Genomic DNA, 57,671 nt, shown 5'->3' with positions numbered 1-57,671 from the left:
GAATCAAAAATATATGAACTATGTGTTTTAGAATTTTTTAGAGATGCCTGGAAATCGCTATCCACAAAGTCATCCGAGTAATACGAAAGTACTGGATGAGGATACTGTCTTAAACTAATTTGCATAAACAGCTACCTCCAATGCACAACGAAGGGGCTCTTTCAACGTAATAATCAATACAGTCCGATCATTTTTTTCAAATAGCACAGGACCAATTTTCACTTCATTCTCAATGATTACTGTTTGCCCAAACTGTTCAGCAGAACGAACCCTTGCCTTTTCTCCTCCAACCTCTCCTACTATATTGACTCCGATGTATCCGTATCCTTCTTCGTTAGATTTCATTGTTATTTTATATGTTCCCTTGACTGGATCAGTACAGAAAATCCTTGATTGAGTTATACGAAGGTTTTTATTTGCTTTAGGATGCAGGTTCTTCTTTTCCTCTGGCTCCATGGAACCATTTTTCTCGTCAGATTTGTCTTCATCTCTGGAATCTGTTTCACTCTGTCCTTGAGAGAAACCATTTTCGTTATCTTCACCGTTTGGTTCATTATTACGGTTTGAATGCTTCTCCTCTTCCTCATCAACAGTGGCCTCCATACCGACACTTGAGAAATCCTCTTGGCCTGCTGCCACTTCGTCGTTATAGGCTTGTATAACACCTTCGCTAATAATATTATAGGTATTTGGTCTATTCTCTCGGTAATTCATCTGAAGTTCGATCTCCTTCGGCTCCCCTTTCTCTCCTTCTACTTCGACCAAAGCAGGTGCTTTACTTAAATCTTCCCCTTTATCGGGAAGATACTCGCTCAGTCCTTCTACATCCAATTCTTCTACTGTATCCCCATGCGAAATAGATCTAACCTGTTCATTCACCCAAGCATAAAGTTTCTTTATTACTGCTTTTGCATAATCAGGATCGTCATGTCGTTCGGCTTCCCAGGCGGTGTGCGTAGGAGGTTCAATCTTCCGTAGAAAATCATTAATTTCGTCTCCTTCTGCGATCAAGACGCCAGAGAATCTTAATGGATTTCTAAAACTACCTTTATCAAAAATCTTCATTCCTGTACTTCTAACCATGGCGACACGTTTAGGTGCATCCTTACTTGGAAGAATGTACATACGAATCTCTCCAAGACCCTCAAAGTTATTAACTACAAATTTTTTTGTATTCGATAGTGTGTAGGCCTCATAATATTGATAAGATAGGTAGTCTGCTTCGTTCTTGGTATGCTGTTCCAAGATTCCGGGTAATGTCTCGGCATTAATCTCTATTTCCCCAACTTTGACAATCAGCTTTTGATCAATAATTGCGACGAAGAAACTCTCCAATACTGAACGAATAACTTTTTTCTCCCAGTCTTCCTCAGCGTTGAACCCCGCTATAAATATATCGGTCCCTACTTCTTCTCTTCTAAAAAAGGCGTTTATCTCCTGATTAAGAACAGGATCATTTCTTTCTATCCGACCATAATACCCAGTCCCCTGCGTAGGTTCTCCCTGAGAATTATGGTGTGTGACCAACTTAGCTACGCCCTGAAAGGCTTCAATTCCACTTACATCTTTGGTGCTGTAAAATACTGTTCTGAGATTGGAGCAGGCAAAGGGGGCATGCTTACCGATACCAAACGAACCTCCCGCCGTCGAATCTTTGTTCGAAGAGCCCACTGACTTAATCAGATTGTGCCATCCTCCTTGATGTCCTTGATCTGCTCCAGTCAGTCCAGTTGTATTATAATCACTAATTTTCAAAAATGTTATAGTATCTTGCTTCATAACATTCAGTGCCTGTTCAAAAAAACTTGCTGTCTTTGCGTTATCCTTCCAATAATCCAAACTCTGTCTTAGGACGTGAATGAATGTATCTTTTGCAGGAAATTCTGCTGTGGGCATCTCTTTCACTTCAAACTCCACTCTAACCGGTTCAATACTACCCTTTAATCTCGCATCACAGGAATTCTGGTTAATTTCCCGAGCAAGTGAATCCCATGGGTTTCCTTTAAAAGTCTCGATGCCTGCGTCGTTAAGACCAGTAACTTGTCCATAATTATTAGATGGGAAATTCCAGCTTATCATAGTCGTTCTCCCTGCTCATTCAAATTTCTTTTACATTCAGCTGCTAGTTTTTGCACCAAGTCGACTGTTACAGCATTGCCGACCTGCTTATACTGCTTTCCTTTGGGCATATCATATGGAAAAGAAAAAAAGGTATCTCTAAATCCCTGCAATCGTGCACATTCTTTAGGCGTTAACTTTCTTATTCCCCAACTATCTTTAATTACTGGGACATTGTGACCGCCTTCTCCCATATTAGCTGTTAGAGTAAAAGTAGAAGCGCTCTTATTCTCCCTCACATAAGCACGTCGTAGCAGATAAACAGAGGTTTCACTACCTTCCGCCATTTTGTCAGCAAACATTTTGCCGTATTTGCTCTTTTCGTCAAAATAGTACTCTTCGTCTGCCTTTTCTTTTATATCTAAATACGCTCTCACATCATTTAGCTGATCTACTTCCTGAGGAAATTTGAAAGTATTCATTTTGAAATACTGCTGTGAGAAAGCCACCATATAAAGACGTTCTCTATTTTGTGGTATATCGGTATGCTCTTTCGTATTCAAAACCACTGCATTACTGCGCTGTGTTATCAGGTTTCCTTTATGATCTAGAGGGATTCTAAACCAGTACCCAGCTCTTTTTAGTTCTTCCTCGATTGTATTAATAGTCTTTCTGTCATCGTGATAAATCAAATTTTTTACATTTTCCAGCACAAGTATTTTAGGTTTCTGCTCTCCGAACTCTTTAAGCAGCCGAATAATTTCAAAGAACAGCTTACCTCTCGGATCTTTGAACCCAAGTTTATTGCCAGCAAGAGAAAATGACTGACACGGAAAACCCGCAGTTAGAACATCAACTGGTTCTAACTTATCCGCTTGTACTGAAAGGTCCTCTACCGATTTTTCTATCATTCTGGTCTCAGGGTAATTATGACGATAGGTCTGTGCAGCGTAGCTGTCTATTTCATTTGCCCAAACCACATTAAAGCCCTCATTCTTAAATGCTCGGCAGAATCCACCTATTCCTGCAAAGAGACTTCCTACCGTATACTGATTCTGCTTTAATGAATTCAAAGATGTCCACTCCAAAACCTTAATTTAATAAACTCTATGTAACTAAAGCCCTAGAGTTTGTTTTAATAATAGATGAGATTTATAAAAAATGTAATACATCCGAATCTTTATTGAGAATAAAGATTCGACTTTCTTACTAATTCAGTATTATTGTATATAATTTAGTTATTCTTAATTAATACACCGAAAATCACTACAAGCAAGTATTTCAAATTATCATCTCAAGAACTTGTAAATACTATTGTATGGCTACTATATTGAAAGGCGCTTCTCATACACTCACTCAAACTTCCTCTTTAAAGAATGGCTTTTAGTTTCCGTTGAAAATCTGATGAAAAAACATTCTTATTTACTGCATCAGCAAACAACATCAGCAACTCATTTTCATTGATATCAAGCGGCCTGAGGATTAACCGCTCATTATCATTCTTATTTAATTTGTAGTAGGCAAAACGGATTTCATCCTCGCCACTGGCTTTGACATTAATACGCTCAATAGTGCAAATAAACTCACCAAGCACGAGTCGACCTTGCTTTAGAAGATCACAATAATCGGTACTTTTGAGAACTGCAGTCTTTTCTTGTGTTTCTTTGTGTAAGTCGATTACGCCAAATTCAACTAGAAGCTTCGATAGAGCCAGATTGATAAGCGAGTTTTTACTCATTTTTATCTTATCCGCCAAATTTGTTAACGCATCATCAATGTCCTGGGATAGTGACAAGTTTAAACGGGTTTTATCTTCCATCATCAATAAACCTCCATAGACCATAGTAATCAATAGTGTCATTTTAACACCATGAATCATTATGAGTCAATATAGTTGGACTACAATGTGAAACAAATACACATCCAGTAAGATCTCATTCTAACTAACAATCGTCACCGATCAAGCATAGTTTCATTTTTTTGATTTTTCTTAACCAGGGCTTGGAACTCATTGTGGCACTATCTTACAAATTAGCTGTCTTTTCTTCTAAGACTCTGTTTTAAGCTTTTCCTTTATTTCTTGCTCCTAAGCTTCGTATAAGTAGCTTCAATAGTTCAACAATATCTATGATGCTCTCAAGCTACTTCACTCTCTGTATTAGGAGATGTGGTAAAATAATCTTATTATTCAAAGCTTATTAGAGGGGGGTTATTATGTCGAAAAAAAATGTGGACAAGTTGCTTCATGTTCAAAACGGAGTAATTCGCCATCTGTTATATTCAAAGGTCGACGAACAAGATTTAATCAACCGTTATCGTGTAGTTGCCAAGCGTGAAGTCAAAAGAAATTTGAAAATTGCTTTGGAGCGACTTGATAAACATAAATTAGTCGAGATTGCGGCAATTTCGCCCGAGATCACCGAAGCTGCTATTGAAGCCTGTTTTGAAGACAATAGATACAGTCGCCGGCCAAATTTTAGGCTGTTTATGTTGCGTCCATATAACCCTCAAGTGAATTCATCTTCATTTATCTCCGACCATAAAAATAATGCTGGTGTATCCAAAATGAACAAATTGCTCAAATCAATCACATATCCTAATGACAACATATTTGGGCTACTATATAAGTTCAAAGAAAGATTTTCCGATTGATACCTCGTGATTGGAAAATATAGGAGCAGGATTAACGTCATCCTTGTCGAAGTGGTTGCTAACCAATTTGAGAACGGATGATGATGCAGATGGAACAGGAACAAGCCGTGAAGGAACTTGACGAGCGAATGAAGAAAGAAAAAAGTCGTCGTATGTTTGAGCGATACCAAACGATTCATCTATACCTGCAAGGGATGACGACAAAACAAATTGCGGGGATCATCAAACGAAACGAAAAAACCGTTAATGCCTATGTCCGCGCCTATCAGGAACACGGCCTGGAGGGTCTCCAGATGAATCATTCTCCAGGCGCACCCGCTCGATTAACTCAGCAACAACAAGAGCAATTCAAACAAACGATCGTGGAGAAGCTCCCGCATGAAGTCGGGTTTACTGCAAAATTTAGTTGGACGCTTCATTTGATGGGCGAGTATATCCAAAGGGAATTCGATGTGACCTATTCCCTGCAAGGCGTAGCGAATGTAGCACACCGCCTGAATCTGAGCTATACCATGCCCACCTATACGTTAGCTGCAGCCGACGAGACCAAACAGCAAGCTTTTCGAGAAAACACGTTTCCTGAATTAAAAAAAAACTGGAGTCCGGAGAAATCGACCACCTCCTCTTCGAAGACGAATCCATGATTCGGGACTGCCAAGCGCTGCAATACACGTGGTTTCTGAAAGGCAAGCAACGGATCATCCAAACGACAGGAAAACACCGCGGCGTCAAGCTGCTTGCCACGCTGAACTATGAAACCGGAGACATCCTCTGGAAAGAAGACGAGCAGTACACCGCTGAAACATTTTTGGACTTTCTTCAGGGGGTTCTTAACGCCTATCCGACGGGAAAGATCGTCGTGGTACTGGATAACGCACGTATCCATCACGCTAAGCTACTCCAGCCCTTTTTGGATAAAAATAAAGAACGCCTTGAACTTATCTTTTTGCCGCCCTACAGCCCTGAACTCAACCTCGTAGAAGGGTTGTGGAAATGGTTGAAGGCCGATGTCATCAACAATGTGTTTTACCACACCGTTGCCGAAATTCGTGAGAATGTCACCCTATTCATGAATCGAATACGTGAAAATAAGCAAGAAATCATTGACCGCCTCTGTCTGCGTCTGGAAGATGATTCTGTTCTCGCTGAATTTCTTTAGTTGAACTTATATAGCTATCGACCAAACCATTGTAAATCATGAAACGATAGAAATCGCTTTACAGTATCAGGAAAGGTATAATTATATCAATCCTGCAACCGAACAGGCTGATTTTATTTACGAGTTGAAGTTCGGTTTCTTATGGATGAACTTTGACCAACGCTTTGTGAGCATTAATTTACCCACTGAGTCATTGGTTGGAACGATCTCCAAAACTTTAGAAAGAGCTTTTGACTGCTTTGTCTCCCCTGTGAACATCACCAAGAAAATTGTTAACAGTGTATTTAGCAAAGAGTCAATGAAACGAACCACTTTAAGCAATCCTGATCCTAGCTCTGGTAAACCAAACAAAGTCACCTTAGCTGATAGTTATCTAGGTCATAAAGTGGGTCAACTGACTGAGTTTGATGGGTACGATTCTCCTAGTTCAGTTTATCAAGAAGCTATTGATGAAGATGGTGACTTCTTTTCAACCCTTGGAGTTAACAATGACAAAGGTAAAATCTACCTCACCCGCCAACTTAAAGCCTCTGAAATGAGACGTTGGGGGATTTGGCGAATCGGACAGATCATGAATTACATTAACTCCATACAGGATAATGGCGAAATAGATGAAAAGTTCGAATCATTGGGTCTTGATGAAGATCCTGATTTGGATGCCTTCGTAACTTCAAATGCCGAGAAAAAAGTAATTCAGGAAGTCATGAAGGCAATTGTTACCTGCAAGGTCAAAAAGATCGAGAGTTTCAAGCTTCATAACTTAAATGTTGACAAAATTGTGGGTTCTCTAAAAAAACATACCCTTACCCATTTATATCCTTACTGCGAGGGCTGCGACCATTACGCAGACATCACTTGTAACAACTGCGGAAACACTGACTTATTAACTGTATCCGTAATAAGAGGACAGACCCCAAAGGTCGTATGTTCATTCTGCCACACTGAACTTCAACAAGACAACGTGCGATGCCTAATGGATCATAAAGTCAGAATCGATTCATGGTATGATGGAGTAATTATCAACCCTAAAACAGCTTTAGTCGAACTTGTTGAAAAATTAACAAACAAATATTTTCCTGATAGTGGATTTTTACATGAAGAAGAATCTTTCTACCTCCTAAACAATGTAGTTCACTATTCTTCAAAGGTTGCATCAAAAGTCATGTTCAAAGTAAGGGAATTACAGCAGTTCAAGCCAGTTTGGAATCGAATTATTACCCCGGAACGACGCGAAGAACTGGCTGAAGTACTCAGCCTACTTACTGAAAAATGCTCTAAGCATAGTGTGGATGCTTGCCAAGCCTGCCAACACGAGAAAAGTATTCGATGCATTATGAAGCCATTCGTAACCTTTACAGATCATAAATTGCATCCGCATCATGGACAAGAATATGGTGATATTAGCTTTACCATCCAAATGCTTGGTATGGATGATGCCGTTTTTGTAGGCATTGCTAAAAGCTACGAAAAAAAACCGATAAAACCAACTGACAAAAAAGCTTATGAAATGCTTCAACAGTTTGTTTACAAATGCAAGGATACCACGGTCAATGTTTTAGGAATTGTGGTAGCAGGAGAGCTGGAACAAGGGTTTGTAGCCATGCTGCAAGACCTTGCCGGAAGGTACAGAAAAAAAGTCGTAATGTGGACTTACGAGGAATTAATTTTAGTGATCGATTTCGCCATCACAAACTATGATCTATCAATCTCAGAGGTAGTAGAAGAATTAAAGGCTGATATTGTTAGACGGAAACAAAAACCAGCAAGTTAAAGTTTGGGATAACAGTACCCTCTTTAATTTGCCAAGGTTACTTTTATTTCTTCACACCACCTCTTAATAATTACAGTTACTAAATCGTGAATGAACTAAGTTACGCATGCAATTGTGGATGAAGACTAATCTCCTTGATGTTGTCATAGTTCTTTTGTTTTCGGTTTTCCTCAAACATGACGCTAATAACAGGTGCCACACTACTAATTAATTTGCATCATCTCTGAGGGCTTATTCATTGGAGTTTTAAGGAATAATACTAATATCTATGAATTTCGGACTCCTACCAGCGGATAAGACTGCTACCGACAAATTTAGGTCTATTCTAACTCGTAAAGCCTCCACCAATTAATAAGAACTCAATTCATAACTTCTTGTTCATCCTTAATTTATGTCACTGATGTGCACATACTGTCAGTTAAAATAATAAAAATTATATGACTATCGATACGCATAGGATGAAAATGCATCCGGTATCCCTAAGCCACGACTAATATAAGGACGCGATTCTCTCGCGTCCCTATTTCGTCCCCAGCTCTCTTTAAACTCATTCAAAACCATTATATATCAAGCATGCTACCGACTCGACATGCACGGTATGAGGAAACATATCCACCGGCTGCACCTCTACCGTCCTATACCCTCCATCCTCCAACATTCGCAAGTCACGAGCCAGTGTCGAAGGATTGCACGACACATACACCACCCGCTCCGGCTTCATCTCAAGGATCGTCTCCAGCAACCTCGGATCGCAGCCTTTACGTGGCGGATCGACGACGATTACATCCGCCTCAATGCCTTGCTCCTTCCAACGCGGGATGACGTCCTCGGAGGCGCCGACCTCGAACTGGACGTTGCGCATGCCGTTCAGGTCGGCGTTGCTGCGTGCGTCGTCGATGGCTTCCTTTACGATCTCGACGCCGTACACCTGGTCGGCGTGCTGCGCCAGGAAGAGCGAGATCGTGCCGATGCCGCAGTAGGCGTCGATGACGGTCTCCTTGCCGGTCAGACTGGCGTATTCCACCGTCTTGCCGTACAGCACTTCCGTCTGTACCGGATTGACCTGATAGAACGAACGAGCCGAGATGGCGAACTGTACGTTGCCGATATAGTCATAGATGACGTCCCGGCCCCACAGCACACGTGTCTCGTCGCCGAAAATAACGTTCGTTTTCTTCGTGTTGATGTTCTGTACGATGCTCGCCACCGCCGGGATGTGCTCCCGGATGCTGCCGATCCAGGCGTCGCGGTGCGGGATGTCGCGACCGTTCGTCACAAGCACGAGCATAAGCTCGCCGGTGCGGAAAGCAGTCTTCACGACGACATGCCGCAGCAGGCCGCGCCCAGTCTCCTCGTTATAGGCGCTGATGCCCAGCTGGCTGCCGATTTCCTTGACGCGGGTGACTACCTGGTCATTGCGCTCGTCCTGGATGAGGCACGCCTCCATATCGATGATGCGGTGGCTACCGCGCGCGTAGAAGCCGCCGATAAGGCCGCCTTCGGCCGTGCCGATGGGCACCTGTGCCTTGTTGCGGTAGCGCCATGGTTCGCTCATACCGAGCGTCGGGTGCACGACAACGCCCGCATCACTTCCCGGTTCGCCAGCCGCCCCGCTGGTGCCTGCTACCGTCAGCTTCCCGATGCGTTCCAGCACGTCAACGACATGCTGTCGCTTCCAGGCCAGCTGCCCCTCATAGCTCATATGCTGAAGCTGGCAGCCTCCGCATTGGTCATAGATCGGGCAAGGGGCCGCGATCCGGTCGGAACTGGCCTGCACCACGTCCAACAGCTTGGCATAGCCGTACTGCTTTTTCGTCTTCAGCACCTTGACGCGGACCTTCTCGCCGGGCAGGGCACCGCCTACGAAGAGCGTATACCCCTCAATCCGGCCCACACCCTCGCCGTCATGGGTCATACCGATGATGTCGATCACGGCCTCATCGTTCTTCTGCACAGGCACGCCATCCTGAGCCGCAGCAGCACGTCCACTCACAGACGCATCCCTACCACCATGAACCCGCGGATTTGCTCCCGCTTTATCTCCATCAGCAACCTTGGCTGCGCCTTTATTCTTCTCCCTGATTATCGCTTCGCGCTCGCTATGAGCCGACACCTTCGTTCTACCCTTATCTCCTGCACCAATCCCCCGAACCGCCTTATTCCTCTTCCCGTCTACCGTCTTCCTTCCATCAGCCCGCATCTCTGGCTGGCCGTTCCGGCGGCTTTTTCCACGGCCGCTGCGGTGATTGCTCATCTCTCAGGTCACTTCTTTCTCCATATGATGTATACAGTATTACCCTACACTTATCTTCCAACTCGAAAAATGCCGCCCTCCCCAAGGGAGCAACGGCATAGCTTCATGATACCAGCACCTTCATAGTACAACCTTCCTTACATACAGCACAACCTTACAACTTTCATTACAACTGCATACCTACCACCAATGTCAACAAATGTACATCCGCCAACAATGTCAGTAACTACACACCCGCCACTAATCAGCGGAACACATTCAAATGCCGGGGCAGGTTGCGGAAGGTGGCTGGCAGTGTGCCGCCAAGCTCGCCGTCCAGGTTGAGCTGCACATGGCCCGGTGAAGTGACTTCCATATAATCTGTCTTGAAATGTACGATTTTCTTGTCATTCACATGCTCGCCGCGCTGCGCCAGGGATACCAGCCGGATCATCTCGGCCAGATTGCACTTGCGCACCGCGATCACGTCCAGCAAGCCATCATCAATCGTTGCCCCCGGTGCCAGCTTTTCGAAGCCGCCCACTGAATTCGAATTGGCGATGATGAAGAGCATGAACTCGTCATGCAGCTCCTCCTGCCCTGCCGCCCGGATCGTCAGCTCCTGCGGGGCGAGGCTGACCATCTTTTCAAGCCCCTTCCAATAATAGGCTAATTGCCCGATCATGGTCTTCAGCTTGCTCGGCACCTCATAGGTCAGCTCCGTCAGCGTGCCGCCGCCAGCGATGTTAATGAAGTATTTGTCATTGGCCTTGCCGATATCAATCGGCTTCGCCTCCTGCTTGATGACGAGGTTGCAGTAATCCTCCCAATATCTCGGGATGCCGAGCGCACGCGCAAAGTCATTCGTCGTTCCGACAGGAAACACGCCAAGCGGCGGGCGGTTCTCCTTCTCCGCCATGCCGTTGATGACCTCGTACAGCGTGCCATCACCACCGGCGGCAATCACGAGATCATAATCGCCGCGCTCTACCGCATCTGCGGCAGCAGCCGTGGCATCGCCTTCGCCGGTTGTGGCATGGACCGAGGTCTCAATGCCCCCTTCGTCGAGGCGCTGCAGTATATCGGCCAGACGCCGTTTCATTTCCTCACGCCCTGAGGTGGGGTTATATATCAAGCGAGCTCTCTTCATTCCGTTACTCCACCTGTGTATTCGTATTTATCAACGTTTGATCCATCATCCAAGGGAAGTGTGCAAACTTCTAATGCTCACAGCCTGTCAGGCCATGAGCGATTGTCATTTTTTACAGCTTCCTTTGAAATATAATGATAACGAAAAAAATCGCATTTTACAAACCGTGTACCATGATTCCATGCCAGGAAGGGCGCATTATTTACGCTGCATTCCAGAGTGCACAACAGGTACGCTATGACTCAGGCAGTTAATACTGTCCCTTCTTCTCCGCCTCACACAGTAACCCGGATATCGCTGCTACTCCAGCAGCGTACAACAGGCATGCTACGCTTCAATCCGTTAATGCTGCCCTGCCCCCCACGATTCAGGCCCTTGCTACTCCCCACTCTCCTCCGCCTCACGCAAAAGCCCGGATATCTGGTGCTCCATCCAAGTTTTCAGCTGCGGATGCGGCAGCAGCGCCTCTCCCGCATAACGGTAGTCCAGCCCGTCCAATCTTCCGGGAATGACCTTGGCTGTGAAGAAGCCTGAGCTGAGGAACAGGGGGAAGACAATCACGTCATATCCCTTTTCCCTGCTCCAATACTCCACCTTGTCCCATACGCTGTCCGGATTCAGCAGAGCATAATCACATGCCGTGCCGCTGATCGCGCTCACATCGGCCGCCAGGGAGGACATGCCCCGCTCCCAGCGCTGCCGGAAGCCGTCGTGCGCGCTGCCGTGTCCTACGAGCAGGATCACCTCCCGCTCGGGCTGCAGCGACATGCCACGCACCTTCTCCCACACCATCGCCGCCACATCGGGACCATGGTCGATGGGAGTGCCGAAGTATACACGTGCGCGAACCCGAAAAGGCTCCAGATCTGTTGCCTTCTCTGGAACCTCCTTAGTGCCCAATGCATAACTGATCTCGTCCACATGTGTACTGCCTGAGGAAACAAACAAAGGCACCACGAGCAAATCCGTGGCACCCGTTTCCTCCAGCCGGTCGATGCCGTCCTGAATAAGCCTTCCCTCTACATGCTCCAGAAAAGACACTGCTACCGGGCAACCGTCCGGCAGCTGCAGCTGTCCGGCGGCCTCATCCACCAGTTGAACCCAAGCGGGCGCAGGTGAACCGTGGCTGATGATCAGAACGCCCGGCTTCATGTTAGCGGCCCAGCCGTTCCAGCGTCATTTTATAACCGTCATTGCCATAATTCAGGCACCGCTTTACACGGGAAATGGTAGCTGTGCTGGCTCCAGTCTCGGCCTCGATCTGATTGTATGTGCTGCCTTTGCCCAGCATACGCGCAACCTCCAGACGCTGGGACATGGACTGAACTTCATTGATCGTGCACAGATCATCAAAGAACACATAACATTCCTCAAGATCCTTAAGTGTCAAAATGGCCTCAAACAATTGGTCAATACTCTTATCATTAAGCTTCTTCAGCTGCATAGATTATCATCCCCTAGGAATACTTGTAGCTTCATTGTAACTGAGGGGCGGACAGTTTTTCAAGCGTTAACGGTTTCACGCATTACAGAGCAGAATCATGAAGCTGATAAATGCCGCCCAAATCCGCATTTATCCCGCTTTCGTGGACGGGTGCCTAAACGCCCTGCGCACCTGATACATACAATAGACCATCAATCTGTAAAGGAATGTGATCTGAATGTCCCAAAACTATACTAACCGGAGGGCGCACCCGCATCGTTCATTGACCAATTACAACTCATCCGCTTATCCCGGGGCCTCCCCTTCTCTGGACCCGCTGACGGCAGAGGCCACTGCGCTGGTGCCCTATAATCCGTCCTACAATCCGGCAGGTTCTTTTGAAACGCCCCCAACTGCCAGTTCGTCTTCCTCCGGCGGCGGACTGCTGGGCAATCTGCCGAATCTGGGCGAGATCAAAGGATTCATCGACCGGATGGGTGGCATCGACGGCATGCTCAACACGCTCGGCAAGGTGCAAAAGGTAATGTCAGGCATCCAGCAGTTTGCCCCGATGGCCAAACTGCTCATGAGCGCGCTGCCTTTTGGCGCGGCGAAGGCTAAATCAGTAAACAGTCTCGATGAATATGTACCCAGACGAAAAAAAAGAAGAAAAAGCAGCAGCCGCAAACGGAGCACCTCCAAGTCCCGCCGCAGTCCGGCAAAGCGCAGTAAGCGCTAAGTCCTATTTTCGAAAAATCACCTGAACCAGCCTCTTCTGGAGAACCAGTAAATCATGCCGGAACCGAGCAGGAGCATACAAGCAAGCACCGCAAAATAGCCGTATTTCCAGCGCAGCTCGGGCATAAACGGAAAGTTCATCCCGTAAATCCCTGCGATCAGCGTCAGGGGCATGAATATCGTCGTAATGACCGTCAGGGTCTTCATAATGGCGTTCATCCGGTTGGAATTGAGCGAAATGTAGCTGTCTCTCAGGTCAGCCGTCATTTCACGGTCGGCATCAATCATATCGGAAAGCTTCAGCAGATGGTCATAAATGTCCGTAAAATAGGCTTTATGCTCGCCCTGTCCCTGGATATGCTCGGAATTGACGACCCGGTACATTAAATCCCGCATCGGTACAATCGTGCGCCGCAGCTTCAATAACCGGCTCCGCAGCTCGAATACCTGATTCATCAGCTCCTCAACCGACTCGCTGCGGCTCCGGTTTTCCAGCTCGGCAAGTTCGTCTTCGATCCTGAACAGGCAAGGAAAATATTGGTCGACCAGCTTATCCATGACCGTATACGTCGCTCCCAGCGTGCCTCGCGCCCAAATTTTGCTTTCCCGGGCATGCTGCAGGACCCGCTCCCATGCCTGATCAAGCTCCTCAAGCTGTGTTTTATGGTAGGACACCAGAAAGCGGTAGCCCATAAAGAGATCTACTTCCTGTACCGTCAGGTGATCCGGGTCAAGCGCATGCAGAACAAAAAAATACACATCCTCGTAGTAATCCACCTTGGGCCGCTGCAGCACATAAAGGCAGTCCTCGATCGCCAGCGGGTGGAAATGAAAATAGGTATCCAGCAGCGCCGCTTCCTCGTCCGTAGGATCGCAAAAATCGGCCCATATCCATTCATATTCATCCGGCTGTATATCGGTCAGTGGAATGCCAAGCTTTAACTGATGATCCTTCCCGATAGCTATCGTCCTGATCAATCCGTTCATCCCCTCTTCTGAACCGGCAGCATCCATTCCTTTGCCTTCATTCTATACACATAGCTTTTCCCATAAAGAAACAAAAAAAGCCCCACAGGGGCTTCACAAATTGTTTGCATATTTTACATACCCTATTTATGCGGGTTGCCTTTACAGCCTGCTGCACTAGAATAGCAGGGTGAAGATCAAGCCTGCCAGCAGAGCGGAAATCGGAATCGTAATGAACCAAGTTACCACAATCCGTCCTGCGAGGGACCAGCGTACGGCACGGAAGCGTTTGGCCGAGCCAACACCCAGAATCGCCGAGGTGATCGCATGGGTCGTGCTGACCGGAAGATGCAGGAGCGTGCAGGTGAAAATAACGGAGGCTGCCGAAATATCTGCCGCGAATCCGTTAATCGGTTCAATTTTGAAAATTTTCGTGCCCATCGTCTTGATAATTTTCCAGCCGCCGATCGATGTACCGAGCGCCATCGCCGTTGCCGCCGAGATTTTAACCCAGAGCGGCACCTCCAGATGGTCCTGGACGCCAGCGGAGACGAGCGCAAAGGTGATGATGCCCATCGCCTTCTGCGCATCATTCGTGCCGTGCGTGAAGGATTGCAGGGCGGCGGTAATAATTTGCATCGTACGGAACCCCTTGTTCACCGTATGCGGGCTTCTGCGGGCAAATATGTACTTGAGCACCATCATGACGATATAACCGATGACAAAAGCGATCAGCGGGGAGAAAATCAACGCCTCCACAATGTCGATGAAGCCTGTCCAGTTAACCTTGTCGGAACCCGCGCCCACGAATACCGCACCGGCAAGGGAGCCGATCAGCGCATGAGAAGAAGAAGACGGGATACCGAACCACCATGTGACCAGGTTCCAGATAATGGCCGCCAGCAGTGTCGCAATGACGATGTCGATCCCGTTCGACAGCTCCGCCGGATTGGCCACACTGCCCCCGATGGTCTTGGCCACCCCGGTGAACATCATGGCGCCGACAAAGTTCATCACAGCCGCCAAAATAATGGCACGCCGTGGTGTCAGCGCTCTTGTCGAAATCGACGTGGCGATGGCATTGGCTGTATCATGAAAGCCGTTTATAAAGTCAAAGGCCAAAGCGAGAAATATGACAATGCCTAGAATGAGTAGACTTGTATCCATGAAAATAGGACCCCTTACGAGTTGCGCATAATGATGGATTCCAGCTTGTTGGCTACATGTTCGCAAGAATCAGTAGTCGTTTCCAAACGTTCGTAAATTTCTTTGCGCTTGATCAGCTCAATCGGGTCATTAACGGTCGCAAACAAATTTTTAATGCAAATACGGAGCAGCTCGTCCCCCTGGTTCTCCAGGTCGTTAAGACGGATGGTATGCTCGCGGAGCGCAAGCAGCTTCTTATGGGACAAAAGATGCACAGCCTTTTGAATCTCATAGGCAGATTGACGCAGAATATCCGCAAACTGAACGATATATTCGTCAGGCTCGGTAAGCTGGTACATATAAAACCGTGATGCCGTCGCTTCAAGCCCGTCCAATACGTCATCCATGGTGGTTGTCAAATCCATAATGTCGTCCCGTTCCAGCGGCGTAATAAATGTTTTGTTCAGCTCTTTAATAATCGTGTGTGTGAATTCGTCACACTTGGACTCGTATTTCTTCATTTCTCCAGCAAATAGCGTCACGTCCTGCAGGTCTGAAATGTTCTGCGCAAAATAATCAGCAGCCTGCACGATCGTATCCGCCATATTTTCCAACGTCTCGAAAAAGATGTCCTTTTTCTTCAGTTTCATACGATTACCCCTTTACCAAAAATTGATGCTCGATGGGTTCGACTATATTAGACAACCTTTGCTATCTTATCATAGGTTGTATCTGTTTTGTAAAGACCCTGTAAACATTGTAAACGCTATTTTAAATATTCTTCACACTTCCACTTATTACCCTGTCCGCTTACCCTTGATTCTCTGTATTTAATTGGGCCGGTTGGGTAATCGAGACATGTCCGTCCAGCGGCTGGTCATTCGGAACGATATGAATATAAGTCTGTCCGGGAACCAGTGAAATTTCGGCGTTTCCTTCATAAAAGCGGATGATATCCCCATTAGCATGCTTCCATGTTCCCTGAATCATCCGACCCTCGCGGAAAATGAGCGCTTCCCCGCCGCTATCCAGATCCACAGCCAGCCGCCCGACATCATCCAGCACCTGATGGCTCGTGCTCATAACCACCACGTTAGCAGCGCTTAATGGCTCTCCATTATTCAAATCAATGTGCGGCTCCCCATTCACCGATCTCAAGTAGATCTGCTTGTCCTCATCATATGTATAGGATACGCGGTAGCTTTGCAGCAGAAAACGGATATCGAAGGCTGTCACCTGTTCTCCGTCCGTCATTGGCTCCGGCTTGGCAAACGTATACTCCGGAACATCGGAGCTTGTCGGATACCCCCGCTTGTCCGCTCCTTCCAGCAGCTTCGGCAGACTGGTATATAAATTATGCGGTGCCTTGCGGTCCTTGCTGCGCCAGAAGGACGGGCCCGCATTTGTAATTTCATCAAGATGCTGCTTCCCCTGATGCTGGAAAAGGTCGTAGGCGTCATTACTTCCTCCCGCATGGACAGGCAGCGCCCCGTAGCTTTCCGCCAGCTCGATCAGATAAGGGCGGATGCTGCGTACAGGACCGATGTTGACTTCTCCGCCTCCGCTTTGAAAAAACGCCACCAAACGTGTGATCCCACCTTCAGCGAGCACCTCATACACGATATCTGCCCCGCTGAGCCCTGATTGCGGACGGGCGGCAGGGGCGTTGTTGATCATTACCGCCAGCGGCCGTTGATCCGAGGGTGCATCTATGGCGAGACCTGTGAGAGGCGCGGTGTACTTCGGTTCCGTCTCTGCCTGGGGCTCCACCGGTTCCGGAGCAGGGTCCTCCATGACGACGGGCGGAGCCTGCGGCGGCGCTTCCTCCTGGGAAGAACAGGATGTCAAACCTATACAGGCGAACAGTGCCAGGGTACCACAGACTGCGTTTTTGCTTAACCGAATCAAAAGACATTCCTCCTGGGTTCCATTTTCTACATTATAAGCAAAGTATGGCAGGGTTGTCTCTCACAAAGAAAGCCCTTAAATTTTGCCGGAACCGTCGAGAGATAAAAATTTTAAGAAAATTGATGAGATTGTGATTTTTATCACAAATAAAACTTCAGACCTATTCTACAATAAAGACATGAAAGAGATGATCATCTTCCAAAATAAAAACAAGGTAATTCACCTTATGAAGGAGTGGTAAATATGTTTAACACATGGCTTAGAGAAAACCCGGTGGCAATGTGGATTCTGACGGTATTGAGGGTGGTGCTGGGCTGGAGCTGGATGACCCACGGCTGGGAGAAGTTAACAGGAGGCGGATTTGATGCGGGAGGCTTCATGACAGGAGCCATCGCCAAGGCAACAGGTGAACATCCGGCGGTGCAAGGCTGGTGGGCTAACTTCCTGGAAGCCTTCGCCCTGCCGAATGTAGGCCTCTTTAACTTCCTGATTCCGCTGGGTGAATTCCTGGTCGGTGTCGGCCTGATTCTCGGCACATTGACTACGCTGGCCGCTCTGATGGCCATGGTCATGAACTTCGCCTTCCTCTTCTCGGGTACAGTGAGCACCAACGCAGTGATGGTACTGTTCGAGATCTTCATCGTGGTCGCAGGTGCCAACGCCGGCCGCATCGGACTGGACCGTTGGGTACTGCCTTACCTGCGCGGCCTGTTCCGCAGACATGAAGGAGGCGGGAATAAAGCCAAGGTGGCCTGATCACAGTCAGTAATATAGCAAGATATACGGTAAGAGCGTCGATAAAATCGGCGCTTTTTTCTTTGCTCCAGCTATATTGCATGGAAAATCATCAGCAAACGCCGCAAGCAGAGCGGGGACATCGGGATCAACAATTAACGGCAAACAAAACAAACGCACCCTGCAGCACATCTCAATATCTTGACAAAAGATATCACGGAGTGCTGCAGGGTGCTTTTTCATATCAAAATGTTCCGAACATCCAGCAGTTCAGGCTTAAACATCCATGGTCATAGGACTGGAACAGCTTTTCTGCACTTCTGTCGTTGTCCGCCGCCCCCATCGCATAGAACAGGGGGGCAAAATGCTCCTTGGCGTAGGATGGAACGGCCTCATTCGCATATGGCGCCTTTTTCCCGTAATCAAACAGTTGCTTAAGGTTCCAGGTCTCCAGCTGCTCCCCGATCCAATCATCAAAGGCGGCTGCCCAGCTCTCGGCTTCTTCGGTGTCCCGCAGCAAACGCAAATTATGTACGAGCCCCCCGCTGCCGATAATCATGATGTCCTGCTCACGCAAGGAAGAAAGCATGCCACCAATCATGTACTGCTCCTTGGGCGAACGCCTGGAGTCAATGGAGAGGGGAATGACGGGAATATCTGCTTCAGGATACATATGGTTCAGAATGACCCATACGCCGTGATCAAGTCCCCTGTTCTGAACGGGCCGGGTGTGCAAATTGTGCAGCTTGAAAAAACTGAAAATCTCATTATGAATCGCCGGATCTCCGGGTGCAGGATATTCGATTGTGTACACTTCCTCAGGGAAACCGTAGAAATCATGCAAAGTTGTGTGCTGTTCATCAACGTCAACACATTGATCGGGACTATCCCAATGGGCGGAAAAAACGACAATTCCGCGGGGTCTGGGCAGCCGTGAACCCAGTTCCTTCAGAAAACGGGCATACGCATTGTTCTGCACAGCCAATGCAGGTGAACCGTGCGCAACAAATAATGCAGGTACTGTCATCGCTGCCAACCTCCACACGCCAATTTAATCGTTGCCCTTCTATTTTACTCCTGCGCATGGGGATTTTCCAATAGTGTCAAATCATCCAGTGCTGCCATTCTTTTTCAAGCCGTTCACGTTCATCCAGCCATTCCACGGTCCGCTGAATCAGTTGCGCACGCTCCGGGCCCGAAGAATAGGTATGGTCTGCCTGAAAAATAATTTCCTTGTCACACCGGCTTTCCGAGCGCATCCAGAAAACCTTCTGATAGAGGAAGGCGTAGTCCACCGGAATCACATCATCCGAAGTGCCATGAACGACGAGCACGTCCCCGCTGAACTTGACGGCTTCCTGGAAAGGCTGGAATTGCGCCAGGGACTCAAAGAATGCAGGAGTAAGGCTGTAACCGAGGTAATCCGCCTGTCCTTCCTTAACTGCCTGATCATAGACATTGCGCCCGGTAAGCTTCACGATATCACTGAACGGATAACCGACAGCCGACCAGAGCACGAGATTTTTCACCCTCTTATCCCGCACAGCCGTCAGAACGGCAACCGCACCGCCCAGACTGTGGCCGATCAGCGTAACCTTCTTCGGATCCACATCGGCGCAGCTCAAGGCGTAGTCCAGTACAGCACGCGTCTGATGGATCATGGCATGCATGCTCTGTTCCCCATATTCACCGGTGCTCTCGCCACAGCCTGCGTAATCAAAGCGGAGCACCAAATGCCCCGCATCGGCAAGCCTGCGCGCCGTCTTCACAAACAGTCTGTCAACCCCGATGCGGCTGCCGACAAATCCGTGGCATATGATCACCAGCGAATTGCGGCTCTGGCATCCCGTCTTCTCCACCCCGCGCGGATAATGCAGCGTTGCCGTCAGTTCCTCACCCTCAAAGCGTATGCCAATCTGTCTTTCCATCTGCCTCTCCCCCTGTTCCTTGATCCCATCATTTAACCATTAATTCCGATCTACTTAATATGATTTATTGTACACATCGCTCTGACGGGTGTCAACGGACCTTATCACACTGCCGCAACAGAAAAAAGACGCCTGCTTCCCGAAAAGGCCATTTCCTCTTCAGGGCAACAAGCGCCGCCGGAATTCAGCAGCCTGAATTACTCGTAGCTGCGCCGGTACATCGCATGGGTCTCACTGCGGCCTTCCCATCCCGTTAAAACGGAATCGCCGTGCTGAGCGTCCAGCACATGTTCCCGACCTTCATCGAAATCATACCCGAATTCCGTATCCTCGACACGGTAACGCGGAGCATTGCCCTGGACAATATGTCTGACTTTGCCGGAATTCAGTCCGCTGTTCATATGCCGGCCCCTTCCTCTCCTGAAAAAAATTGAGTGCAGCTCCCGCAGCATCCTCCATATTTTTCAACAGGAAGCGTTCTCAATATACATCGCTGGCAAATCATTTCTGCGTAACAGACTTTGCGATAATCCGCCTGCTCACGTATACTGGATTTCATATGGATTGTTTGCAGGAGGCCTGATGAATGTATCAACCCAATTCCGGAGAGCAGGGGCAAGACAAGCCTGAATCCCGGCTCAAATATTTTGCCATGATCGCCTGGATCGCTTTGACCTTCTTTTTTACAGCGGTTGCGCTACTCGGTCTGGTTGTGCTTGCAACTGGAGGCAATGCAGCCCCTTATGAGAAAATCAGCATCTCGACACTGCTTATTGTAGCGGCCGGTGCGATTCTGCTGATTGAAGCGTTAACCCGTTTTATGGGCAGCCCGGATGATGAAGCCGGGCAGGATACGGCTCCGGGGGGAAAGAATGGACAAGCACGCGTGCCTGAGAAGCCGAAGCTTGATTTGAAATCAATGCTGCTGTATGTGGTCCTCGTTGTGGTCATTCTGGTCGGGGGCATTTTGCTTAACAGAAGCCTGCCCGTGTTCACTGTATCCCCATGGATAAGCTTAATTATCGCCGTTATTGGCTGGGTCGGGCTTAAACCGCTGTTTCTGCGCAAGAATAAATAACAGTACATCATGTCAAGAAGGCAACAAGAAAGGGGAGTCCCATTGATCCGGAACTCCCCTTTTGCCTGCTCTAACACCGTTCGAGGGATGAAAATCAGATCAGCATATTGAACAGGTTAACGTCCTTGTTCAGTTCAATATACTGGATTCCCTTGTGCTTCATCCGCTCAATCAGCGGCAAATAATCCTCTTTATGCAGGAGCTCGATTCCGACCAGGGCCGGACCGTTCTCCTTGTCGTTCTTCTTCGTATATTCAAAACGGGTAATATCGTCTTCCGGCCCGAGCACATCCTGCAGAAATTCCCGCAGAGCGCCTGCCCGCTGCGGGAAATTGACCATGAAGTAATGCTTCAGCCCCTCGTACATGAGGGAGCGTTCCCTGATCTCCTGCATCCGGTCGATGTCATTGTTGCCTCCGCTTACGATACAAACGACCGTCTTGCCCTGGATTTGCCCCCGGTACTTGTCCAACGCAGCAACAGGCAGCGAGCCTGCAGGCTCCACTACGATGGCACTTTCATTGTACATCTCCAGAATGGACGTACAGGCTTTCCCTTCTGGCACCTTCACAATCTCGTCGAGGACGTTGGAACAAATGCTGTAAGTCAGCTCCCCGACCCGCTTGACGGCGGCACCGTCGACAAATTTATTGATTTCCTCCAAGGTTACGACACCGTTATTGCGCATCGCTTCACTCATCGAAGCTGCTCCCAGCGGCTCCACTCCGATGATCTTGGTTGCTGGACTCATCGTTTTGATATAAGTGCCTACTCCGGCTGCCAGCCCTCCGCCGCCGATGGTCACAAACACATAATCTGCGGGAGCATCCAGGCTCTCCATAATCTCCATACCAATCGTACCGTTGCCGGCTACTATTTTCGCCTCATCAAAAGGATGAATAAACGTCATGCCTTGCTCTTTGCACGTCTTGACAGCTTCCTCGTAGGCATCATCAAACGTATCTCCCGTCAGAATAATCTCAACACTGCTTCCGCCGAAACGGCGCACCATTTTGACCTTCTGGTTGGGCGTAGTGCTAGGCATATAGATCTTGCCCTGGATACCGAGAGCATTGCAGGAATAGGCGACTCCCTGGGCATGGTTGCCCGCGCTGGCGCAGACAATGCCCTTGCTTACTTCCTCTGCCGACAGGCTGCGGATCATGTTATAGGCGCCGCGTATTTTGAATGAACGCACAACCTGCAAATCCTCACGCTTCAAATAGACATCACAGCCGTATTTGGCCGATAGCATCGCATCCCGCTGCAGCGGTGTCCGCACAATCACATCACGCAGCAGATGATGCGCACGCACGATATCTTCCATTCCCACCGATGGAGCCCGCTGGGAAACTTGCTTTGGTTTCATAATTATCACCCACACTCCGCTTACTTATATATGTCTATCTAATATGAACGGCTTTTAAAGACCGCTTTCGTTATCATATTACGTTTCTCACCGGAAAGTGTAAAGACTCTGTCCCTTTTTCAGGCATCAAAATGAAAAAGGGGCTCCGTTCCTGGAAAACGGGTGCCCCTTATAAGGTTGCCTGCCTAAATGTAGACGGTTCATGTTAAGGCTGAGTCAAACTGTGTACTTTTCTGCAAACCAGCGTGCGGCGGCCTCAACTTCGGTGCGTGTCAACTGATGGCCGTGCCGCTCCCAGTGCATTGTCACTTCTGCTCCGGCGCTTTCCAGCATATCACGCAGCTCCTCCGTACCCGCCAGCGGAATCATCGGGTCATTCTCCCCTGCGCCGATAAACACGGCCAGGTCCTTCATGTCCGGAAGCTGGAGATCACGGAGCGGCACCATCGCATGATGGAGAATCGCGCCGCGCAGCACATACTTCTCATGAAAAATCATGCTGGCCGCGATATTCGCGCCATTCGAGTACCCGATGGCCACCACATTTTGACGGTCAAATTCGTAACGTTCAGCAGCTTCATCCACAAAAGCGGACAGCTCCTTCGTTCGCATGACCAGATCCTCCAGATCAAATACACCTTCAGCCAGACGCCGGAAAAAACGCGGCATTCCGTTTTCCAGCACATTTCCTCTTACCCCCAAGACAGAAGAGCCCGGCGATACCAGCTCTGCCAGCGGCAGCAGATCATGTTCGTTGCCTCCGGTTCCGTGCAGTAGCAGCAATACAGGCGCATCAGGGTTGCTTCCTTTACGGAAAATATGATTCATAACAAACAGCCACCTTTCATTTAATTTTAATATTAAGATTCTTATATTTGAATTTTATTATACACAAGGTCGGCACGTTAAACAACCATTAGTTATATAATCCGTTCCAAATACGAAAAAGCGTTCAGCTTCTGCGGCTTTCATCAGCACAGAAGTGAACGCTTTTCAAATATCTTTTTTCACTTCACCTGGTCGGCGTTAGCAAATTTGCTCACCTGCAGAGGTGCAGCCAGACATTCCGGAACAGCGGCTACGAAGCTTTGAAAATGCTCCGTCTGATTATGAAAATCAACCGCCGCCTCGTCCTTCCACTCCTCCACCACGGTAAAGCTGTTCTCATCCTCCACATCCTGCATCAACGTATAACGCTGGTTGCCTTCTTCCGCCTGAGAAGCTTTAACCAGCCCCTGCATCAGTGTCAAAAACGTCTCCTGTTTCTCAGCGAGAACTTTCAGGTTAGCATGAATAATGATCATGGGGCACCTCACCTTTTTCTTAGAGTAGTATGCATTTTCCGAAAGCGCTCCCTGGCCCAATCGGCTCAAGGAACGCTTTATTATGTTCATACCAATGCTTTGGCTGCAATATCCGTACGATTCTGTTTTCCTGCAAAAGTAATCCGCTCCGCCTGCTCATAAGCCTTGGCACGGGCGGCTGCGATATCACGGCCCAGACCGACGACACCCAGCACACGCCCGCCGTTTGTCACCCATTCGCCAGCCTCGTTTACAGCTGTTCCGGCATGGAAAACAATGGCTTCATCCGCCTGGTCAAGTCCGTGAATCGGCACCCCTTTCGGATAAGAGCCAGGATAACCGCCAGATGCCAGCACGACACACACCGCTGCCTCGTCCTTCCATTCAATTTCCACATCGGCCAGCGTACCGTTAACCGCCGCCAGGAAAATCGACAGCAAATCCGATTTCAGACGCGGCAGCACCACCTGTGTCTCCGGATCGCCAAAACGGGCGTTGAACTCCACTGTCTTCGGCTTTCCGTCAGGAGAAATCATCAGCCCAGCGAACAATATGCCTGTAAAATGTCTGCCTTCCGCAACCATCGCTTTGGCTGTCGGTTTGATGATCGTTTCAATTGCTTCCTCAATGATAGAATCCGCAATATGCGGCAGCGGGGAATAGGTTCCCATGCCGCCTGTATTCGGGCCTTTGTCTCCGTCAAAGACAGGCTTGTGATCCTGCGCAGCCACCATCGGGCGTACCGTCTCGCCATCCACGAAGGACAGAATCGACATTTCCTGTCCCTCCAGAAACTCCTCGATGATGACCTGAGTGCCTGCGTCCCCGAATACCTTGTCTACCATCATGTCGGACAGCGCTTTTTCAGCCTCTTCCATACTGTAGGCTACGGTTACCCCTTTACCTGCCGCCAGACCGTCCGCCTTAATGACCATCGGAATCTTCTGTTCCAGCAAATAAGCACGGGCCTCATCATAGCTGTCAAATTTGCGGTAAGCTGCGGTCGGGATATTGTATTTATGCAGCAGATCCTTCATAAACGTCTTGCTGCCTTCAATTTCCGCTGCATTTTTACGCGGGCCGAACACCGGGATTCCCTTGGCTTCAAAAGCGTCCACAATGCCAACTGCCAGCGGATCGTCCGGTCCGACAACCACAAGCCCCACCTGCTTCTCCTCAGCAAAGGCCGTCAGCCGCTCAAATTCAAATACACCAATCGGCACGCATTCGGCAAGCTGCCCGATGCCCGCATTGCCCGGTGCGCAGTAGATCGTTCCTGCCTGCGGGCTCTTCTTCAACGCCCATACAATGGCATGCTCACGGCCGCCGCCGCCGATGACCAAAATATCCATCTTTTGAACCCCTCCCGACCGGTTTTAGTGTTTGAAATGGCGCACTCCCGTGAACACCATGGCAATTCCGTACTCATTTGCAACCTTGATCGATTCCTCGTCCTTGACCGACCCACCAGGTTGAATTACCGCCGTAATACCTGCTTTAGCCGCCAATTCCAACGTATCCCCCATCGGGAAAAAGGCATCAGATGCGAGCACAGCACCTTTCGCTTTCTCTCCGGCCTGCTCAATCGCAATCTTCGCCGCACCAACACGGTTCATTTGGCCAGCTCCGACACCAACTGTCATATTGTCCGCAGCCAGCACGATCGCATTGGATTTCACATGCTTAACTACTTTCCAGCCGAACAGTAGCTGCTTCAGTTCCTCCTCGGAAGGAGCACGGTCTGTTACAACCTTGAGGTCTGCCGTATCGATGGAATGAACGTCGCTCTGCTGTACAACCATGCCGCCTTCAATGGAAGTGACGACAAATTGGCTGGTACGGTCAAGGGCCGAGTCAATTTCTCCTGTATCCAGCAGGCGAATGTTCTTTTTCTTGGTCAGGATGTCCAGCGCCTCTTGCGTAAAGCCCGGAGCCAGAACGATTTCCAGGAAAATCTCGCTCAGCTTCGCGGCTGTATCGCCATCGATAGCCCGGTTCGCTGCCACGATGCCGCCAAAAATCGAAGTTGGATCTGCCGCATAAGCTTTGCTGTATGCTTCATAAATGCTTGCACCTGTGCCCACACCGCAAGGATTCATATGCTTAATTGCCACAACCGCAGGCTCTGTAAATTCTTTTACAATCTGCAAGGCGGCGTTGGCATCGTTAATGTTGTTATAAGACAGCTCTTTGCCGTGAAGCTGCTTCGCCGAGACGAGTGTGCCGCCGGCCGCAAGCGGCTTGCGGTAGAAGGCTGCCTGCTGATGCGGATTCTCGCCGTAGCGGAGATCCTGAACCTTCTCATACGTTACCGTAAAACGTTCCGGCAGCGGATCACCGGTTACATTGGAGAGATAGTCCGAGATCAGAGCATCGTAAGCGGCCGTGTGACGGAAAACCTTGGCGGCAAGACGCTTGCGGGTCTCCAGCTCCGTATCGCCATCGCTGCGGATCTCTTCAAGCACAGTGCGGTAATCATCGGCATCTACAACAACGGTGACAAAAGCATGGTTCTTCGCAGCAGAGCGCAGCATGGTAGGCCCGCCGATATCGATATTTTCAATAGCATCCTCATAAGTCACGTCAGGCTTGGCGATGGTTTCGGCAAAAGGATACAGGTTCACAACCACGAGGTCGATATAATCAAGCCCCAGATCTTTCATCTGGCGCTGGTGTTCTTCGTTGTCACGAACGGCCAGCAAACCGCTGTGCACCGCCGGATGCAGCGTTTTGACCCGTCCATCCATAATTTCAGGAAATCCGGTCACATCGGAGATGCCGATTACCGGAATTCCTTCCTTCGACAGCAGACTGCTGGTGCCACCTGTCGAAATGATTTCCACACCGAGATTGGACAATTCACGGCAAAAATCCACGATGCCCCGTTTATCCGATACGCTGACTAAAGCTCTTTTGATCACGATTTATCCTCCTAGCTTTCCAACCCATTACCCGCCAGGAAAATGGGTTGGAAAGGCAGCTTCTGCTGCTTTTTATTAATCCAAGCCCATTCCACCAGATAAGGGCGAAAGGCAGCTTCTGCTGCTTTTTTTTAAATCCAAACCTATACCCCACCAAACATGGGCGAAAGGCAGCTTCTGCTGCGTGATATTTTCACTATTTCCCGAGAAATATCGGAATATGGCTCGCCTGACCTGCTTGCATTTTGACAAAAAAAGAGCCGACTGACAGCAGACGCCAGCCATGCACTGCGGATTAACGCTGAATGACTGTAACCTTCCTGCCCTCCAGCTTCACCCGTCTCTCTGCGAACCATGAGACCACTTCAGGGTATAACGCTTTTTCTTCTGCTTGAATGGCTGCCGTCAGCGATTCTTGGGCCGCTTCCTCCGTGACCGGAACAGCCCGCTGGGCAATAATCGGCCCTGTATCCATACCGCCATCCACAAAATGAACCGTTACCCCGCTTAGCTTCACGCCGTAATGCAAAGCCTGTCCAATCGCATCCTTCCCCGGAAAAGCCGGCAGTAAGGATGGATGGATATTGATGATTCTGCCTGTAAAAGCCTCTACCATCACGCTGGTGAGCAAACGCATGTATCCGGCCAGCACGACCAGATCGATCTCTTTCTCGCGCAGCATGCTGACCAGCTCCTGTTCATAATCCTCACGTGTGGCGTAGTTCTTGGGCTGGAACGTATAACATTCAATGCCAGCGGCTTGCGCCCGGCCGACAACAGCCGCCGCAGGCTTGTCGCTTACCAGAAGCTTAACCTCCGCTCCGCCGAGCCTGCCGTCTGCGGCGGCATCTACAAGAGCCTGAAAGTTACTCCCCTGCCCTGAGGCAAACACCGCCACCCGGTATGCTCCCATTACACTTCCGCTCCTGTGAAGGTCACCTTCGAGCTGCCCTCGGTAACACGGCCAATAACATAAGCTTCCTCACCTTGTTCACGCAGGATCGCCAGCGCAGACTCTGCATCCTCCTGCTTCACGACCATCACCATACCGATGCCCATGTTGAAGGTTGTAAACATATCACGGTTGGAGATCGCTCCCTTGTCCTGCAGCAGCTTGAAGATCGGCAGAATTGGCCATGAGCCGTATTCGATATCTACATTTACATTGTCCGGCAGCATACGCGGAATATTTTCGATAAAGCCGCCGCCCGTAATGTGAGCCATGCCTTTTACCGTCACCTTTTCCAGCAAGGTGAGCACCGGCTTCACATAAATTTTAGTTGGTTCAAGCAGCACGTCTCCAAGCTTACCGTTCAATCCTTCTACCTCATCCTGCAAGTTGTAGCCACTCTGCTCAAGCAGCAGCTTGCGCACCAGGGAAAAGCCGTTGCTGTGCACACCGCTCGAAGCGAGCCCGATGACAGCGTCCCCGGCAGCAATCGTGCTGCCGTTAATCACCTTGCTCTTGTCGACAATACCCACGGTAAAACCGGCAATGTCGTATTCCCCTTCACTATACATGCCAGGCATTTCCGCCGTTTCCCCACCGATCAGCGCACAGCCCGACTGATGACAGCCTTCGGCAATACCGGCTACAATCGCTTCAATTTTCTCGGGAATTACACGGTCGCAGGCAAGATAGTCTAGAAAAAACAGCGGCTCCGCACCCTGCACCACAATATCGTTCACACACATCGCAACAGCGTCAATGCCGATCGTATCGTGGCGGTCCATGGCAAAAGCGAGCTTCAACTTGGTTCCGACCCCGTCGGTACCGGAAACAAGCACAGGCTCCTCGTATTTATCTTTATTTAAGGCGAACAAGCTGCCAAAACCGCCCAAATCCGCCATTACTTCCGGACGGAAGGTACGTTTCACATGCTTCTTCATCCGTTCTACCGCTTCATTGCCGGCTGCAATGTCAACACCAGCCTGTTTGTATGCGTCGGACACCTCGATAACACTCCTTTTGTAGATCACAGAATTGGTTCAAAATCGAAACCAGAGTTGACAAAGCCAGACAAGCATACGTGAATCATCCTGACGGACTGTAATGACGCTATTTCGGTGAAATCAAGCGTTTGCGGAATGTTGACGGACCCCATAGCCTTTATTTAGCTTTTAAACGCATTTATTCGGCCAATTTCGGGTAAATAAGATCTCTACAGTCCGGTAAGACAATGAAATTCCGCCTTTTGGGGTAAATAAGAGCACTCCAGTCCGTTAAGAGAGAATGAATTTCCGCTAACCGCGGTCCGGCAATAATTAATCCTGCTAATGATTGAACCCGTTAACCTTCAGACAGAAACGGCCAAAAAGCAATTGAATCCCCGCTGCTTCAGCAGCTGCAGCCAAACTTCTCCTCACCGTTGAAATTCACCTGTGTCGGGTATTCGTTGTCGAAGCAGGCGAGACAGAGTCCGCCCTTGGGATCAGAACTGTTATGGCCGCCGACAGCCTCAATCAGTCCTTCGAAGCTCAGAAAATGCAGCGAATCCGCATTGATTTCCTGACGGATTTCCTCAATCGTTTTGGAGGAAGCGATCAGCTCCTTGCGGTCTGGCGTGTCAATGCCGTAGAAGCACGGATTTTTGAACGGCGGCGAGGTAATGCACACATGCACCTCCGTCGCTCCCGCATCGCGCAGCATATTGACGATCCGGCGTGATGTCGTGCCACGCACGATGGAGTCATCAATCATAACGACACGCTTGCCTTCAACAACCCGGCGCACGGCACTTAGCTTCATCTTGACACCCTGCTCCCGCAACTCCTGACTTGGCTGAATAAAGGTCCGTCCGGTATATTTGTTTTTGATCATACCCAGCTCATAAGGAATGCCCGTTTGCTCCGCATAACCGATCGCGGCGGAAATACTTGAATCCGGCACGCCAGTGACGACATCCGCATCAATGAAGCATTCCATCGCCATTTGGTTGCCCATGCGTTTGCGGGCCATATGCAGATTGGAGCCGTTCAAATCACTGTCCGGGCGCGCAAAATAAATATATTCCATCGCGCACAGGGCCTTACGGTGCTTGCCGTGATCGAACCGCTCTTCCCGCAGGCCATCTTTATCCAGCACCAGCAGCTCGCCGGGCTCAATATCGCGAATTAACTCAGCGCCGATGGTCTCCAGCGCGCAGGTTTCCGACGCGAAAATATAAGCACCGTTCAAGCGGCCCATCGTCAGCGGACGCAGGCCATGCGGGTCAGAGGCGGCAATCAGCTTGTCATTGGTCATGACCAGAAAAGCGAAGCCACCGACAATCTGGTTGAACGCATCCTTGGTCGCCTCGACCAGATCCTTCGGTGAGCGGGCAATCAGATGCGCCACAACCTCGGTATCACTGGTCGTCTGAAAGATCGAGCCGCTTTGCTCCAGCTCACGCCGGATTTGCAGCGCATTGACGATATTGCCATTCGTAGCCACCGCCAGATCCCCGTCACGGTACTTGAACACCAATGGCTGGGCGTTGGTCAGCTTACTGTCGCCGCTGGTGGAATAGCGGACATGCCCGATGGCGATATCGCCTGTCAGCGAGGCCATAATATCCTTGTCGAATACTTCTTTCACCAGCCCCATGCCGCGATGGTAGTGGAATTCGCCGCCGTCGCTGACACACATGCCGGCGCTTTCTTCGCCACGGTGCTGCAGCGCATGCAGGCCATAATAGGACAAAGAAGCGGCCTCAGGGTGTCTGTACACCCCGAAAACTCCGCATTCCTCTTTTAATTTATCGAATAATCCGTCCTTGCCGGATCCTTCATTGTAATAATCCCCTGTCCAAAACGTCTGCCGAAGCTGCGGTTGGCTCAGTTCATCAGACATGGAATGACATCCTCCCAGATTTGCTTCAGGCTGGCCACAGACTCCTGCACCCCAGGCTGTCCGTTGACCTCAATCGTCAGCTCGGAGCCTTCAACCTTACCGAGAACGGACACCGGAATGTCCAGCCCGCGCAGGTACGATTCCAGCGCTTCCGCTTTGTCAGGCGCAGCCGACAGCAGAATGCGGGATTGGCTTTCGCTGAACAGCGTCACATCCGGGCGCAGGTCTGTCGTTACGTTCACCTGTGCGCCCAAGCTGCCGCTGATGCAGGATTCCGCCAGCGCAACAGCCAATCCACCTTCCGCCAGGTCATGAGCGGAACGGACGAGACCTTGCTGAATCGCGCCCAGCACACCTTTCAGCAGCTTTTTCTCAACCTCCAGGTCAAGCTGCGGTGGACGTCCTTCCGATACGCCATGCACTACCGCCTGGAGCTCACTGCCGCCCAGCTCAGCTTTGGTGTCGCCCAGCAGCAGAATGACATCGCCTTCCGCCTTGAAGCCTTGTGTCGTAATATGATCCGTATCATGCACGAGGCCAACCATGCCGACCACCGGGGTCGGATAGATCGCGCCTTTGGCATTTTCGTTGTACAGGCTGACATTGCCGCCGATGACCGGCGTGTCCAGCACACGGCACGCTTCCGCCATGCCATCCACCGCTTTTTCCATCTGCCAGAAAATATCCGGCTTCTCCGGGCTGCCGAAATTCAGGTTGTCCGTGATCGCCAACGGCTCGCCGCCGGAGCAAACAATGTTGCGTGCCGCTTCGCTGACAGCAATCTTACCGCCCACTTCAGGGTCGAGGTAGACATAACGTCCATTGCAGTCCGTTGTCATCGCCAGTCCTTTACGGGTGCCATGGACCGTAACGACAGCCGCGTCCGAGCCAGGACGAACGGCCGTGCTGGTGCGCACCATGTAGTCGTACTGCTCGTATACCCATTTTTTGCTCGCTACGCTTGGGGAAGACAGAATCTTGTTCAGCGCTCCGCCAAGATCCTTCACTTCTTCGTAACGCAGCGTATCGACAGCCGCGTTCTGCTCATAATAAGCAGGTACTGCGGACGGCTTGTTGTAAATCGGGCACTCGTCCACGAGCGCGTTCACCGGCATATCGCCGACAACCTCACCGTGGTGGAACAGCCGCAGACGGCCGTCATCCGTCACTTTACCGACCTTGGCGCAGATCACGCCCCAGCGTTCGAAAATTTCGCGCGCCTGCGCTTCATCCTTAGGTTCAACGACGAACAACATGCGCTCCTGTGATTCGGACAGCATCATTTCGTAAGGCGTCATGCCTTCCTCACGCTGCGGCACCTGATCCAGGTACAGCTCAAGCCCGTTGCCAGCCTTGCTCGCCATTTCCGCACTGGAGCAGGTCAGGCCGGCGGCGCCCATATCCTGAATGCCAAGCACGATGCCGCTGTTGATGAGCTCCAGGCAGGATTCCATCACGAGCTTTTCCATGAACGGATCGCCGACCTGCACCGCTGTACGCTTCGCTTCGGATTCCTCCGTTAGCTCGACAGAAGCGAAGGTGGCGCCATGAATGCCGTCACGTCCGGTAGGAGGACCTACATAGAACACCGGGTTGCCTACGCCTTTGGCTACACCGCGCTGGATTTTATCATGATCGATCAGGCCGACACACATCGCGTTGACGAGCGGGTTGCCTTCATAGCTTTCATCAAACACAACTTCGCCGCCGACAGTTGGAATGCCGATACAGTTGCCGTAACCCGCGATGCCGGATACAACATGCTCAAACAGATATTTGACACGGTCGCTTTCCAGCTTGCCGAAACGCAGCGAGTTCAGGACAGCCACAGGGCGCGCGCCCATCGAGAAAATGTCGCGGATGATACCGCCCACACCTGTAGCCGCCCCTTGGTAAGGCTCGACTGCAGACGGGTGGTTGTGGCTCTCGATTTTGAATACGACAGCCTGGTTGTCACCGATGTCCACGATGCCCGCGCCTTCACCGGGTCCCATCAGAACACGCGGTCCGCTTGTCGGGAAACGGCGCAGCAGCGGTTTGGAATTTTTATACGCACAGTGCTCCGACCACATGACGCTGAACACGCCGATCTCCGTGTAGTTGGGCTTGCGTCCCATGAATTCACAGATCAGTTCATACTCACTGTCGGACACGCCCATTTGCTGATACAGTTTATGCTCGGCCACCTGTGCTGCCGTTGGTTCCTTAGCGGACACTTGCTGCGCCATGTTTATCCCTCCATGCGTTCAAAATCGATGTGAACATGCGTTTACCATCATCGGTACCGAGCAGTTGATCCACCGCCCGCTCCGGGTGCGGCATCATACCAAGCACATTGCCCTGCTCGTTGCTAATGCCCGCGATGTCCGTAAGCGAGCCGTTCGGGTTGCTTTTATACGTAAATACGATCTGGTTGTTCGCCTGCAGGCGGGCCAGCGTTTCTTCGTCACAGTAGTAGTTGCCTTCGCCATGCGCGATTGGAATGACGATCTCTTCACCTTGCGCATAATCACGCGTAAACGGAGTATTGTTATTCGCCACCTGAAGCACCGTATCATGGCAGCGGAATTTCATGGACATATTCCGTCTTAACGCACCTGGAAGCAAACCTGCTTCCGTTAGAATCTGAAAACCATTGCAGATGCCCAGAATGAACTTGCCCTGCTCAGCCGCCTTGGCCACTTCATTCATGACGGGAGCAAAGCGGGAAATCGCGCCGCAGCGCAGATAATCACCATAAGAGAAGCCACCCGGAACGAGAATGCAGTCATAAGCGGACAGGTCTGTAGCCGTATGCCAGACATAATCCACCGGCTCACCCAATACATCCTCCACCGCTTTATAACAGTCAATGTCACAGTTGGATCCCGGAAATACCAGCACAGCAAATTTCATGGATTCAGTCCTCCAATTCGTAACGGTAGTCCTCAACTACCGTATTGGCCAGCAGCTTTTCACACATGGCAGCCACCCGCTGTTCCGCCTCCGCGCGGTCAGCCGTATCGAGCTGAAGCTCCATATATTTGCCGATTCTCAGGCTCTCAACCTCGGCAAAGCCCATAGAATGAAGAGCACCCTGCACAGCTACCCCCTGCGGGTCGAGTACGCTTTGTTTAATCGTGACATAGACCTTTGCTTTTAACATATTCTTCGAGTTCCTCCTCTGAATGGTGAATCAGATAATATGAAGCGGTATAAGCATGCCGATCCTCAGGACGGCGTGGTCAATCGTTGCAAAATATCGGTGTACCGCGCGGTCGTTTCTGCAACAACGGCAGCAGGAAGCGGCGCGGGTGTGCTGTTTTTATCCCAATCCGATGCCGCCAAATAGCTGCGCACCGGCTCCTTGTCCATGCTGTCGATCTCCACATCCAGCGCATATTTCTCCTTGGCCCAGAAGCGGGACGCGTCCGGTGTGAAAATTTCATCGATTAAAATCAGCTTGCCATCAATCAGGCCGAATTCAAACTTGCAATCTGCCAAAATAATACCGCGTTCCTCGCAGTATGCTCTTGCAAACTCGTACAGTTCAAGACTCTTTTGCTCCAGGTCCCCAGTCAGTTCCACACCGACCAGCTCTTTCATACGGTCAAGGGAAATGTCCTCGTCATGACCAACATCGTTCTTGGCCGCAGGCGTAAAGAGCGGCTCTGGAAAACGCTCATTCTTGCGCATGCCTTCAGGCAGCGAAATGCTGTTAATTTCGCCGGTCTGCTCGTACTGCCGCCAGCCGCCACCGGTGATATAACCGCGCACGACACATTCGATGTCAATCCGTTCCGCTTTGCGGGTTACCATAATCCGGTCCTTCAACAGCTCTCTGTCCTTCACCACCGCCCCCAGTTGCTCAACATCGGTGTGAACGACATGGTTATCTATAATATGTTTGGTTTTGTCGAACCAAAAGCTGCTGAGCCGGTTCAGGACATTGCCCTTCTCCGGCACCGGCGGCTCCAGCACATAGTCGAATGCCGAAATTCTGTCCGTCACGACGATCAGGTAATGCTCCCCCAAATCATACAGCTCACGCACTTTGCCTTTGTAAAGCAGAGGTGCATCAATCAGGTCTGCGGCTGTAGACAACGCCATGTTTCTACCTTCTTCCCCGAGAAAAATGAAATTCCGATCTGTTTAAAAATCCAATTCGCCGATAATAAATCCAGTCCCCCGGTAATGTTGCTTTTTAAATCAGTTCAAGCTTCTTAAAAATGGTGTCCACATGCTTCAGATGCCATGCCGGGTTAAAGGCATCCTCAATCTCTTCCGTACTAAGCAGGGCGGTGATTTCCGGTGTCGCTTCCACGATCTCACGGAACTGGCACTGCTCTTCCCAAGCCTGCATGGCGCGCGGCTGTACGGTATCATAAGCCTGCTCACGGCTCATGCCTTTGTCGATCAGCTTTGTCATGACACGGCCGGAAAATGGAACACCGAACGTGCGGGACATGTTGCGCTTCATATTTTCCGGGAACACAGTCAGGTTCTTCACGATATTTCCGAAACGGTTCAGCATGTAATTCAGCAGCATCGTCGCATCCGGCAGGATGATCCGTTCCACCGAGGAATGGGAAATATCCCGTTCATGCCACAGTGGCACATTCTCGTAGGCGGACACCATATGTCCGCGGATCACGCGGGACAGGCCGGAAATATTCTCGCAGCCGATCGGATTGCGCTTGTGCGGCATAGCTGACGAACCTTTTTGTCCCTTCGCAAAGGCTTCCTCCACCTCACGGAATTCACTCTTCTGCAGAGCGCGGATTTCCGTGGCGAATTTGTCGAGCGAGGTGGCGATCAAGGCCAGTGTCGCCATATATTCAGCGTGACGGTCACGCTGCAGCGTCTGCGTGGAGATGGGCGCCGGCTTCGTGCCAAGCTTGCGGCAGACAAACTCCTCAACAAATGGATCAATGTTGGCGTAGGTGCCAACTGCCCCGGAAATTTTACCGTACTGCACGTTATCCGCAGCATGGCGGAAGCGCTCCAGGTTGCGCTTCATCTCTTCATGCCAAAGTGCCATTTTCAGTCCGAAGGTGGTAGGCTCGGCATGAACGCCGTGCGTGCGTCCCATCATCGGCGTATCTTTATAAGCAATCGCTTTTTCCTTCAAAATATCGATAAAACGGATGATGTCCTGCTCCAAAATCTCGTTGGCCTGCTTCAACAGGTAGCCAAGCGCCGTGTCCACGACATCCGTGGAGGTCAGGCCATAGTGTACCCATTTGCGCTCAGCCCCAAGGCTTTCCGACACCGTGCGGGTAAAGGCAATCACATCGTGACGGGTCTCCTGCTCGATTTCAAGAATGCGGTCGATGTTAAATGAAGCGTTCTTACGCAGGGCGACTGTATCCTCCTTTGGAATGATGCCTAATTCAGCCCAGGCCTCACAAGCGCACAGCTCCACTTCCAGCCATGCCTTGAATTTGTTCTCTTCCGTCCAGATGGCTCTCATTTCCGGTCTACTGTATCGTTCAATCATAACTGATGATTCCTCCAAATATTGGTTTGTGCAATCCATTCCAGGCCGTTCTCCACATCGTCGCAGAGCAGGTTGATATGCCCCATTTTGCGCCCCGCTTTCGCTTCGCTCTTTCCGTATATATGAAGCTTCGGGATTACATTCAGGCGTTCAGCGACCGTGTCCGGCTGTACAGTCCGGGCCACGGCTTGCTCCAGATGCTCACCGAGCAGATTGACCATCACCACTGGGGTCAGCAGCCTCGTGTCGCCGAGCGGCAGTCCGCACACCGCCCGCAGATGCTGTTCAAACTGCGAGGTAGCGCAGGCGTCCATCGTGTAATGGCCGGAGTTGTGCGGACGGGGAGCAAGCTCGTTAACGTACAGCTCTCCATCCTCTGTCACAAACATCTCCACCGCCAGCAGCCCTACGGCGTCCAGCGAATCGGCAATGGCTTCGGCCAGCCGTCTGGCCTGTTCCCTTACTTCTTCCGGTATACGAGCTGGCACAATAGAAGCATGCAAAATATTGTTCACATGTATATTTTCCGCAGGCGGGAAGGTTCGTATTTCTCCCTGCGTGCTGCGCGCTGCGATCACTGAAATTTCACAGCGGAAATTGACGAAGCCTTCCAGGACCAGTTCAGCCCCGGTAGCCGCTAAATCGGCATAAGCTACTTTCACTTCCGCTTCGGTACGAATGACACGCTGGCCTTTCCCGTCGTATCCGCCGGTAGCCGTTTTCAGCACACAAGGAAGCCCTAGTTCCTTAACAGCCGCTTCCATAGACTCTGGTGATGTAACTTCCCGGTAGGGGGCAACCGGAACACCGGCCGCTTCAATCGCCCTTTTTTCCCGCAGCCGATGCTGGGTTGTGTAGAGCAGCTTGCTGCCCTGCGGCACATAGGATTCCCGTTCAAGCATGCCGGCCACGCCTGCATCCACATTTTCAAACTCATACGTGATGAGATCAGACTGCTCCGCCAATCGCCGTGCTGCGTCCATGTCATCATAAGGGGCTATAATCTGGTCGGCCACCTGCCCGCAGGGAGAATCGGGCGCAGGGTCCAGCGTAACGAACCTGTATCCCATTGCCGCCCCGGACAGTGTGATCATTCTCCCCAGCTGTCCACCGCCAAGTATGCCCACTGTTGATCCGGGCGGCAGCACTCTGCCGTTAGGCTTCATAAGGAATCACTGCTTTCCAGCACCTCGCTGCGGATGCGATCCCGTCTCGCCTGCACCCGGCTCCGCACCTCTTCATCGAATGAGCCAATGATCTGTGCTGCCAGCAAGCCCGCATTCGTCGCACCGGCTTTGCCAATCGCCACCGTCGCCACCGGAATGCCGCCCGGCATCTGCACGATGGATAGCAGCGAATCAAGTCCGTTCAGGGCTTTGGACTGCACCGGCACACCAATCACCGGCACCGTCGTTTTGGCGGCTACCATGCCCGGAAGATGAGCGGCTCCCCCCGCACCAGCAATGATGACCTTAATTCCTCGCTCAGCCGCCTGTTCCGCATATTCAAACATCAAATCCGGCGTCCGGTGCGCCGAAACGACTTTTTTCTCATAGCTGATCTGCAGCTCATCCAGTATTTCACACGCATGCTGCATCGTGTCCCAATCTGACTGGCTGCCCATGATGACGCCTACCTGTACCGGCATGTCCTTCCACACTCCTAATTCATGCTCCTTATGAAAAACATCCATCGACGTACCTTCAAAAAGGGCAAAAAATCCGGCATCCTCGAAAATACAGCTTCTTCAAGATACCGGACTACTGAAAATAACGCCGATGACCGCCTTTTTTGTCGAACAAAAATGAATAAAGACACGCCAAAGGCAAGCCGAAAAGCCGCTGCTCGCGGTCGGTTTTATTTCCCGTAGTCCGGAAATTTAAGGTTTCCGGGTAGAGACTTCCGGGCCATATTCCCGGATTTATACGAGTTTTCCACAGTAAATTTTAAAGATTCAATCTTCAAGTACGTGTTCAAAAAGTCAGGTTTTCAGCACCGAAGCCTATGCTTCCGATGTGCGTTTTTTCAAAACGCTTGAGTTGGATGAAGCAAGGGACTGAGGAGCGGAGCGTACTAGGGGTACGTGAGCACCTAAAATGTTTCCGTAGGAAACATGCTTCGGAAGCATCCGCTTAGTCCCGGCTGAATTCAAGATTCGATGTCGAGTCCGCTCCCTGACTTCTTCGTGATCAAAAGATGACTTTTTGAACTACCTCTTCAACAATTCCTTATCTAGTGTACCAATCTGCTACACTCTATGTCAACTTAAAAGGCGAACATTTCTCTTTTACATTAATTTAATGTTCGTTTTCACAACAAATCAAAAATCCCCCGCATCGTTATATTACGAAAAGTCGGGGGAATTGGCATCAACACTGTTTTTTGTTATTTTACAACCAGCACCGGGATTTCTGCATGCTGCACCACATTATGGCTAACACTGCCCAGCACGAATTCGCGAATACCGCCCAGTCCGCGGCTGCCGACAATGATCACATCCGACCCGTGCTCTGCGGCATAATCAAGAATGACCTCGGCCGGTGAACCCTGGATGACATCCACTACAGCAGCTATTCCAAATTGGGCAATTCTGTCTTTCACCTCTTCAGCGGTCTGGTTGGACAGATCATAATATTCCTTATTGATTGAAGCCGGGATGGGGGCCAGCCCCTCACCAACGAACACACGGGGAAAATCAAAGGCATGAACTACTCTCAGTTCCGCTCCTGCAGTCAGGTTCACCAATTGCACCGCCTTTTCCAGCGCTTCATTGGCCGCCTTCGATCCGTCATATGCCAACAGGATTTTATTAAACATGATCAACCATCTCCTCTTTTATATAGGTCTGTATAGGTCGCATTATCCGGTTTTACTATATTTACCCGCAGCCAACGCTTATAACCCATCACTACTCATTCAGAAGAGTCATGCCATGCCCGGTCATCTTAAAAAATAACCATAAAGCAGCGCATTCAGGAACAACAGCAGCGGAATACCGTATTTGAAGCTGGCATGTTTGGTTTTATGCCTCTTCCGGTACATGCCGACCAGAATGCCGAGTGCGCCGCCAATGAACGCCAACAGAAATAAAGTTTTTTCCGGAATCCTGTCGCGCTTGCGCCGCGCTCTGTTTTTATCATCAGACATCACAATATAAGCAATACAGTTAATTACAAAAAGCCAGATCAACAGTGCTGCGTGCAACCTCTTCCCTCCCCGTCGCCAGAACGGCTGCCTTGTAGTACAAATTCATTATACTCCCTTGACGCAAACTGGAACAATGATGCTTCCCACAGCAAATCCGCTCATGATCCGGTATGATCGTGGTTATATTAACTATGGACCGCATTTCTCAGCTGAAGGAGGAATTGTTGTATGGACAATACCCATGAATATGTTGAAAAATTGAACGAGACTCAGAAGAAGCAGGCGCATAACCGCAAAAAAGGACACGGTACACCGAGCGAAAAGCTGCCGACCAAGCAGCACTCGAAAAATCCCTGAGCATCTGAAAAGAAGCCGGCTTTTTGGCAACACCGGTATCAGCTGATGCTTATTCGAGCGCTTCCGCCACAGCATACTCGATCCGTACTGCGATAACAGGCCGGGCACGCAGAGCTTCCGGAAGCAGTACATGCAGCCCGTCTTCTTTCCTGCTCCAGCTCAGCTCCTCCTTCCAGCCCAAAACCTGCACCTTCATAATTTGGCCGGTAAACAGCCTGGAAGAGGAGCTAAGTGTTTCGATCAGCGCACGCCCTTCATCCGGCCATCCCATGATTAAGGCGTACAGCAGCTTATCTCCTCTTGCTGTAAAACGGACATCCTTAGCGGTGAAAGGGCTGCGCTTCGTATCATTGAAGGTTCCGCTGACGATTTCCGTAGGCCCTTCGCCGTATACCTTCCACGGCCGGGTGCTATAGATGGCCTCTCCATTGACCGCAAGCCATTCCCCGATTTCAAGCAGCAGCTTTCGCTCCTCTCCGGGAATCGTTCCGTCGGCGCGCGGACCGACATTGAGCAGCATGACTCCATTTTTGCTGACGATATCCACCAGATCACCGATAAGAGCTGCGGACGTCTTGTACTTATGGTCTGCTATATGGCACCATGCCGTCTCCCCGACCGAGGTGCAGGTCTGCCATACATCAGGGTGGATATCAGCCAGTTGGCCCCGTTCCATATCATAGACGGCCGTCCCTTCCGCGAAAGCGTCGAGCTTGTAGTTGACCACGACACCGCGGCCCCACTCGGCAGCCTTGTTATAGTAGTAGGCCGCAAGCTTCTGCAGGTACGGCTTGAAGACCGGCTGCTCAATCCACCAGTCGAAATATACGAGCTGCGGACCGTAACGGTCGATCAGATCGCAGGTTCTGGCCAGCCAGTCCTCCAGAAACTCCTCGCTCGGCGGCAAAATCGGCTGCGGATAACCAGGCTCGCCATAAGTTCGCTGAGCCGGACCATACAATCCTGCATAACGCGGGTCCTGCACATCGGATGGCAGCTCACGTCCTCCATTGTAATACCACCAGTTCTCGGCACGGTGACTGGATACGCCGAAGGTCATATAGCGGCGTCTTACAGCATCCGCCAGCTCGCCGATAATGTCCCGCTGCGGACCCATCTTCGCCGCCGTCCAATCCGAGAAAGGGCAATCGTACATGCCGAAGCCGTCATGATGCTCTGCGACGGGGACGACAAAAGCAGCACCAGCCGATTTAAACAAATCGGCCCAAACCTCGGGGTCGAAGTTCTCAGCCGTAAAATGCGGGATAAAATCCTTGTACCCGAACTTATCCACCGGCCCGTAGGCAGCGATATGATGCTGGTGGGCCGGCGTTCCTTCGATGTACATATTGCGGGGATACCATTCGTTATCATAAGCCGGCACGGAATACACACCCCAATGAATGAAAATGCCGAATTTGGCATCCTCATACCAGCGCGGCACGCTGTAATCCCGCAGGGAATCCCAGTCAGGTTTAAACGGGCCATTGCCTATCGTTCCATGAACCTCCTGCATTTTCTCCTCGCGCAGCCGAAACAGTTCCGTCATACATCGTCCCCCTTAGTCGATCCATCCTCAGTAGTGAGTTTTTCATGATATCAGTAGTTAGTTTTTTCCATTATAATAGATAATTCGGTTTTAAGCATGATTCCAAAACGATGAAATTTGCGGGTCCAGGGATTCAATTTTTCCGGAAGAAGACCCTGCTTGCATGACAAAGAACCGGTACAACATGCATACCGGTTCGACGTGAAAATATCAGGATTCCCGTTTGGGAATGCCGTTCAGACTGGGAGGACGATGAGCCCCCTTTTTCGGATGCACCGTGGTACTCTCATCCATGATGCTGGATTTATTTTGCTGCTCCTTGATCGTTAACGATTTGCGGTGTGGCACAGTAATCACCCCCTGGCCCTTACCATGCCAATTTCTTTTTGACTTTATACCATTAGAGGTTGTTCAAAAAGTCATCTTTTGAGCACGAAGTGCGGTTATTTCTCTTCCTTCTCAGCCAGCGCCGCTTTCAGCAGCTCGCCGAGATTGGAGCCGAGGGATTCCTGCTTCGCATACTGTTTGACCAGCTTCTGCTGTTCGTGTTTATTGACTCTGGATTTGTCCTTATCCAGCACCTCGGTAAGTCCGCAAGGAAGACATTGGACATAAAGTCCGGCCTTGCCCTCCTTCAGTTCCATTTTCTTATGGCACTGCGGACAGCGGCGGTTGGAAAGGCGCTTTTCGGCGGAACGGCGGTAACTGCAATCCTGGCTCGGACATACGAGAAACTTGCCCTTCTTGCCTTTCTTCTCCAGCAGCTTGCTTCCGCAGTCCGGACAATGGCTGTTCGTAACGTTATGCGGCTTGTATTCCGCAGCGCTGTTCTTGACCGTGCTTACCAATTCGCGTGTCATGTCCCTGATTCCGTTCAGGAAGGAATCCGGGCTGCCCTGGCCGCGGGCGATGCGCTCCAGCTCCGCTTCCCAGCGGGCCGTCAGGTCCGGCGTGCGAAGCTGCGGTGCGGCCAATTCAATCAACTGTCTGCCCTTGCCTGTCGGATGCAGCAGGTTGCCCTGCCGCTCAATCGTGTCAGAGCTGACCAGCTTCTCGATAATATCCGCTCGCGTGGCCGGCGTGCCTAATCCGTGCTTCTCCATTTGCGACAGCAGGGCGGCTTCCGTATACCGTTTTGGCGGCGTGGTGCGGCCTGGCTTCACGATGCAGCGAGCAAGCTTGATCTTTTCTCCCTGCTTCAGGTCAGGCAGCACGACATTTTGTTCCTTCTCCCGGCTGTCTTCATCTTCATCCTCGTCGGAGTCATCCACGATATCCCCGTCATACACCACGCGCCAGCCGCTATCCTTCATGACGGTGCCTTTGACATGAAGCATTTCACCCGCAGCCTCCACCGTAACCGCGACCGCGTCATATTGGGCCGGCCCGTAGAAAAGGCTGATAAAACGCCGGACGATCAGATCATACAGCTTGCGCTCCTCCGCACTGAGCTTGTTCAGGAAAACCGTTTCTTCCGTCGGAATAATGGCATGGTGATCCGTCACCTTGCTGTCATCGACAAAACGCTTCGTCACCTTGAGCTGTGTGCGCAGCAGCGGGCGGGCCACTGCTGCATATGGGCCTACGGCAACGCTGTTCAGGCGCTCTTTTAAAGTCCCCGTAATATCCGAGGACAGATAGCGGCTGTCCGTACGCGGATACGTGACAAGCTTATGCTGTTCATATAGACGCTGCAGCACATTGGACGTCTGTTTGGCCGAGAATCCATAGCGGCGGTTCGCGTCCCGCTGCAGTTCGGTCAGGTCATAGGGAAGCGGATGCGGCTCGGCTTTCTCCGTCTTTTTCACCTGCGTGACCGTTCCAGTGCCGCCTTCCAGCTTGCGCTTCAGTTGCTCCGTTTCCTGCCTGTCAAAAATGCGGGCATCCCCGTTGCTGCCCCGGCGTGTGGCCTGAAACGTGCCGAAATCTCCCGTGATCGTATCGTATTCCTGCGAGCGGAAGCTCGTAATTTCCTTCTCGCGTTCCATAATCATGCCAAGTGTTGGTGTCTGCACCCGCCCTGCGGACAATTGGGCATTAAATTTACAGGTCAGGGCACGGGTCACATTCAGACCGACCATCCAATCCGCTTCGGCACGACAGCGGGCGGATTCATACAACCGGTCAAACTGCTTGCCAGGCAGCAGCTTCGCAAAGCCTTCCTTGATCGCCTTGTCCGTCTGCGACGAAATCCACAGTCTGCGGAAGGGTTTCTTCCAATGCGCCATTTGCATAATCCAGCGGGCCAGCAGCTCCCCTTCCCTCGCAGCATCGGTAGCAATAATGAGTTCCCCGAGATCCTGCCGCTTCATCAGTTGCTGCACCGCTCTGAATTGATGATTGGTTTCGCGCAGCACCTTCAGCTTGGTCGTTTTCGGCAAAATCGGCAGCTCTTCCAGCTTCCAGGTTGCATATTTATTATCGTAGTCCTCCGGCTCTGCCAGGCCGACAAGATGGCCAAGCGCCCAGGTTACTACATATTGAGGTCCCTCAAAGTAGCTTTTATGCTTTTCACGGCTGCCCATCACACGAGCGATCTCGCGTGCTACCGACGGTTTTTCAGCTAGTACCAATACTTTCATAACGATCCCCTTTCTGAGGATTCCATTATACCATTACCTTCGTATTTTCCGCACGGGCTGAGGGACTCCCCATGTCAGCAGCAGGCCTGCATAAGTTAACCCGCCGCCAAAACCGTACAGTATGATCTTGTCCCCCTGTCTCAGCTTCCCTTCGTTAATACCTGTCTGTAACGCCAGGGGAATGGATGCAGCCGAGGTATTGCCGTTGTATTCTACGCTCGTCAATGCTTTTTCCATCGGTATGGCCGCTTTTTCCGCAATCGACTCGATCATGCGCAGGTTGGCGCTGTGGGGAACGAACCAATCCAATTGTTCCGTATGGATGCCTCCTTGCTGCAAAAGCCGCTCCACTCCGGCAGGCACATTGCGTACTGCCCATTTGTAAACTTCCCTTCCGTTCTGTACAAGATGGCCACTGTCGCTAAGCTCGGTTTCATTCATTTTTTGGGACAATGCGGTGTGGTACAGATGAATGCCACCTGCCCCGTCTGTGCCGATATCTGAAGCGATAAAACCCGGATTCTGCTCATCCTGCTCCACCAGCACCGCTCCTGCTCCGTCACCGAATAGGACACAGCTCGTCCGGTCCGTATAATCCGTTATTTTGGACAGCGTTTCGGCTCCTACGACAAGGATTTTCCGATGAAGACCCGCTGTAATCAGCCCGTTGGCTACATGAAGTCCATATGTGAAGCCTGCGCAGGCTGCTCCCAGATCAAGCGCACCGGTTTGCGCGATACCGAAGGCATCTTGTATGCGTGAAGCAACGTTCGGGAAATGATAGTCAGGTGTGCTGGTAGCAACCAGGATCATGTCTACGTCTTGCACTTGAACATTGTAGGCTTCCATCATGTTTTGCACCGCACGTATGGACAAGTCGGAAACAAATTGATCGGGAGCAGCAATCCGGCGTTCTCTCATGCCGGTCCGCTGCACGATCCATTCATCACTGGTATCCACCAGCTTCTCCAGATCCGCATTGCTCAGCACTTTATCAGGCACATAAGTTCCAATGGCAGTTATTCTCGCTTTGGATTGCAGCATACTATTTCTCCTCTCTTTAATGAAGGATTTGAATGTCCATGCTTTCTGTTCAACTGTACATTTGTTATTATAACACCTGGTCTTAGTACCTGATACTATTTTTTTGAAAAAATCTTCTATTCCCACGAAATTCCCTGTTCTACATTGGCATAAGGCTACTTTAAAATAGGATGTAGTTTAGCGTAAAACAAGAAAAACAGAGCCACTCCGAAGTCGAATCAGACTTCTTGGAGCGGCTCTGTTATATAAAAGAATTTGCTTGATATCCAGCCTCGTGCCAGGATTACTGAAAGCTCGGGTAACGCTCCCCAGCCGCGACACCTTGCGGCGAGATGCGTTCGATCTCCGCCAGTTCCTCCGCAGAAAGCGTCACTTCCAGTGCGCCCAGATTTTCCTGAACCCGATCCAAACGCTTTGTACCCGGAATTGGAACAATCTGCTCACCCTGTGCGAGCAGCCAAGCCAGCGCAAGCTGAGACGGTTTGCAGCCTTTGCGGGCGGCAAACTTTTCGATCAAAGCTACGATCTCCAGGTTTTTGCTGAAGTTTTCACCCTGGAAGCGGGGGAAGAAGCGGCGATAATCATCTTCAGGCAGATCGTCGAACGTCCGAATTTGCCCTGCCAGGAAACCACGACCGAGCGGGCTATACGGAACAAAACCGATGCCCAGCTCATGAAGAACAGGCAGCACCTCGTCCTCGACTTCGCGGCTCCACAGTGAATATTCCGTTTCTACCGCAGTTAGCGGATGAACCGCATGCGCACGGCGAATCTGGTCGGCTGAAGCCTCCGACAGACCGATATAGCGTACTTTGCCTTCCTGAACGAGCTCCGCCATAGCGCCTACCGTTTCCTCGATGGGTGTATTCGGATCAATGCGGTGCTGATAATACAGATCGATATAATCGACGCCAAGATTAAGAAGGCTGGCGTCCACAGATTTTTTTACATAAGCAGGGTGTCCGTGCGCTTTCATGTCCATCCCAGTAATGCCGAATTTGGTCGCAATCACGGCTTGGTCCCGGCGTCCTTTCAAAGCCCGGCCAACCGTTCGCTCGTTGCCGCCGAATTTTCCTTCCATGAATTTTTCGCCGTAAATATCCGCCGTATCGAACATAGTGACGCCACTATCCAATGCCCCTTGAATGGTATATACCGACTCTTCGTTGTCCGGCATCATCATCGTACCCAGACCCAAGGCTGACACTTCAAGCCCTTGACTGCCCAGCTTTCGTTTCGGTAATCTATTTTCCATCGGCTAGTCCCCTCTTTTCCGCAGATTCGAATATGGATTGCTAACATGATTTTATTCTAAACCATGGTATTGGGAGCAGCCACAGTACGCTTTTACTAGTAATGGCGCTAACAGGCTAATACGTTGGGGGAGCTGTTTTGCTGTTCATTGACGTTCTCGTGTTTGAAAGCGTTGCAGTTATGTTTAGTCGTTGCTCATGTTCCGTTTTGTATTTATAAGTCAGGCTTTAGTGAAATGTTCCCACCGCCTGAAGAGGCGGGGGCTTCTTGTTTCAACGATCGCTGCCTTTCTACAGGAAAGGTCTGACTGGATCTCCACAAGCGTTCGATGCGGTGCGCATCCCGTTCGGGGCAAACCCTCCCTACGGTGTTCAGTCCATCACGCTACGATTTCCAAAGCCCGCTGCAAAATGACCTGGGCCGAAACGATGTCCCTGTCCTGCACCAGTCCGCATGCTTCGCATTCATGAAGCCGGATCGCCAACGTTTCGGGAACATCCGCACCGCAGATGCAGGTTTGCGATGTGCCGTGGGCGGGCACTTCTACGAGTCGCTTCCCTTGTCTTGCGGCTTTATACGACAGATACGTGATGAACCTTCGCCATCCGGCATCTGAGATGCTTTTGGATAGTCGGCGATTGCGGATCATGTTCTTCACTTTCAGCTGCTCCACTGCAATCAGATCATGTCCCTGAACGATGCGATGCGATTGTTTGTGTAAGAAATCTTTTCGCTGCCGTGCCACTTTTTGGTGGATGTTCGCCACTTTCTGATTGGCCTTCTGCCGATTACGGGAACCGCGCGCTTTGCGAGATAGCCGCCGCTGGGCGCGTCTGAGCCGCTTTTCCGATTTTCGCAGATACCGTGGATTGTCCACCTTCGTCTCATCGGACAACGCCGCAAACGTGTGTAACCCAACGTCGATGCCCACAGCTGTTTCCGCCGTCTGGCCGACTCCTGTTGTCTCTATGTTTACGCTGATCCCCATGACCCATCCGTCTGCATGTCGTTTTACGTTGATTTGGGTCACATTTGACCGGTCGAACGGACGGTGTGTGCGCATGCGGACAAAGCCGATTTTGGACAGATAGACGTATCCATCCCGGGCGAAGGTCTTGTCTACCGCACCAGGCTGAGGGTACGTAAAGGATCGATATCGGTCGGCTGACTTATAGTGAGGAAAACCCGCATCGCCGCGAAAGAACCGATGATAGGCATCATCCAAACGCCGTAAGCAATCTTGTAACACTTGGGAATGAACCTCTTGGTATTCGGGAAATTCCTTCTTGAAGGCGGGCAATTCCTTCTGCTGCATGGCGTAGGTGACAGTTTTGCCCTCTTGGTTGTAGACGGTATCCCGTTGCTCCTTCGCCCGATTGTACAGCTTCCGGCACAAGTTCAACGTTCGGATCATGCGTTCTTCCTGTTCGGGGGTCGGGTAGAGGCGAAACTGATATGTGATTTGCACGAAGGATCACCGCCTTGATAAGAACATATATTCCCATTATATCACACAAACATTCGACTAGGAAAGCACAAGCCATATACAATAGACAAGCGCATTTAGGCTTCGCCTAACCGAGATTCATCCCCTACTCAAAGTTTTGTGTGCACTACTTCCTGAATAAGCTTCGAACAAAACTCGCTTCGGAAGTATAGGCTCAGAGGAAGGGGACTTCTCACGGAAAGATGTTAAAACGATAGCCTGCTCCCCAGACGGTATCAATATATTGCGGATTACTACTGTCTTTCTCTATCTTAGTCCTGATCCGATTGATGTGTACGGTAACAGTTGCATTATCTCCAACATAATCAAATCCCCATATTCTCTCAAAGAGTTTTTCTTTTGAAAACACAATGTTTGGATGGGTAACCAGAAACAATAATAACTCAAACTCTCTGTTAGTGAATTTAACTTCTTCCCCTCTGACATAGACTTTATAGCCCTTTGGAATGATATATAAATCGTCTATCACAATAGTTTCCACTGGCCCAGCCGGACTGTTTCCCTTCTCTTTGTTCCCGTTTGTCAGTCGATCATAACGAGCTAAATGAGATTTAACTCTTGCAACAAGTTCTGCGGGGTCAAAAGGCTTGGATATATAGTCATCTGCACCAATCCCCAGACCTCTAATTCGATCTACAGGTTCTGTCTTAGCAGTAACCATTAAGATTGGAACATCAAAAGTATTACGGATTTCTTTACATAGTTGAAAACCATCTTTATATGGCATCATAACATCTAATAAAATTAAATCATATTGTTTCTTCTGCATCATCGCCAGAGCCATATTTCCATCCAAAGCAATTTCAGCATCAATTTGATTAATTTCCAAATAATCCCTTTCGATAGCAGCTATCTCTTTATCATCTTCCACAATTAATACACATTTCATTGATTTCCCTCCTTCTCGACCGGAAGTTCAATGATAACAGCTAACCCGTTATCATTCTTTGCATAAATTTTCCCGTTATTCGCATTTACTATATTTCTTGCTATGGCAAGCCCAAGCCCACTGCCCTCAGCAGCATTATTTCTCGATTCATCTCCACGATAAAAACTGTCAAACAATCGAAGAAGCTGTTTGTCTGAAACACCAACACCATCATCCTGTATTCGTATTACAATGATACCATCTACTTCTGACAAGGTAACTGTAATATGAATTTGTCTGTTGGGATTGTAGTTCAAGCTGTTGTCCAATATATTCGTTATGACACGACTCATCTGTGCACCATCAATATAAACTTTTTGATCTGTACAGGTACTATTTAACGTTAAGACTGCATTATTTTTATTTAAATCATATTCTACCGAATCAAGCAATGTAACGATGAAGTTCTGTATGGATACTGATTTGAAGTCAAACGGAAATTTACCTGTCTCAAGTTTTGAAAATAGAAACAGAGAATTAATAAGTTTTTCTATTTGGCAGGCTTTTAAATAGACAACTTCCAAATATTCTTTTTGTTTGTCTGGCGTTTTGGCAATATCATCCTGCAACCCTCTTACATAGCTTTTTATCGATGTAAGGGGTGTACGAAGATCATGGGATATTCCAGCCAGCATTTCATTTCTGTCTCGTTCGTAAATTTCATTTTTGCGAGCCCTCTCTTTTAGTTGGTGCTGCATTTCATTAAATGTTTCACAGACATCCTCCAGTTCTTCTGCTCCATGACAAAAAATGTCCTGGTCAAGATTTCCCTCTCGAATTCGTTGTGCTCCCTCATACAGATGATTGATCGGAATCATGATATTTCTAATCATCTTATTGGCAAAATATAAGCTAAATAGGATCACGATAAATACAATACTTATAAGAATCAGTAATACTAGTGATATGAGCGCCGCCGTATCCTTGGCTCCATGGATTCGATCTACCTCATTAAACCCTAACACAATTAGCGTAAGGGGTTGTGTATCGGTTTCTAGATGCCTCCATAAAAGAAAATAATCTTCATCCCGAATCCAAAGAGTTTGATTTGCCGTATATAACTTTTCTTTTTCAAGATATTTAGGGAGTAACGCTTGCTCTTCTAAATTCATGTTAGTAAAGAGAATTTCCCCCGCCTGTACACCGCTGATTTGAAAACCTTTGTCAGAGAGCTGATTCATAAGATTGTTCTGTGTAGTCTTGTCTATTGATAATAAATCTATATCAGTGCTATCGATGATTCTCTGCATTTCCAGCAATGAATCATTCATTATATCCACTTCATCTGTTCCTGAAAAAAATGCCTCGCCAATAAAGAATAACACAGTGCCAATGATCAGCATTGCTATGAGCGGAGAAATAACCATCAATAGATTGGAATAAAATAAGCGCTTTTTTATAGTCAAAACAATCCTCCTTCCTTCCCCAGACCAATCAGCAGGTTGATTTATATGTCATTAATATGAATAGCTTGTGTGTGTTCAATGCTTTCCCATGTTCTTTGCTTTTTAAAAATGCTTACGATATTAATTGGAATCCAACTAACCATTAACAGTATAAAACTGAGAATCGATCCACTCACTCCCTGAATGGTTTGCCTATTGCGTTTATAAACAATATAAGCGGCTAATAGAATACTTAGTACAAGTCCAAACGACAAACCAGTAGATAACATTGACAATCCATTGTACGCATAACCAGCAAAAAAATGAAAGCTCATAAGTGTAATTTGTCCCAGTGAAGCCAATAATGACATGATAAAAAACACTGGGCACAAATAAGTCATGGTTAAATCAAATACAGCTTTGCTTCGGCGCTCAAACATTCGCATGATCAACTCCTTCCGATAAAGCCTCGAGCATTCAAAATAACCCGTACTCCATCTTCTGCGTTGCTTCCACGACTGTATAAAAGTAAGCGGCTGTTCATCATACACGATTGCATCCGGGACATAATGTACTCGCTCGCCAGCAAGTACACATTGAGCACAGAACTCAAGATCTTCCGTAATCGTTTTTGTATTCCAACCACCTATTTTTTCAAAGAAAGAGGTCGTTACCATAAAGCCAGTTCCAAGTATAAAGCTTGAGAGACCTAGCGCCTCTCTGCTTCTGTTAAAATAGTGGTCAATTATCCAATAGTACACCGAGAAACCCATAGCAATTGCACTTCCTGTAGGATTTTTACTATTTTTGAAACCTTGTGCAATATGGGTGCCAGATAGCTTTTCACTATTCATTTTTTGTAAAAAATCCGCATGTACAATATTGTCTGCATCAAATACACAAATGGCATCATATTTTTTCTCTACTAGACACATTTTAACAAATTGAGTCAAAACGTTACCTTTTGAACGAATCTCACCCTTTGGGTGAAATATCCTTGCTCCATGTGAAATAGCAATTTCATGAGTATCATCCGTACAATTATTTGGAGCAACATAGATATCATATAGCTCTTTGGGATAGTTCTGCTGTTGCAGGCTAGTAATCAAATTTCCAATTACAGCCGCCTCATTTCTGGCCGCTACAACCAATGCAAATCGCGTATTGGGAATCCCCTCCTCTTTTTTCTTCTTCTTGATACTTCCTCCCCTAAAAGCGAGAAATACAAAATAGAACCCGTATATACTGGTCAAAAGACCAAGACAAACACCCAAGTTCCCAACTATCGTTACCATGGAAAATGTCATATCATTACCTCCTAAAAATATGTTCCTAACCACCCCATAGCTGTCGATAAACCCATACTGTATACAAATAGTGCAGCAGGTTTACATACGATGAGGATTAAAATAAATCGCCCAAGCTTCATCTTGGTAATCCCAGCCAACATACACAAAAAATCATCTGGAGCGCCCGGAAGAAAAATTCCTAATGCAAACAGCTTATCAAACCAGTTCCCCTTATCTAACCAACTACTATACTTATGGTAGATTCGAGCTGGCGTAATTTTTTGTATAAACGGTTTTCCATATTGTCTGGCTATTAAAAAAGCAAAAATTGACCCAATGATAATACCTACATAATTATAAATAAATCCATATACTGGACCGAAAAGAATTACACCATAAGCGCAACTAATACCACCTGGAAGAACTGGTAGCACCACCTGTATAATCTGAATCAATACGAATATCAGTGGTCCCCAGATTCCAGTTCCTTCAACAAAAAGCTGCATCTTATTAGAAGATGTAAAAATTCCTGCTTGATATCCGTAAACACAAAATAATATCGTCCCGATTAACCCAATTATCGAAAAAAGGTTAATTATTCTCCCTATAAATACTTTGTTTTTCAGCATCTTTGTTTACCTCTTCTATAAAATTTCCTTTAGCTATCTGCCTGAATCCATCATAAAATAAATATCTAAATTCCTTGAATAAAAGATATAAACAGTTTCTAAACAAAAAACAATAATATACAAAGAAACCGTCTCCTTTGGGCTAATGGTTGGGTGGTACCTCCATTTACCAAGAAGCGGTTTCTTTTTGTTTGACGAAATGGAACGAGGCCGTCTGAGTCATCTACGATGATTTTTGGGACGGCCTCAATCTGCAGTGAGCCGGAGCCTTTCCAAGCAGGGTTCGACCTGCTAAACTTCATAACCCAAGCTTGGTCGCACCTAAAGTTGGGTTATTAAATTTCTTTTCTATATTTCTAGCAAATTTTTCGCCCTCATCGGCTAAATGTTTTCTCATAAAGAATCCACCAAAACCATTTATCCATGCCGCAAAGGCCAGTAGCCGAGATGGAAAGTCCGCTCCAATTGTACAGCTAAATTCGCAAGAGTTGTTATCAATAGGCGTGACCTTCAGTTCCCATGGAACTCCAACAATGGCTGGTATCCACCGCCATATATAAGCTTTTGTCCTGTCAGAGTAGAAACGCAAACGATCCTCTGTGTGCTCTTTTAAATGATAATGCTGAACAATCATCTCATTCCCCATATTTTCCACATTAACCATAAAGAATTCCCCATTTTCAAAATAACTGCCCATTGCCTTGTGACCTTTTGAGAATGATTCATATTCGGCTGGTGTCATCTCAGTTACCCATTTGTACAAATCCACATTTTTAGCTGCAATTTGTAATTTAAATTTTTTTGTCATTCTCATATACATTAGCCTTCTTTCCTGTAATTTTTCTTATGAGTTCATCATGCCAGTTCATAATCATTTGAAAATATTCTTTGCCAAACATCAAAGTCGCGTGCTCATATCCCCCCATCTCATGAACGTGTTGCTCTTCTATCATGGCAAGCTTGTTATATTCACTGGCGACAGTGGTTTGAAAGCTGGCAATCAATCGAACAACCTCAAGATCGTCAAGATATTTATAGAAGAAAAGCTTATTTAAATACTCATAATTGAAAGGTGAAAAAGTACAGGGTGTTTTTAACCATTCTAAAAATTCACTCTTCCCTTTTTCCGTGATACCATATGATTTTTTGAATCTTCCGTCCTCAACCACTTCTTCAAATTTGATAAGCTCCCCCTTTTCCATTTTTTTCAGCATAGGATATATACTTCCGAAGCTGGCATCAATAAAGTTGGAAGTACTTAATGTCATCTTCTGCTTGATTTCATATCCTGTCATATCCTTTTCGCAGAGAAACCCAAGAATTACGTAAATCAACATAAAATCCATCCCTTCTTTCCTTGCAAAGTGAATGTTCCTTCTGAAATCAAAGGAAACTCATCGCGGTTTGTATATAGCATTCTATATATTCAATCGATATATATCGTTTCGATATATTGATTTTATTTGTTGATAATCAATTTGTCAATAGCGTTTGCTGATATTTTATTTAAAAAGATAATTTCAGCTAAGCTGCGCAAAATCAGAGAATGACGGCACTACGCATTCAATATAATCGGGTAGGAGGGAGTGACTAACCCTCGTCCTCTCCACCACCGTACATTGCGGGTCCGCAGACGAGGGCTCAGAAGGAGCCTCAGCTTGAATATTATGTTAACTGTTGTTGCTACTACTTATAGTTTAAAGAAAGGGCAGAACGAGGATACCTCGTGCTGCCCTTTCAACGATCCATTCTATCTACAAACACAACCATCAGTTGGTAAAATACTCCTCCCTGTCGATATCCGGAATGAGCGCTGGCTGAATGGGGCGCCATCCGAGGCGTTCCTGGGTCAGCGCGCTTGATGTCGGATTGTCTATCGTAACAAAGTGCGCAAGCCAACCGAAATGATCAGCGGCCTCCTCAGGAGACTTGCTGACGACAGGCACATTAAGGCGGCGACCGATTACGGCGGCGATGTCGCGAAGCGGCACACCTTCATCGCCAATCGCATGCAGTCTGGTACCAGCAGGTGCAGACTCAAGCGCCAGCCGATAGAGACGCGCGGCATCGAGCCTGTGCACAGCAGCCCAACGGTTAGCTCCATCGCCTACATAAGCGGAGACACCCGTTCTGCGGGCGATATCGATCAAAACCGGTACAAATGCTCGATCGCCATCACCATGTACCGATTCCGGAAGACGCACCACTGATGCGCGAACTCCGCGCGAAGCCATAGCTAAAGCCCTCTCTTCCGATGCGATGCGGGTTGCTGAGGCCGAATTGCGGTCGGGTGTGTCATTTTCCGTTCCAAGACGGCCGGGTGTAAGGAGAGCATTTACCGAAGTAACTACGAATGGTCGATCAGAACCAGCTAATGCCTCCCCGAGCGCTTCAACAACTTCACTATCCTTCTTGCACGCACCGGCGTAATCCGAGAAATCATGAACGAAAGCTGCATGGATCACGCCATCCGCAGCGGCCACTCCGCTGCGCAGACTGTCGAGATCGTCAAGAGATCCATGATGTGCTGCTGCCCCAGCCGCGGTGAGCGCAGCTGCTGCCGCTTCCGAGCGGGCGAGGCCTACCACCTCATGCCCCGCTCCAATCAGTTCCTGCACGATAGCGGACCCTATAAAACCAGTTGCCCCTGTAACAAAAACACGCATAATGAATTCCTCCTACACAATAAGTAGTAAAGCTATACATATATTTTAGACCGAGCTTCACCAGGATGTTTGCCAGTTCCACGCTGCTTCTTGCCTGATCCGCCGGAAACAGCATAACCTCAGATCAACATAATTCTGACGTTCATTCCAATGATTGATCAATCCGGTACTTGTGCTTGTTGACGCCATCTGGCGATATCTTTGCTTGGCGGACTGCCAAAAAAGCGGCTGTAATCACGGCTAAATTGGGAGCTGCTCACATATCCCACCAGCTGGCATGCCGTGGTTGCATCCATTGAAGCGGATAACATCAGCCGCCGTGCTTCATGAAGACGCAACGCTTTTTGGTATTGCAGCGGGCTCATCGAAGTGACTGACTTAAAATGCTCGTTAAACGAGGACACACTCAAATGCACCAAATCGGCCAAGTCTGCGACCTTCATCTGCTGGGCGAAGTTGTTGCGGAGCCAGGCAATCGCCTTTGCAACCCGCTGCACGCCCGAATCGGCAAAACCGATTTCAGCGGCATGGACGCCTATAGGACTTCGCAGGACACGTATCAATATTTCATCCACCACGAGTGGAGCAACCAACTCGGTGTCGCCAGGATCAGATAAACACTCCACCAGCCTACTCACCGCACTTATAACGCTCAGGTCAGCGTTCGTGACATAACCCGCGCTCCGCTGACGAATGGGAGGCAGCCCGCGTGGATACACTTTCAGGACCAACTCGGCGATCCTTTGCGGGTTGAGATCCAGCCTGACACCGAGAACCGGCTCGGAAGGACTGGCAAGCGTGGTCTGGGCAGCAACCGGGAGGGCAACGGGGACGATAAACATCTGCCCACCGCCGAAGGAATAGACCTCAGTCCCCACCGTAACAGCCTTTTCTCCTTGTGCAGCGATCCATAAAGAGGGCAGCTCAATGGTATGCACGTAGTCCGCGTCTATTTGTGAATGGCGAGCGAGGAGCAAACCAGGGACAGGTTGGACAATAGCACCATCATGTGGGACACGGGTGTAAATCTGACGTGCCAGTCGGGCCGTTTCTGTAGCAAGCATACTCTTGGCATTACCCGACGTCTGTGGAAGCGCATGTTCATCTAGTATCCTCATCGTTTCCTACACAGCTCCTTGTTTCAATTGCGAAAAGTATACAAACAATTACGGCAAGCGTCAAACTGCCCCCATTCATCCCCTAGCGTACTATTAAACACATAATTAACTTTTTATTTGAATTCCGTTGATGTTCATAGATTAACTCTATATAAAGAACATATATAGAAACAACCAGGGGAGAGACGGATACGTGAATCTTATGAAACTGCAAATTGTCGAACTGATCGACCGCCACCACCAGATGACCAGTGTCGCCGAAATACTTGGCATCAAGCAGCCTACGGTTACTTTTCACATGAAGTCGCTGGAAGAAGAAATGCAGGTCAAATTGTTCGAATCCCGAAACGGCAAAACATTTCTTACCGAAGCCGGACAAGCCTTACTCCATTACGCCGTCAAAATGAACGCTCTTGCCAAAGAGTCAAAACGCGTTGTCAGGGAGTACGACAGCCTGTACCGTGGCACGCTGCATATCGGCGCAAGCTATGTGCCTGCAACCTACTTGCTTCCGCCTATTTTGCAAACTTTTTCACGGGAATTCCCGGGCATTCAGATCTCATTGTCTGTCAAACCTTCACCAATGATCCGGGATATGCTTAGCCGACACCAGATCGATCTGGGCATAGTTTCGTCAGAGCCTTTCACCGAGCAGGGCCTGGTGGCTGAATCCTTGTGCTCCGATGATCTGATCCTCGTGTGTGCCACCGGACATCCACTGACAAAATCAGGATCGCCAGACCCCGAGCAGATTGCCCGCACGCCTTTTGCTCTTCATGGAACAGAATCCAGCACGAGGAAGGTAACAGACCAATGGGTTAACCAGCACAGCCTCCGTCTGCGCAGTACGGTGGAACTGGATTCTTTGGAAGCGATCAAACAACTGGTCTTGTTAGGAGATCATATTTCGTTTATGTCACGAATGGCTGCTTGGCGGGAAAAAGAGCAAGGATGGCTGCATATCCTCCCCATTCCAGGGCTTCAGGCATCCCGGTATATTTACAGCGTACATAATGCCGACCGTTTGCCTTCTGCGCAGATCAGCCGTTTTCAGGAGGTACTGCGGGAGGCCGTCCCTTCCCTGGGCAAAACATGCTGTAGACGAAGCACCCAGCTCAGTGGAGCGCCGAATGATTAAGTGTGAAAGCTACGGGCTACTGCTATGAAGTTACAGAAAGTGCTACGAAAAATTAAAGCATGCCATTCAAAAATTCTATGTGAATTTGATGCGATTCCCACTCCCTATTAATAGTTCCCGTTTACTTCTCATTTAAAGTGGAATTATATTCAATAACCCAAAGGGAGTGTTGGAACTTGAAAAAATGGAAACAGATGACGATGGCAGCGGTGCTCAGCTTCACGGCGTTGGGAAGTATGTTTGCTGGAACCGGGGCACATTCCGTATATGCTGCCGCAAATGCCGTACCTTCCTACGAAGTGAAATTCATCGCCAAACCCGAAGCTGTATTAACCTCTGGTGGACAAGTTCAGGAAGAAGTGATTGAGACACTGGGGCTTGACGCATCTCCGCAAGCCATCGGCGTAGCGTATTACGATACCGATCTGCTCGAATTAAACGAACAAGGCTGGGATGTACGATTCCGCAAAAAAGAGGACAAGAATAATTATGAGTTAACCTACAAAAAGCGGTATCCGATCATCAACGGTGATATTGACGCCGCCCTCAGCTTGGCTAATAAGGAAGGCTTTGATGCCTCGGACGACAATTACGAAGCCGAGATTGATTGGGGTTATGGCAAGCAGACGCTTAGCTTCTCTAACACCAAAAAGGTAAGCACCAACACTGCAGGCACACATCTGCCTTCCGAACAGGAATCGCTGGAGCTGCTGCTGGACAAGCCGCCGGGCAAGCTCGAAAAATGGTCTTCCAAGGGTTGGGGAGAGGAGAAGCTATCTCAATCCCGGGTCCACGGTCCGCTGACCTTTTATCGATACGAGGGGAATTGGGAAGGTCAGGAGCTGACTTTGGAGGTATGGCCAATCCGAAATAGCCAAGGTACGGGGACGGAAAATCTGATTGAGGCTTCCTTTAAAACGGATGATCAAGAAATCGCTACCCAACTTCGCTCCAAGCTGATGAACACACTGGCGGAAAATGGCTGGCTGCTTCCTGTAGACGGTTTGAAGACACAGCTGATTTTAGAAAGATATTAATGACAAACAAAGCCCATCATAGATCTCGATGATGGGCTTTGTTATTGAACCATAAAGAAAATCAGACGCAAACAAGCCCGCTATCGAACTTTCGATAACGGGCTTGTTTAGTTGTTTGCCTGGCAACGTCCTACTCTCCCAGGACCCTTCGGTCCAAGTACCATCGGCGCTGGAGGGCTTAACGGTCGTGT

The 57,671-nt window shown here is 49.2% G+C and carries 56 protein-coding genes, 1 rRNA gene and 1 riboswitch (1 of these 58 running past the window's edge); of the genes, 9 read left to right on the top strand and 48 right to left on the bottom strand.

What is annotated here, in order from left to right; all coding sequences use genetic code 11:
- The 4 genes from ACE5LO_RS21380 to ACE5LO_RS21365 form a co-directional block, all read right to left on the bottom strand.
- Positions 1-125 carry the 5' end (the start) of a hypothetical protein gene (locus ACE5LO_RS21380; protein ID WP_375522007.1) on the bottom strand. Its footprint begins 736 nt before the window's first position, so 125 of the gene's 861 nt are visible here — the first part of the coding sequence; its start codon is at positions 123-125; the stop codon falls past the left edge of the window.
- The gene (locus ACE5LO_RS21375) at positions 115-2,079 is read right to left on the bottom strand and encodes a hypothetical protein (protein ID WP_375522006.1); all 1,965 of its coding nucleotides are present in this window, start codon (positions 2,077-2,079) and stop codon (positions 115-117) included. Before ACE5LO_RS21375 ends, ACE5LO_RS21380 begins: the two co-directional genes overlap by 11 nt.
- Positions 2,076-3,131 (bottom strand): DNA cytosine methyltransferase, encoded by a 1,056-nt coding sequence (locus ACE5LO_RS21370; protein ID WP_375522005.1) that lies wholly within the window; start codon positions 3,129-3,131, stop codon positions 2,076-2,078. The genes ACE5LO_RS21375 and ACE5LO_RS21370 overlap by 4 nt, the downstream gene beginning before the upstream one ends.
- 296 nt (positions 3,132-3,427) lie before the next feature.
- Positions 3,428-3,880 carry a hypothetical protein gene (locus ACE5LO_RS21365; RefSeq protein ID WP_375522004.1) on the bottom strand — a complete coding sequence of 151 codons (453 nt, stop codon included), beginning with the start codon at positions 3,878-3,880 and terminating at the stop codon, positions 3,428-3,430.
- Positions 3,881-4,272: 392 nt separating this feature from the next.
- On the opposite strand from ACE5LO_RS21365, the gene ACE5LO_RS21360 reads away from it, so the two are divergent.
- The 3 genes from ACE5LO_RS21360 (at position 4,273) to ACE5LO_RS21350 (ending at position 7,640) form a co-directional block, all read left to right on the top strand.
- Positions 4,273-4,710 (top strand): hypothetical protein, encoded by a 438-nt coding sequence (locus ACE5LO_RS21360; protein ID WP_375522003.1) that lies wholly within the window; start codon positions 4,273-4,275, stop codon positions 4,708-4,710.
- A gap of 83 nt (positions 4,711-4,793) precedes the next feature.
- Positions 4,794-5,869 (top strand): IS630 family transposase gene (locus ACE5LO_RS21355; RefSeq protein WP_375522027.1). Its coding sequence is split into 2 segments (ribosomal slippage): positions 4,794-5,297 and positions 5,300-5,869, totalling 1,074 coding nucleotides; the frame shifts between segments, so codons are not numbered across the junction.
- 145 nt (positions 5,870-6,014) lie between these two features.
- Positions 6,015-7,640, top strand: coding sequence for a hypothetical protein (locus ACE5LO_RS21350; protein ID WP_375522002.1), 1,626 nt, complete (start codon positions 6,015-6,017; stop codon positions 7,638-7,640).
- A gap of 547 nt (positions 7,641-8,187) precedes the next feature.
- On the opposite strand, the gene rlmD is transcribed toward ACE5LO_RS21350, so the two are convergent.
- The 4 genes from rlmD to ACE5LO_RS21330 form a co-directional block, all read right to left on the bottom strand.
- Positions 8,188-9,894, bottom strand: coding sequence for a 23S rRNA (uracil(1939)-C(5))-methyltransferase RlmD (rlmD, locus tag ACE5LO_RS21345; protein WP_375522001.1), 1,707 nt, complete (start codon positions 9,892-9,894; stop codon positions 8,188-8,190).
- A gap of 244 nt (positions 9,895-10,138) precedes the next feature.
- Positions 10,139-11,023 (bottom strand): diacylglycerol kinase, encoded by an 885-nt coding sequence (locus ACE5LO_RS21340; protein ID WP_375522000.1) that lies wholly within the window; start codon positions 11,021-11,023, stop codon positions 10,139-10,141.
- Between the two features lie 378 nt (positions 11,024-11,401).
- Positions 11,402-12,175 (bottom strand): sirohydrochlorin chelatase, encoded by a 774-nt coding sequence (locus tag ACE5LO_RS21335; RefSeq protein WP_375521999.1) that lies wholly within the window; start codon positions 12,173-12,175, stop codon positions 11,402-11,404.
- Between the two features lies 1 nt (position 12,176).
- Positions 12,177-12,467, bottom strand: coding sequence for a YerC/YecD family TrpR-related protein (locus ACE5LO_RS21330; protein WP_355324665.1), 291 nt, complete (start codon positions 12,465-12,467; stop codon positions 12,177-12,179).
- 217 nt (positions 12,468-12,684) lie between these two features.
- On the opposite strand from ACE5LO_RS21330, the gene ACE5LO_RS21325 reads away from it, so the two are divergent.
- The gene (locus ACE5LO_RS21325; protein WP_375521998.1) at positions 12,685-13,185 is read left to right on the top strand and encodes a tyrosine protein kinase; all 501 of its coding nucleotides are present in this window, start codon (positions 12,685-12,687) and stop codon (positions 13,183-13,185) included.
- Positions 13,186-13,202: 17 nt separating this feature from the next.
- On the opposite strand, the gene corA is transcribed toward ACE5LO_RS21325, so the two are convergent.
- From corA to ACE5LO_RS21305, 4 genes are all read right to left on the bottom strand, one after another.
- Complete coding sequence (gene corA, locus ACE5LO_RS21320; protein WP_375522026.1) at positions 13,203-14,162, bottom strand: magnesium/cobalt transporter CorA; 960 nt, start codon at positions 14,160-14,162, stop codon at positions 13,203-13,205.
- Positions 14,163-14,327: 165 nt separating this feature from the next.
- Positions 14,328-15,317: an inorganic phosphate transporter gene (locus ACE5LO_RS21315; RefSeq protein WP_375358171.1), complete on the bottom strand. Its 990-nt coding sequence runs from the start codon at positions 15,315-15,317 to the stop codon at positions 14,328-14,330.
- Between the two features lie 14 nt (positions 15,318-15,331).
- Positions 15,332-15,946 (bottom strand): DUF47 domain-containing protein, encoded by a 615-nt coding sequence (locus ACE5LO_RS21310; RefSeq protein ID WP_375358172.1) that lies wholly within the window; start codon positions 15,944-15,946, stop codon positions 15,332-15,334.
- A gap of 160 nt (positions 15,947-16,106) precedes the next feature.
- Complete coding sequence (locus ACE5LO_RS21305) at positions 16,107-17,204, bottom strand: DUF3048 domain-containing protein (protein WP_375521997.1); 1,098 nt, start codon at positions 17,202-17,204, stop codon at positions 16,107-16,109.
- A 243-nt stretch (positions 17,205-17,447) separates the two neighbouring features.
- Here ACE5LO_RS21305 and ACE5LO_RS21300 point away from each other — a divergent pair, with 243 nt between their 5' ends.
- Positions 17,448-17,960, top strand: coding sequence for a DoxX family protein (locus ACE5LO_RS21300; protein WP_375521996.1), 513 nt, complete (start codon positions 17,448-17,450; stop codon positions 17,958-17,960).
- 6 nt (positions 17,961-17,966) lie between these two features.
- Here ACE5LO_RS21300 and ACE5LO_RS21295 read toward each other — a convergent pair whose 3' ends face one another.
- The 4 genes from ACE5LO_RS21295 to ACE5LO_RS21280 all read right to left on the bottom strand — a co-directional run bounded on the left by ACE5LO_RS21295 (position 17,967) and on the right by ACE5LO_RS21280 (position 20,268).
- A complete protein-coding gene (locus ACE5LO_RS21295) occupies positions 17,967-18,182 on the bottom strand; it encodes a hypothetical protein (RefSeq protein ID WP_375521995.1) in 216 nt (71 codons plus the stop codon).
- Position 18,183: 1 nt separating this feature from the next.
- On the bottom strand, positions 18,184-18,966 hold the full coding sequence (locus ACE5LO_RS21290; protein ID WP_375521994.1) for a DODA-type extradiol aromatic ring-opening family dioxygenase: 783 nt from the start codon (positions 18,964-18,966) through the stop codon (positions 18,184-18,186).
- A 76-nt stretch (positions 18,967-19,042) separates the two neighbouring features.
- Positions 19,043-19,867, bottom strand: a complete 825-nt coding sequence (locus ACE5LO_RS21285; RefSeq protein WP_375521993.1) for an alpha/beta hydrolase — start codon at positions 19,865-19,867, stop codon at positions 19,043-19,045.
- A gap of 197 nt (positions 19,868-20,064) precedes the next feature.
- Entirely contained in the window at positions 20,065-20,268 is a 204-nt protein-coding gene (locus ACE5LO_RS21280; protein WP_375521992.1) for a hypothetical protein, read from the bottom strand.
- A 185-nt stretch (positions 20,269-20,453) separates the two neighbouring features.
- Between ACE5LO_RS21280 and ACE5LO_RS21275 the strand changes: the two genes are divergently transcribed.
- Entirely contained in the window at positions 20,454-20,945 is a 492-nt protein-coding gene (locus ACE5LO_RS21275) for a hypothetical protein (RefSeq protein ID WP_375521991.1), read from the top strand.
- A 94-nt stretch (positions 20,946-21,039) separates the two neighbouring features.
- On the opposite strand, the gene ilvA is transcribed toward ACE5LO_RS21275, so the two are convergent.
- From ilvA to ACE5LO_RS21190, 17 genes are all read right to left on the bottom strand, one after another.
- Positions 21,040-22,314 carry a threonine ammonia-lyase IlvA gene (gene ilvA / locus ACE5LO_RS21270; RefSeq protein ID WP_375521990.1) on the bottom strand — a complete coding sequence of 425 codons (1,275 nt, stop codon included), beginning with the start codon at positions 22,312-22,314 and terminating at the stop codon, positions 21,040-21,042.
- Between the two features lie 216 nt (positions 22,315-22,530).
- Complete coding sequence (locus tag ACE5LO_RS21265) at positions 22,531-23,142, bottom strand: alpha/beta hydrolase (protein ID WP_375521989.1); 612 nt, start codon at positions 23,140-23,142, stop codon at positions 22,531-22,533.
- Between the two features lie 179 nt (positions 23,143-23,321).
- Positions 23,322-23,618: a putative quinol monooxygenase gene (locus ACE5LO_RS21260; protein WP_375521988.1), complete on the bottom strand. Its 297-nt coding sequence runs from the start codon at positions 23,616-23,618 to the stop codon at positions 23,322-23,324.
- 86 nt (positions 23,619-23,704) lie between these two features.
- Positions 23,705-24,970, bottom strand: a complete 1,266-nt coding sequence (gene purD / locus ACE5LO_RS21255; protein WP_375521987.1) for a phosphoribosylamine--glycine ligase — start codon at positions 24,968-24,970, stop codon at positions 23,705-23,707.
- A 24-nt stretch (positions 24,971-24,994) separates the two neighbouring features.
- Complete coding sequence (gene purH, locus ACE5LO_RS21250; protein WP_375522025.1) at positions 24,995-26,542, bottom strand: bifunctional phosphoribosylaminoimidazolecarboxamide formyltransferase/IMP cyclohydrolase; 1,548 nt, start codon at positions 26,540-26,542, stop codon at positions 24,995-24,997.
- A gap of 292 nt (positions 26,543-26,834) precedes the next feature.
- Complete coding sequence (gene purN / locus ACE5LO_RS21245; RefSeq protein WP_375521986.1) at positions 26,835-27,452, bottom strand: phosphoribosylglycinamide formyltransferase; 618 nt, start codon at positions 27,450-27,452, stop codon at positions 26,835-26,837.
- Positions 27,452-28,492 (bottom strand): phosphoribosylformylglycinamidine cyclo-ligase, encoded by a 1,041-nt coding sequence (gene purM, locus ACE5LO_RS21240; RefSeq protein ID WP_375521985.1) that lies wholly within the window; start codon positions 28,490-28,492, stop codon positions 27,452-27,454. The genes purN and purM overlap by 1 nt, the downstream gene beginning before the upstream one ends.
- A gap of 385 nt (positions 28,493-28,877) precedes the next feature.
- Positions 28,878-30,371, bottom strand: coding sequence for an amidophosphoribosyltransferase (purF, locus tag ACE5LO_RS21235; protein WP_375521984.1), 1,494 nt, complete (start codon positions 30,369-30,371; stop codon positions 28,878-28,880).
- On the bottom strand, positions 30,356-32,599 hold the full coding sequence (purL, locus tag ACE5LO_RS21230) for a phosphoribosylformylglycinamidine synthase subunit PurL (protein ID WP_375521983.1): 2,244 nt from the start codon (positions 32,597-32,599) through the stop codon (positions 30,356-30,358). Before purL ends, purF begins: the two co-directional genes overlap by 16 nt.
- Entirely contained in the window at positions 32,577-33,266 is a 690-nt protein-coding gene (purQ, locus tag ACE5LO_RS21225; protein WP_375521982.1) for a phosphoribosylformylglycinamidine synthase subunit PurQ, read from the bottom strand. The genes purL and purQ overlap by 23 nt, the downstream gene beginning before the upstream one ends.
- 4 nt (positions 33,267-33,270) lie before the next feature.
- Positions 33,271-33,516 carry a phosphoribosylformylglycinamidine synthase subunit PurS gene (purS, locus tag ACE5LO_RS21220; protein ID WP_375521981.1) on the bottom strand — a complete coding sequence of 82 codons (246 nt, stop codon included), beginning with the start codon at positions 33,514-33,516 and terminating at the stop codon, positions 33,271-33,273.
- Positions 33,517-33,581: 65 nt separating this feature from the next.
- Positions 33,582-34,460, bottom strand: coding sequence for a phosphoribosylaminoimidazolesuccinocarboxamide synthase (locus tag ACE5LO_RS21215; RefSeq protein ID WP_375521980.1), 879 nt, complete (start codon positions 34,458-34,460; stop codon positions 33,582-33,584).
- A gap of 94 nt (positions 34,461-34,554) precedes the next feature.
- A complete protein-coding gene (gene purB, locus ACE5LO_RS21210; protein WP_375521979.1) occupies positions 34,555-35,850 on the bottom strand; it encodes an adenylosuccinate lyase in 1,296 nt (431 codons plus the stop codon).
- Positions 35,847-37,016, bottom strand: coding sequence for a 5-(carboxyamino)imidazole ribonucleotide synthase (purK, locus tag ACE5LO_RS21205; protein WP_375521978.1), 1,170 nt, complete (start codon positions 37,014-37,016; stop codon positions 35,847-35,849). The genes purB and purK overlap by 4 nt, the downstream gene beginning before the upstream one ends.
- Positions 37,013-37,498 carry a 5-(carboxyamino)imidazole ribonucleotide mutase gene (purE, locus tag ACE5LO_RS21200; RefSeq protein ID WP_375521977.1) on the bottom strand — a complete coding sequence of 162 codons (486 nt, stop codon included), beginning with the start codon at positions 37,496-37,498 and terminating at the stop codon, positions 37,013-37,015. Before purE ends, purK begins: the two co-directional genes overlap by 4 nt.
- Before the next feature lie 199 nt (positions 37,499-37,697).
- Positions 37,698-37,799: riboswitch (purine riboswitch) on the bottom strand.
- A 436-nt stretch (positions 37,800-38,235) separates the two neighbouring features.
- Entirely contained in the window at positions 38,236-38,670 is a 435-nt protein-coding gene (locus ACE5LO_RS21195) for a universal stress protein (protein WP_375522024.1), read from the bottom strand.
- A gap of 120 nt (positions 38,671-38,790) precedes the next feature.
- Positions 38,791-39,054, bottom strand: coding sequence for a DUF1294 domain-containing protein (locus tag ACE5LO_RS21190; protein WP_375521976.1), 264 nt, complete (start codon positions 39,052-39,054; stop codon positions 38,791-38,793).
- Between the two features lie 171 nt (positions 39,055-39,225).
- On the opposite strand from ACE5LO_RS21190, the gene ACE5LO_RS21185 reads away from it, so the two are divergent.
- Positions 39,226-39,354: a DUF4023 family protein gene (locus tag ACE5LO_RS21185; protein ID WP_375521975.1), complete on the top strand. Its 129-nt coding sequence runs from the start codon at positions 39,226-39,228 to the stop codon at positions 39,352-39,354.
- Positions 39,355-39,403: 49 nt separating this feature from the next.
- Here ACE5LO_RS21185 and ACE5LO_RS21180 read toward each other — a convergent pair whose 3' ends face one another.
- The 14 genes from ACE5LO_RS21180 to ACE5LO_RS21115 form a co-directional block, all read right to left on the bottom strand.
- On the bottom strand, positions 39,404-40,903 hold the full coding sequence (locus ACE5LO_RS21180) for an alpha-L-fucosidase (protein ID WP_375521974.1): 1,500 nt from the start codon (positions 40,901-40,903) through the stop codon (positions 39,404-39,406).
- A 210-nt stretch (positions 40,904-41,113) separates the two neighbouring features.
- Positions 41,114-41,251 (bottom strand): hypothetical protein, encoded by a 138-nt coding sequence (locus ACE5LO_RS21175; RefSeq protein ID WP_375521973.1) that lies wholly within the window; start codon positions 41,249-41,251, stop codon positions 41,114-41,116.
- Positions 41,252-41,346: 95 nt separating this feature from the next.
- On the bottom strand, positions 41,347-43,485 hold the full coding sequence (locus ACE5LO_RS21170; protein WP_375521972.1) for a DNA topoisomerase III: 2,139 nt from the start codon (positions 43,483-43,485) through the stop codon (positions 41,347-41,349).
- 33 nt (positions 43,486-43,518) lie between these two features.
- Positions 43,519-44,529 carry a ketoacyl-ACP synthase III gene (locus ACE5LO_RS21165; RefSeq protein WP_375521971.1) on the bottom strand — a complete coding sequence of 337 codons (1,011 nt, stop codon included), beginning with the start codon at positions 44,527-44,529 and terminating at the stop codon, positions 43,519-43,521.
- Positions 44,530-44,812: 283 nt separating this feature from the next.
- Positions 44,813-45,784 carry an aldo/keto reductase gene (locus ACE5LO_RS21160; protein WP_375521970.1) on the bottom strand — a complete coding sequence of 324 codons (972 nt, stop codon included), beginning with the start codon at positions 45,782-45,784 and terminating at the stop codon, positions 44,813-44,815.
- 378 nt (positions 45,785-46,162) lie between these two features.
- A complete protein-coding gene (locus ACE5LO_RS21155; protein WP_375521969.1) occupies positions 46,163-47,251 on the bottom strand; it encodes an RNA-guided endonuclease InsQ/TnpB family protein in 1,089 nt (362 codons plus the stop codon).
- Between the two features lie 211 nt (positions 47,252-47,462).
- On the bottom strand, positions 47,463-48,179 hold the full coding sequence (locus ACE5LO_RS21150; RefSeq protein WP_375521968.1) for a response regulator transcription factor: 717 nt from the start codon (positions 48,177-48,179) through the stop codon (positions 47,463-47,465).
- The gene (locus ACE5LO_RS21145) at positions 48,176-49,624 is read right to left on the bottom strand and encodes a sensor histidine kinase (RefSeq protein ID WP_375521967.1); all 1,449 of its coding nucleotides are present in this window, start codon (positions 49,622-49,624) and stop codon (positions 48,176-48,178) included. Before ACE5LO_RS21145 ends, ACE5LO_RS21150 begins: the two co-directional genes overlap by 4 nt.
- A 41-nt stretch (positions 49,625-49,665) precedes the next feature.
- Positions 49,666-50,910, bottom strand: coding sequence for a glycosyltransferase family 2 protein (locus ACE5LO_RS21140; RefSeq protein WP_375521966.1), 1,245 nt, complete (start codon positions 50,908-50,910; stop codon positions 49,666-49,668).
- An 11-nt stretch (positions 50,911-50,921) separates the two neighbouring features.
- Complete coding sequence (locus ACE5LO_RS21135; protein WP_375521965.1) at positions 50,922-51,521, bottom strand: TVP38/TMEM64 family protein; 600 nt, start codon at positions 51,519-51,521, stop codon at positions 50,922-50,924.
- A gap of 298 nt (positions 51,522-51,819) precedes the next feature.
- On the bottom strand, positions 51,820-52,335 hold the full coding sequence (locus ACE5LO_RS21130) for a hypothetical protein (RefSeq protein WP_375521964.1): 516 nt from the start codon (positions 52,333-52,335) through the stop codon (positions 51,820-51,822).
- Positions 52,313-52,858: a PadR family transcriptional regulator gene (locus ACE5LO_RS21125; protein WP_375521963.1), complete on the bottom strand. Its 546-nt coding sequence runs from the start codon at positions 52,856-52,858 to the stop codon at positions 52,313-52,315. Before ACE5LO_RS21125 ends, ACE5LO_RS21130 begins: the two co-directional genes overlap by 23 nt.
- Positions 52,859-53,290: 432 nt before the next feature.
- Positions 53,291-54,187, bottom strand: a complete 897-nt coding sequence (locus ACE5LO_RS21120) for an SDR family oxidoreductase (protein WP_375521962.1) — start codon at positions 54,185-54,187, stop codon at positions 53,291-53,293.
- 158 nt (positions 54,188-54,345) lie between these two features.
- The gene (locus tag ACE5LO_RS21115) at positions 54,346-55,305 is read right to left on the bottom strand and encodes an AraC family transcriptional regulator (RefSeq protein ID WP_375521961.1); all 960 of its coding nucleotides are present in this window, start codon (positions 55,303-55,305) and stop codon (positions 54,346-54,348) included.
- Between the two features lie 202 nt (positions 55,306-55,507).
- Between ACE5LO_RS21115 and ACE5LO_RS21110 the strand changes: the two genes are divergently transcribed.
- A complete protein-coding gene (locus ACE5LO_RS21110) occupies positions 55,508-56,443 on the top strand; it encodes a LysR substrate-binding domain-containing protein (RefSeq protein ID WP_375522023.1) in 936 nt (311 codons plus the stop codon).
- A 176-nt stretch (positions 56,444-56,619) separates the two neighbouring features.
- Positions 56,620-57,480: a hypothetical protein gene (locus ACE5LO_RS21105; protein ID WP_375521960.1), complete on the top strand. Its 861-nt coding sequence runs from the start codon at positions 56,620-56,622 to the stop codon at positions 57,478-57,480.
- Positions 57,481-57,597: 117 nt separating this feature from the next.
- Here the strand turns inward: ACE5LO_RS21105 and rrf are convergent.
- Positions 57,598-57,671, bottom strand: a 5S ribosomal RNA gene (gene rrf, locus ACE5LO_RS27935); the annotation flags it as partial.

Source organism: Paenibacillus medicaginis, from assembly GCF_042138635.1.
In the GTDB taxonomy this organism is placed as follows: domain Bacteria; phylum Bacillota; class Bacilli; order Paenibacillales; family Paenibacillaceae; genus Paenibacillus; species Paenibacillus medicaginis.
Note: the sequence above shows the minus strand (reverse complement) of the source record. Positions and strands in the feature narration are given on the sequence as shown.

What these genes read in the sequence shown, in the direction of transcription:
- ACE5LO_RS21375 (WP_375522006.1), bottom strand. Translation starts at nt 2,079, where the DNA reads ATGATAAGCTGGAATTTCCCATCTAATAATTATGGACAAGTTACTGGT.
- ACE5LO_RS21365 (WP_375522004.1), bottom strand. Translation starts at nt 3,880, where the DNA reads ATGATGGAAGATAAAACCCGTTTAAACTTGTCACTATCCCAGGACATT.
- ACE5LO_RS21360 (WP_375522003.1), top strand. Translation starts at nt 4,273, where the DNA reads ATGTCGAAAAAAAATGTGGACAAGTTGCTTCATGTTCAAAACGGAGTA.
- ACE5LO_RS21350 (WP_375522002.1), top strand. Translation starts at nt 6,015, where the DNA reads ATGAACTTTGACCAACGCTTTGTGAGCATTAATTTACCCACTGAGTCA.
- rlmD (WP_375522001.1), bottom strand. Translation starts at nt 9,894, where the DNA reads ATGAGCAATCACCGCAGCGGCCGTGGAAAAAGCCGCCGGAACGGCCAG.
- ACE5LO_RS21340 (WP_375522000.1), bottom strand. Translation starts at nt 11,023, where the DNA reads ATGAAGAGAGCTCGCTTGATATATAACCCCACCTCAGGGCGTGAGGAA.
- ACE5LO_RS21335 (WP_375521999.1), bottom strand. Translation starts at nt 12,175, where the DNA reads ATGAAGCCGGGCGTTCTGATCATCAGCCACGGTTCACCTGCGCCCGCT.
- ACE5LO_RS21330 (WP_355324665.1), bottom strand. Translation starts at nt 12,467, where the DNA reads ATGCAGCTGAAGAAGCTTAATGATAAGAGTATTGACCAATTGTTTGAG.
- ACE5LO_RS21325 (WP_375521998.1), top strand. Translation starts at nt 12,685, where the DNA reads ATGTCCCAAAACTATACTAACCGGAGGGCGCACCCGCATCGTTCATTG.
- ACE5LO_RS21315 (WP_375358171.1), bottom strand. Translation starts at nt 15,317, where the DNA reads ATGGATACAAGTCTACTCATTCTAGGCATTGTCATATTTCTCGCTTTG.
- ACE5LO_RS21310 (WP_375358172.1), bottom strand. Translation starts at nt 15,946, where the DNA reads ATGAAACTGAAGAAAAAGGACATCTTTTTCGAGACGTTGGAAAATATG.
- ACE5LO_RS21300 (WP_375521996.1), top strand. Translation starts at nt 17,448, where the DNA reads ATGTTTAACACATGGCTTAGAGAAAACCCGGTGGCAATGTGGATTCTG.
- ACE5LO_RS21295 (WP_375521995.1), bottom strand. Translation starts at nt 18,182, where the DNA reads ATGAAAAAGCACCCTGCAGCACTCCGTGATATCTTTTGTCAAGATATT.
- ACE5LO_RS21290 (WP_375521994.1), bottom strand. Translation starts at nt 18,966, where the DNA reads ATGACAGTACCTGCATTATTTGTTGCGCACGGTTCACCTGCATTGGCT.
- ACE5LO_RS21285 (WP_375521993.1), bottom strand. Translation starts at nt 19,867, where the DNA reads ATGGAAAGACAGATTGGCATACGCTTTGAGGGTGAGGAACTGACGGCA.
- ACE5LO_RS21280 (WP_375521992.1), bottom strand. Translation starts at nt 20,268, where the DNA reads ATGAACAGCGGACTGAATTCCGGCAAAGTCAGACATATTGTCCAGGGC.
- ACE5LO_RS21275 (WP_375521991.1), top strand. Translation starts at nt 20,454, where the DNA reads ATGTATCAACCCAATTCCGGAGAGCAGGGGCAAGACAAGCCTGAATCC.
- ilvA (WP_375521990.1), bottom strand. Translation starts at nt 22,314, where the DNA reads ATGAAACCAAAGCAAGTTTCCCAGCGGGCTCCATCGGTGGGAATGGAA.
- ACE5LO_RS21265 (WP_375521989.1), bottom strand. Translation starts at nt 23,142, where the DNA reads ATGAATCATATTTTCCGTAAAGGAAGCAACCCTGATGCGCCTGTATTG.
- ACE5LO_RS21260 (WP_375521988.1), bottom strand. Translation starts at nt 23,618, where the DNA reads ATGATCATTATTCATGCTAACCTGAAAGTTCTCGCTGAGAAACAGGAG.
- purD (WP_375521987.1), bottom strand. Translation starts at nt 24,970, where the DNA reads ATGGATATTTTGGTCATCGGCGGCGGCGGCCGTGAGCATGCCATTGTA.
- purN (WP_375521986.1), bottom strand. Translation starts at nt 27,452, where the DNA reads ATGGGAGCATACCGGGTGGCGGTGTTTGCCTCAGGGCAGGGGAGTAAC.
- purF (WP_375521984.1), bottom strand. Translation starts at nt 30,371, where the DNA reads ATGTCTGATGAACTGAGCCAACCGCAGCTTCGGCAGACGTTTTGGACA.
- purL (WP_375521983.1), bottom strand. Translation starts at nt 32,599, where the DNA reads ATGGCGCAGCAAGTGTCCGCTAAGGAACCAACGGCAGCACAGGTGGCC.
- purQ (WP_375521982.1), bottom strand. Translation starts at nt 33,266, where the DNA reads ATGAAATTTGCTGTGCTGGTATTTCCGGGATCCAACTGTGACATTGAC.
- purS (WP_375521981.1), bottom strand. Translation starts at nt 33,516, where the DNA reads ATGTTAAAAGCAAAGGTCTATGTCACGATTAAACAAAGCGTACTCGAC.
- ACE5LO_RS21215 (WP_375521980.1), bottom strand. Translation starts at nt 34,460, where the DNA reads ATGGCGTTGTCTACAGCCGCAGACCTGATTGATGCACCTCTGCTTTAC.
- purB (WP_375521979.1), bottom strand. Translation starts at nt 35,850, where the DNA reads ATGATTGAACGATACAGTAGACCGGAAATGAGAGCCATCTGGACGGAA.
- purK (WP_375521978.1), bottom strand. Translation starts at nt 37,016, where the DNA reads ATGAAGCCTAACGGCAGAGTGCTGCCGCCCGGATCAACAGTGGGCATA.
- purE (WP_375521977.1), bottom strand. Translation starts at nt 37,498, where the DNA reads ATGCCGGTACAGGTAGGCGTCATCATGGGCAGCCAGTCAGATTGGGAC.
- ACE5LO_RS21185 (WP_375521975.1), top strand. Translation starts at nt 39,226, where the DNA reads ATGGACAATACCCATGAATATGTTGAAAAATTGAACGAGACTCAGAAG.
- ACE5LO_RS21180 (WP_375521974.1), bottom strand. Translation starts at nt 40,903, where the DNA reads ATGACGGAACTGTTTCGGCTGCGCGAGGAGAAAATGCAGGAGGTTCAT.
- ACE5LO_RS21170 (WP_375521972.1), bottom strand. Translation starts at nt 43,485, where the DNA reads ATGAAAGTATTGGTACTAGCTGAAAAACCGTCGGTAGCACGCGAGATC.
- ACE5LO_RS21165 (WP_375521971.1), bottom strand. Translation starts at nt 44,529, where the DNA reads ATGCTGCAATCCAAAGCGAGAATAACTGCCATTGGAACTTATGTGCCT.
- ACE5LO_RS21160 (WP_375521970.1), bottom strand. Translation starts at nt 45,784, where the DNA reads ATGGAAAATAGATTACCGAAACGAAAGCTGGGCAGTCAAGGGCTTGAA.
- ACE5LO_RS21150 (WP_375521968.1), bottom strand. Translation starts at nt 48,179, where the DNA reads ATGAAATGTGTATTAATTGTGGAAGATGATAAAGAGATAGCTGCTATC.
- ACE5LO_RS21140 (WP_375521966.1), bottom strand. Translation starts at nt 50,910, where the DNA reads ATGACATTTTCCATGGTAACGATAGTTGGGAACTTGGGTGTTTGTCTT.
- ACE5LO_RS21135 (WP_375521965.1), bottom strand. Translation starts at nt 51,521, where the DNA reads ATGCTGAAAAACAAAGTATTTATAGGGAGAATAATTAACCTTTTTTCG.
- ACE5LO_RS21130 (WP_375521964.1), bottom strand. Translation starts at nt 52,335, where the DNA reads ATGAGAATGACAAAAAAATTTAAATTACAAATTGCAGCTAAAAATGTG.
- ACE5LO_RS21125 (WP_375521963.1), bottom strand. Translation starts at nt 52,858, where the DNA reads ATGTTGATTTACGTAATTCTTGGGTTTCTCTGCGAAAAGGATATGACA.
- ACE5LO_RS21120 (WP_375521962.1), bottom strand. Translation starts at nt 54,187, where the DNA reads ATGCGTGTTTTTGTTACAGGGGCAACTGGTTTTATAGGGTCCGCTATC.
- ACE5LO_RS21115 (WP_375521961.1), bottom strand. Translation starts at nt 55,305, where the DNA reads ATGAGGATACTAGATGAACATGCGCTTCCACAGACGTCGGGTAATGCC.
- ACE5LO_RS21110 (WP_375522023.1), top strand. Translation starts at nt 55,508, where the DNA reads ATGAAACTGCAAATTGTCGAACTGATCGACCGCCACCACCAGATGACC.